Genomic DNA, 57,671 nt, shown 5'->3' on the forward strand with positions numbered 1-57,671 from the left:
GGCCGGGGGCAGGGCGGGGCGGCCGGTGAGCGCGGTGTAGCGCTCCAGGATCCGCTTGGGGGTGGGGCCGTGGACGACGAAGTACTCCAGCGACTGGTCCTCGACGCTGAACTGCACCTGGCCGACGGACTCGGAGCCGATCTCGTAGCTGACCTTGCCGGGGTGGTTGACGAAGACGCCGTAGCCCCGGTTGGTCAGGTGGAACGGGACGTTCTTGTACGCCTGTTCACTGCTGGTGCCGCCGTCCGCCTGCCAGATGTCCACCACCTGGCCGTTGCGGACGAACGGGGTGAAGCGCTCCCCCAGGCCGTAGACCAACTCGCCGACGCCCAGGGAGAGCTGTCCGAGCATGTGGTGGCGGCCGTCGGCGTCGGTGACGAAGCCGGTGCCGCGCTCGCCCACGGTCGTCAGCACTCGACCGCCTGCGCTGAACTCCAGCTGCCACGGCTTGGCGGTGTCCACCCGCAGGGTCAGTTCGCCGGCGCAGAGCTCCACCACGTCGCCGTCCCGGCGCACCTTCCCGCCGCCATGCTCGGCGCCGGGCAGCGCGAACTCGGGTCCGCGCCGCACCGAACCGGCGTGGTGGGTGGTGCGCACCCCGATCACGCCCTCCGCCGGGGACCAGCACTCGACGGTCAGCAGTGGGCTGTTGAGCGTGTCACCACGTCCGCGCACGTGCTTGACGGGCGCGTAAAGGGTCAGCCGGTCCTCGCCGGCCCGGACGTCGGCGACCTCGGTGGCGTAGCGCGCGGTGACGCCCGGGCGCATCAGCCAGTAGCCGTCGGTGAACTTCATCGGGCAGGTTCCTCCGTCCGCGCGCGGTGCGCGGTGATCAGGCCCCGGTACCAGTGGTAGCTGTCCTTGGGGGTTCGGGTCAGGGTGTCGTAGTCGACGCGGACCAGGCCGAAGCGCTGCTCGTAGCCCCGGGCCCACTCGAAGTTGTCCAGCAGGGACCAGACGTAGTAGCCGCGCACGTCGACCCCGGCCGCGATGGCGTCGGCGACGGCGGCGAGGTGGCCGGCCAGGTAGTCGATCCGTTCCGCGTCGTGGACCCGGCCGTCGGGGGTGAGGCTGTCGGCCTCGGCGGAGCCGTTCTCGGTGATCCAGACCGGCGGGAGCCGCGGGTAGCGGGAGTCGAGGTCGCGGAGCAGCTCGGTGAACGCGGACGGGACGACGGGCCAGCCCATGGTGGTGAGCCGGGTGCCGTACGGGTTGGGCTCGGCGACGCCGATGTCCATGGCGGTGCGCAGTTCGGGGTCGGCCTCGCGGTGCGGGGCGGCCTCGACGGTGATCGGCCGGTAGAAGTTGATGCCGACGAAGTCCAGTGGCGCGCCGATCAGTTGCAGGTCTCCCGGCCGACGCCAGGGGCCGTCGGCCCGGCCCTCCCAGGTCTCGGCCTCGTGCTCGGGGTAGCGGCCGGCGAACAGTGGCTCGGTCCAGACCTCGTTGTGCAGCACCTCGGCCCGGCGCAGGGCGGCGAGGTCCTCGGGCCGGTCGGAGGCGGCGTGCAGGCGGTCGAGGTTGAGCGTGATGCCGACCTCGCGGGCACCGGCGGCGCGCAGCTCCCGGACGGCCAGGCCGTGGCCGACCAGCAGGTGGTGGGCGGCCGCCAGTGCCCCGCGGCCCTCCCGGACGCCGGGGGCGTGCCGACCCTCGGCGTAGCCGACGAAGGCGGAGCAGAACGGCTCGTTGAGGGTGATCCAGCGCTCGACCCGGTCCCCGTAGCGGTCGGCGGCGACGTTCGCGTACTCGGCGAAGGCCTCGGCCGTCTGCCGCACCCGCCAGCCGCCCCGGTCCTCCAGGACCTGCGGCAGGTCCCAGTGGTACAGGGTGGCGGCGGGCGCGATGCCGGCGGCCAGCAGTTCGTCGATCAGCCGGTCGTAGAAGTCCAGGCCCTTCGGGTTGACCGGGCCGGTGCCCTGCGGCAGCAGGCGCGGCCAGGAGATCGAGAAGCGGTAGCCGTCGACGCCGAGCTCGCGGAGCAGGGCGACGTCCTCGGAGTAGCGGTGGTAGTGGTCGCAGGCGGTGTCGCCGGTGGCGCCACCGAGGGTGCGGCCCGGGGTGTGGCTGTAGGTGTCCCAGATGGACGGGCCTCGGCCGTCCTCGTCGTGGGCGCCCTCGATCTGGTAGGCGGCGGTGGCGGCGCCGAAGCGGAAGCCGGGGGGCAGTTCCGGGAATGTTAACGTGCTCATGCGCCCACCTCGCTGCGCTCGGCAGGGGCGTTCGCCCACGCGCACCTCTTGATGATTCGCTCACTTCGTTCGCTCATGTGACGGTTTACCTCGCGGGTCTCGGGGATCGGGCGCTGGGCGCGACCGGTAGGAGGCCGAACGCGGCACGGCGGTCACGCCTCCGGCGTCAGCCCGCGCTCGTGCAGCCAGGCCAGCTGGGCGGGCGGGTTGGAGCCGCAGCCGCCGCCGTGGTCGGCGAACGGCCACACCGTCATGGTGCGGTCCTCGCCCGCGTAGTGGTTGAAGGCGGCGTAGACCGTCCGGGGCGGGCAGATCGGGTCCATCAGGCCGACGCTGAACAGGGCGGGTGCGGTGGCCCGTTGGGCGAAGTGGACGCCGTCGAAGTAGTCGAGGGTGTCGAAGGTCGGCCGCGCGCGCAGCGGGCTGTGCCAGCGCAGGTACTTGACGATCTCCTGGTACGGCCCGTCGCCGGCGGTCTGCGCGCCCTCGCGGTAGTGGCACAGGAACGGGACGTCCGGCATCACCACGGCCACGCGGTCCCCGGCGAGGCCGGCGACGGCGAGGGCCAGGCCGCCGCCCTGGCTGCCGCCGGCCAGCACGATCCGGTCGCCGTCGACGCCCGGCAGGTGGGCGACGGCGTCCACGGCACGGACGCAGTCGGCGATCAGCCTCCGGTAGTAGTAGTTCTCGGGGGAGTCGATGCCCCGGGTCATGAAGCCCTCGACCCACTGGGTGCCGTCGCCCATCCCCCGGTCCGGGGTGTCACGGCCCTGGCCGCGGCTGTCGACGACGAGTTGGGCGTAGCCGGCCGCGGACCAGAACAGGTGCTCGGTGGGCAGCCCGCGGCCGCCGCAGTAGCCGATGTAGGTGACGACGACCGGCAGCGGTCCCTCCACGCCGCGCGGGCGCAGCAGCCAGGCGGCCACCGGCTCGCCGTTCCAGCCGGGGAAGCGTATGTCGTCGACCTCGACGGTGCGCAGGGCGAACTGGGAGGTGACGCGTTCGGCCTTGACCGCCCCGCCGTGCGAGCGGGCTTCGGCGAGGGTCCGCTGCCAGAACTCGTCGAAGTCCTGCGGGGCAGTCAACTCAGGCTGATAGCTGGCTAGTTCGTCGACACCGAAGTCGGTGAGCGGCATGGGGGCTTCCTCCGGGTGGAGCGAGGACGAGGTGGCGTGATGGGGCGTGAGCCGCGACATGGGGACCGCCTCCGGGCGGCGGGGTGGCACGGGCGGGACGGGGGCGGCAGCAGGGCGCCTCGCGTCCTCGGGCGCCGAGCGGGAACAGGAAGGGGGGCGGCCCGCCCCCCCCATGAACGGGCCGCCGGTCTGTGGGGCGAGGGGCCTCAGCCGGCCGCGCCGAAGCGGAAGGCTGAGAGCCGGAAGTCGCCGTGCAGGGTCAGGCTCAGGTCGTGCACGCCGTGGAGCGGGGCGGCGAGCTCGGCGGTGGTGCTCGTCCAGGCGTAGCGGTCGCCGGTGACGGGCACGTCGATCTCGGCCAGCACCCGGCCGCCTGCCCGGACTTCGAGCCGCGCCCCGCCCGTGCCGACGCCCTCGCGGGCGGTCTCGACCTCGATCGCGGAGGTGCCGGAGAGGTCGACCTCGCGGAAGAGCAGCGTCGCGGGGTGGGCGGGATCGGTGGGTGTGACGGCGTCGCCGTCGGAGCGGGTGGCGTCGACGATGGTGGCGTCCTCGTAGTCGTCGAAGTCGACGGCCTGGAGCGGGCGTTCGACGCCCGCCCGGGGTCCGGCGGCCGTCCCGATCACGGTGATCGGCACGGTGAGCACCGGGTGGTCGGCGCAACGGGCGACGATCACCTCGTAGCCGCCGGGGTCGACGGTGAACGCTCCGGTGGCGACGTCCCAGTGGGCGAGCTGTTCGGCCGACAGCCGGAACGTCAGCTCTCGGCTCTCCCCCGGCTCCAGCCGGACCTTGCGGAAGTCGGCCAGGCGCAGCCGGGGCGCCTCGTAGCGGGCCTCCAGGGCGCGGACGTAGGCCTGGACCACCTCGCTGCCGGGCCTCGGTCCGATGTTCTCCAGGGTCACGGTCACCTCGACCGAGCCGTCCTGGCCGATCGACGGCTGCGACAGGCGCAGGTCGCGGTAGGCGAAGTCGGTGTAGGACAGCCCGTGGCCGAAGGAGTAGAGGGGGGCGGAGCGGTGGTACTGGTAGGTCCAGCCGACCTTGATGATGTCGTAGTCGAGCGGGGCGGGCAGCGGGTCGTCGCCCCGGTACCAGGTCTGCGGCAGGCGGCCGGCGGGCTCGGCGGCGCCGAGCAGCACGGCGGCCAGCGCGTGTCCTGTTTCCTGCCCGCCGTGGGAGGTCCACACCACGGCGGGCAGGTGCTCGTCGGCCCAGTCGAGAGCGTAGGGGTAGCTGCTCATCACGATCAGGGCGGTGTTCGGGCGGACGGCCGCGACGGCGCGCAGCAGTTCCTCCTGCCCCTCGGGCAGGTCGATGTCCGCGCGGTCCTCGGTCTCGCGGCCGTTGACCATCGGGTGGTTGCCGAGGACGACGATCGCGACGTCCGCCGTCTCGGCCGCCGCCCGCGCCTCGGCGATGCCGTCGCGCACCAGCTCGCGCTGCCAGTGCTCGGCGCCCTCCGCGGTCTCGGCGGTGACGCTCACCCGTCCGTCGGTCGGGTCGACGGCCGCGTAGCGCCCGGTGAACACGGAGCGCAGCAGCACGGTGTCGGGACCGGCCGGTTCGAGCCGGTAGGTCTCCTTGACGAACCAGCTCTTGATCAGTTCCTGGTCGGCGGCCAGGCCGTCGTCGTCCTGGAGGCTCAGGTAGTGGCCGGTGTCGGCGGCGCGCAGGGTGGAGGCGCCGCCGCCCCAGTCGGTCACGTCGAACGCGGACTTGCCGAGCAGCTCGCCGGTGGTGCGCGAGCGCAGGGTGATCCGGTCGGAGCCCGCCACCGGGACGACCTCGCCGCCGTGGGCGTCGAGGGCCGTGGCCAGTCCGGTGGCGATGCTCACCTGGTACGGCATGGTGCCGCTGTACCAGTCCTCGAAGAGGGTGTCGGCGAGCGGGCCGATGACGGCGATCCGGGGTGTGCGGGCCGGGTCGAGCGGCAGCAGAGCGTCGTTCTTGAGCAGCACCGTGGACTCGGTCGCGGCCTGCCGGGCCAGCGCGCGGTGCTCGGGGCAGTCGATCACCTCCGGACCGGTACCGGCGTACGGGTCCAGCTCGGGGTCGAACTCGCCGAGGCGGAAGCGCAGTTCCAGCTGCCGCCGGACGGCGCGGTCCACGTCGGCCTCGTCGATCAGGCCGCGTTCCAGCGCCTCGCGCAGCCGGCCGACCGGGGTCGCACTGTCCTCGCCGTGGTCGGTGAAGCTGTCGATACCGGCCTTGAGCGCGGCCGCGTGGGACTCGGCGTGGTCGTCGAAGTAGTGCTCCGGGTCGACCAGGTTGGAGGGGGCCTCGGCGTCGCTGACCACGAACAGCTCGTGGCCGGTCGGCTTCGCCCAGCGGCGCAGCTCCGCCTCGATCAGCGGACTGACGTGGCAGGGGCGGCCGTTGACCAGGTTGTAGGCGGCCATCGCACCGGTCGCGGCGCCGGCGGCGACGACGGGGCGGAAGGCGGCGAGGTCGTATTCCTGGAGGACGCGCGGGCGCAGTCCGGAGGAGGTGGTGCAGCGGTCGTCCTCGTTGTTGTAGGCGAGGAAGTGCTTGATCACCGGCGCGGTCCGCAGGTAGTCCGGGTGGTCGCCGGAGAGTCCCCGGCAGAACGCTTCGCCGACCCGCGCGGTGTGCACCGGGTCCTCGGAGTAGGCCTCCTCGTTGCGCCCCCAGCGCGGGTCGCGCAGCAGGTTGAGCACGGGCGCCCAGGCCTGAAGGGAGTTGGCCCCGCGCTCGGGGGTGCTGATCGCCGGCGGGCGGTGGTAGTGGAAGGCCCGCAGCTCGGTCGAGACCGCCTCGGCGACACTGCGCACCAGGTCCTCGTCCCAGCTGGCGCCGAGGCCGACGGCCTGCGGGAAGACCGTCGCCACGCCGAGCCAGGAGACGCCGTGCAGGCCCTCGCTGCCGGTGCGGAAGGGGGCGACACCGAGGCGCGGCACGGCCGGCGCGTACTGGTGCAGCATCGCGACCCGCTCGTCGAGCGTGAGCCGGTGGAGCAGGTCGTCGACACGCTTGCGCAGCGGAAGCGTGGGGTTGCGGAAATCGGGCAGGCCGGCTGCGGACACGGGCACGGAACTCACGTGGAATACCCCTCGGGCGGGCTGGGCTCGGTGGTCGTTCATCGAAGCGCTTCGACGCTGGCACGCTCCGACAGGACTGTCAACTCCCCAGGACACAAACGATTTTGCATTTGTTCAGCCTCTTGCTCAACCGGTAACGCGTCGTTAGTCTCGCCGAAACATCCAAGCGCTTCGACGCTTCGACGCTTCGACGCATCGACGGAGAGGGGCCACGCCACCATGAGATCCGGGTTGAACCGCAGAAGCTTCCTGACCACAGCTGCCACGGTCGCGGGGGCCGCCGCGATGGCACCCCTGCTGTCCGCCTGCGGCGGTGGAGCGGACAAGAAGGCCAGCACCAACACCAAGGAAGGCCTCAAGGCCGCCCTGCCGGCCTACGTGCCGAACGCCGGCACGGTCAAGCCGGACATAGCCTCCATCCAGGGCGGCCCCGACGCCGCCACCGACCCCGCCTACCTCTCCTACCCCGCCTCCCCGCCCGCCAGCACCTCCGGCGTTCCCGGCAAGGGCGGCAGCTATACGGCCGTCACGCCGCTGTGGGGCACCAACCCCCCGGTCGGCAACTCCTTCTACGAGGCGATGAACAAGGCCCTCGGCTGCGAGCTGACCGTCAAGCCGGCGGACGGCAACAACTACAACACCATCGTCCCGACGATGACTGCCGCCAAGAAGCTGCCGGACTGGATCTGCCTGCCGACCTGGTGGAACCCCAACTTCAACACCGGCGAGCTGGCCGGCACCCAGCTCGCGGACCTCACCCCGTACCTGTCCGGCGACAAGATCAAGAAGTACCCGAACCTCGCCGCGCTCCCCACCGGCGCCTGGCAGGTCGGGGCCTGGGGCGACAAGATCTACGGGATCCCTAACTTCTCCACCAACTTCGCCATCTCGGGGATGATCTACCACCGCCGGGACGTCCTCGAAGCCCGCGGCATCACCCCCGACCAGGTGAAGTCCGCCGACGACCTGATGAACCTCGGCAAGGAGCTGACCGACGCCAAGCGCGGCGTGTGGGCCTTCGACGACATCTGGACCTACATGTACACGGCCTTCGGCGCTCCCTGGAAGTGGAAGGTCGACAACGGCAAACTGGTCCACCTCTTCGAGACCCAGGAGTTCCTGGAGGCCCTCGACTGGCACAACCGGCTGGCGACCGCCGGCTACATGCACCCCGACGCGATGGCGGGCGACACCAAGGGCACCGAGCGCTTCTACAGCGGGAAAGTGCTCATCGAGGGCGGCGGGACGGGCGGCTGGAACCTCAGCGACCACCAGTCCGGCGTCTCCGCGGACCCGAACTACCGGCGCGGCGCCTTCAACTTCTTCGCCGCCGACGGCAAGGGCAAGCCCGTGGTCTACATGGGCAACGCCACGGGCATCGTCAGCTACCTCAACGCCAACCTCAAGCCCGCCCAGATCGAGGAACTGCTCTCCGTCGCCAACTACCTCGCCTCCCCCTACGGCACCGCCGAGTTCACCCTGATCAACTACGGCGTCGAGGGCGTCCACCACACCCGCGTCAACGGCGCACCGACCTTCACGGACGAGGGCAAGAAGGACGTCCAGCAGTCGACCTTCCCGTTCCTGGCCGCTCCCCCCTCCGTGATGAGCAACCCCGGCAGCGACATGGTCACCAAGGACTGCGCGGCCTGGCAGACCGCCAACATCAACGCCCTCACCAAGCCCATCTTCTGGGGCCTGAACTACAGCATGCCGCAGGCCATCGCCGTGGCCGAGGCCGCCCAGAGCGTCAACGACACCATCAAGGACTGCTACCGCGGCAAGAAGAAGGTCTCCGACGTGCAGGACGTCGTCGCGAGCTGGCGCAGCGGCCCCGGGGACCGGCTCAAGAAGTGGATGACCGAGAACGTCCTGAACAAGTACGGCACGGGCCAGTGAGCACCACCCAGCCGGAGCGCCCCGCCGGGCCGAAGCGACTCAACTGGCGGATCAGGCTGCGGCGCGACAAGTCCCTCCTGCTGATGACGGTTCCCGCCGTCGTCCTGCTCCTGGTGTTCAACTACGCGCCGCTGTTCGGCATCGTCACCGCCTTCCAGGAGTACGACCCGCTGGTCGGGGTCTGGCACAGCCAGTGGGTCGGCTTCGACCAGTTCCAGCAGCTGTTCGGCGACCCGGCGTTCTGGGCCTCGCTGAAGAACACGCTGTACCTCAGCTTCGTCCAGCTGATCCTCTTCTTCCCGATCCCCATCGCCCTGGCCCTGCTGCTCAACTCGGTGATCAGCGAGCGGATCCGCAACTTCTTCCAGTCCGTGGTCTACCTGCCGCACTTCTTCTCGTGGGTGCTGGCGGTCACGATCTTCCAGCAGATGCTCGGCGGCGCAGGCGTGCTCAACCAGTTCCTGCGCCAGCACGACATCGGCACCTGGGACATCATGACCAACCCGCACACCTTCGCCCTGCTGGTCACCTCCCAGGCGATCTGGAAGGAGGCGGGCTGGGGGATCATCGTCTTCCTCGCGGCGCTGAGCGCGATCAACGGCGAGCTGTACGAGGCCGCGGCCGCCGACGGCGCGGGCCGGCTGCGGCGGATGTGGCACATCACGCTGCCGGGCCTGCGCGGGGTGATCGTGCTGATGCTGGTCCTGCGGCTCGGCAACGCCCTGTCCGTCGGGTTCGAGCAGTTCCTGGTCCAGCGCGACGCCGTCGGCCACGACGCCGCGGACGTCCTGGACACCTTCTCCTTCTACTACGGCATCGCCACCGGCGGCTACAGCTACGGAGCGGCGGCCGGGCTCTTCAAGAGCGTGGTCTCGCTGCTGCTCATCTGGGGTGCCAACAAGCTGGCGCACGCCTTCGGCGAGGACGGGCTGTACCGCACATGACCAACGCACTCACCATGGGTTCGCGGGGCGAGAAGCGCTCCACCACGACAGCAGCCGCCCGGCGCCGGGCCCGCTCGGCCCGCCCGCCGTGGGACGAACCGCCGACCGCGGTCGGCCAGGCCGCCAAGGGCCTCACGCTCGGCGGGATGCTCGCCGTCATCCTGGTCCCGCTCTGGATCATCGTGCTGACCAGCTTCTCCACCCCCGGGGCCGTCAACCGGGCCGGCGGACTGGTGATCTGGCCGGACGGCCTGACCACCGAGACGTACCGCGAGATGCTCAGCGATCCGACGGTCGTCGCCGCACTGATGGTGAGCCTCGGCATCACCGTGGTGGGCACCGCGGTGTCCATGGCCGTCTCGATCCTGTGCGCCTACGGCCTCTCCCGACCCCGGACGCTCGGCCACCGCTTCGTCCTGATGCTGCTGATCATCACGATGTTCGTCGGCGGCGGCCTGATCCCGAGCTTCCTGGTGGTCACCGGGCTCGGCGGCTACGACCAGTGGTGGGCGCTGATCCTGCCGAGCGCGGTCTCCGTCTTCAACATCCTGGTGCTGCGCGCCTTCTACCAGGAGACCTCCTCCGAACTCATCGACGCGGCCCGGATGGACGGCGCCGGGGACTGGCGGATCCTGTGGTCCGTCGTCCTGCCCACCTCACGCGCCGTCACCGCCGTCACCGCGCTCTTCTACGCGGTGGGCTACTGGAACTCGTTCTTCAACGTCATGCTCTACATGCCGACGGACAGTCAGAGGTGGCCGCTGCAGTACGTGTTGCTCACCTATGTCAACCGGGGCATCGGTATCCCCGGTTCCGTCAACTCCGGCTTCGGGAGCACCCACGCGCAGACCGCACCGCTGTCCCTGCAGATGGCGGTCGTGGTCCTCACCCTGGTACCACTGGTGATCGTGTACCCGTTCGTGCAGAAGCACCTGCGTACCGGTGTCCTCACCGGAGCGATCAAGGGCTGAGCCGAACCCGGGCGCCCCAGACCGGGGGCGGCTCCACGCGTCCGGCCCCCGCGCCGCGCGGCCGGGCCGCTCCCCCCACCGGAACCGACACGAAGGAAGCAGCGCGATGGTGACACTCGCCGATGTGGCCAGGCACGCCGGCGTCTCGTCCAGCACGGTCAGCTACGCCCTCAGCGGCAAGCGTCCGATCTCCGACGAGACCAGGCTCCGCATCGAACGGGCCATCACGGACCTCGGCTACCACCCCAACGCGGGTGCCAGGGCCCTGGCCGGCAAGCGCTCGCACATCATCGCCCTGGTGGTACCGCTCCACCCCGAGGTGCACGTGCCCACCATGATGGAGATCGCCATCGCCGTCACCGTGGCGGCCCGCGAACACGGCTACGACGTCCTGCTGCTCACCAACGACGAAGGCCCCGAAGGCGTCCGCCGGGTCGCCGCCACCGGACTCGCCGACGGCGTCATCCTGATGGACGTCCGGCTGGACGACGACCGCATCCCGGTCCTGCGCGCCCAGGACATCCCCGCCGCACTCATCGGCCTGCCCGACGACCCCACCGGCCTCTCCTGCGTCGACCACGACTTCGCCACCGCCGGCGCCCTGTGCGCCGACCACCTGGCCGACCTCGGCCACCGCGACGTCGCCTTCATCGGCTACAGCAGCGGCGTCTACCAACGGCACGCCGGCTACGCCGAGCGCACCGTCAACGGCTTCCGCGCCCGCGCCGAGCGGCGGGAGCTGCGCATCCTCCACCGACCCTGCGAGGGCACGTACGAGAGCACCGCGGGCACCCTGGCCCGCATCCTCGCGGACCGCCCGGACACCACCGGCTTCGTCGTGCAGAACGAGGCCGCGATAGGCCCGCTGCTCAGCCTGCTGCGCGCCAGCGGGCGGACCGTGCCGGAGGACGCCTCCGTCATCGCCATCTGCCCCGATCCGCTGGCGGAGCAGCACTCGCCCAGGCTCACCTCCGTGACCAGCCCGAAGAAGGACCTCGGGCAGGTCGCCGTCGAGCAGGTCATGGCGAGGATCGCCGCGACCGCCGCGGGCGACGAGCCCGAGGACCAACTCCTCCTGATGCCACCGGAACTGGTGGTCCGCGAAAGCACCGCCCCGGCCCCGCACCGCAGTTGACACCACGACGACAGGACGGTTCCCCATGGACATCCGCCGGCTCACCGACCGCCTCGGCGGCCTCGCCTACGGCGGGGACTACAACCCCGAGCAATGGGACGCGGAGGTGTGGAAGCAGGACGACGAACTGATGCGCCGGGCGCGCGTCAACCTCGCCACCCTCGGCGTCTTCTCCTGGGCCCTGATGGAGCCCGAGGAGGGCCGCTACGACTTCGAGTGGCTCGACGCCCACCTCGACCGGCTGCACGCGGCCGGGGTCGCCGTCGACCTCGCCACCCCCACCGCCTCCCCGCCGCCCTGGTTCACCCTGGCCCACCCGGACGCCATGCCCGTGGGCCCCGACGGCGCCCGGCTGACCCACGGCAGCCGGGACACCTACTGCGTCGCCGCCCCCGCCTACCGCCGGGCCGCCCGCCGGATCGCCGACGCCCTCGCCGAACGCTACGGCGACCACCCGGCGCTCGCCCTGTGGCACGTGCACAACGAGTACGTCACCCTCTGCTGGTGCGACCACACCGCAGCCGCCTTCCGGGTCTGGCTGCGCGCCCGCCACGGCTCCCTCGACGCTCTCAACGAGGCCTGGGGCACGGCCTTCTGGAGCCAGCGCTACACCGCGTGGGAGCAGATCCTGCCGCCCCGCAAGAGCCAGTGGCACCGCAACCCGGGCCAGGCGCTGGACTTCAACCGCTTCTGGTCCGACGAGACCCTCGCCGCCTACCGCGAGCAGCGCGACGCCGTCCGCGCCCACAGCGACCGCCCGGTGACCACCAACCTCATGCTGCCCGGCTACCAGAACCTGGACCTGTGGGCCTTCGGCCGCGAAGTCGACCTGGTCTCCGTCAACCACTACCCCACCGCACCCGGCGTCGACGCCGCCGCCCAGGCCGCCTTCGACGCCGACCGGGCCCGCTCCTTCGCCGGCGGAGCCCCCTGGCTGCTGATGGAACAGGGCACCAACACCGTCTACGCCGGCGGCCGCGTCCTCGCCAAGGAGCCGGGGGAGATCCTGCGCCACTCGCTCGCCCACATCGCCCGCGGTTCGGAGGGCGCGCTCTTCTTCCAGTGGCGCCAGTCCCGGGCCGGCGCCGAACAGTGGCACTCGGCGATGGTCCCGCACGCCGGGCCGGACAGCCGCACCTTCCGCGAGGTCACGGCGGCCGGAGAGGCCTTCGCCCGGCTCGGCGAACTCGCCGGCTCCACCGTCCGGGCCGAGGTCGCCGTCCTGCACGACTCGGACGCCTGGTGGGCGATGAAGGTCGACGGGCTCCCCTCGTCCGAGCTCGACTACTTCGCCGCGCTGCAACGCGCTCACCGGGCGCTCTGGGACGCCGGCCGGACGGTCGACCTCGCCCACCCCGAGCACGACCTGAGCCGCTACCGGCTGGTCCTCGCCCCCGCGCTGTTCCTGCTCACCGACGCGGGCGCCGAGAATCTGCGCCGCTTCGTCGCCGACGGCGGCACCCTGCTCGTCCAGCACTTCAGCGGCATGGTCGACGAGCGCCTCCACTCCCGGCTCGGCGGCTACCCGGCCGCACCGCTGCGCGAGGCGCTGGGCATCCGGGTCGAGGAGTACCGCCCGCTGCGGCAGGACGAGCAGGTCGCGCTCTCCGACGGCTCGACGGCCACCGTCTGGAGCGAGTCCCTGCGCACCGAGGGCGCCGAGACGCTCGCCGCCTACACCCACGGCATGCTGGCCGGCAGCCCTGCGCTCACCCGCCACGCCTTCGGCTCCGGCCACGGCTGGTACCTCTCCACCCGCCTCGACGACGCCGGCTACGCCGCCCTGGTCGGCCGACTGCTCGCGGAAGCGGGCGCCGCTCCGGAGCTGCCGGGCCTGCCGTCCGGCGTCGAGGCCGTCACCCGCCACGCGCCGGACGGCCGCCGCTGGCACCTGCTGCTCAACCACCGCGACGAGGCCGTACCGCTGCCCCAGTCGGCCCACGACCTGCTCACGGACGCCGCCCTGAGCCAGGTGCCCGCCGGCGGCTGCGCCGCCCTGCGCGCGTTGTGAACGCTCACTAATTTGTGAACGCTCACTAAGTCTCCCCCGCCCCACCGAGGAAGGCCACCATGAGCGACCCGCACGAGACCATCCGCTGGGGGCACCACGCCCTGGAGCTGGAGATCGGCCTGGGCGAGCACGGCACCCCCCGCCTGACACGCATCGGCGCGCCCGGCAAAGGTGCCACCACCCCGCGCCCAGGAGCGCCGCTGCCGCTGGTGGAGGTGACGACCGCCGACCTCGGCCGCCACTGGTCGGGCCGGCACCTCGTCGACACCGCGCTCGGCTCGCGGCTGCGCCACCGCTCCCACCGCTCGACCCGGGACGGCGACTGGCACGTGCTCACCGTCGAGCTGCACGACCCGGACACCGGCCTGACCGCCGAGGCGGTCTACCGCTCGCCGGACGGCCTGCCGGTGCTGCGCAGCGAGGTGGTGCTGCGCAACGAAGGGGCGGCGACGCTGCACCTGGAATCGGTCGGCTCGCTCGTGACCGGCTGCCTCACCGGGAGCGACCCGGCGGCCCTGGAGACCGCCGACCTGCTGTGGGCGGAGAACGACTGGTTCGCCGAATGCCGGTGGCAGCGCAGGCCGTTGCGGGCATCCTCACCCGACCGCAGCGGCCGCTCCCCCTACCGCGCCGGCCGCAGCAGCCACGTCGTGGCCGGACAGGGCGTCTGGTCCAGCTGCGGCCACCTGCCGATGGGCGGCCTGACGGACCGGGAGTCCGGCCGTACCTGGCTGTGGCAGATCGAGCACAACGGCGGCGGCTGGCGCTGGGAGTGCGGGGTACGCGACGACTCCGCGTACGCGGCGCTGTACGGCCCCGAGGACGCCGACCACGGCTGGCGCCACCCGCTGGAGCCGGGCGCCGAGTTCCGCACCGTGCCCGTGGCGCTCGCGCTCGCGCCGGACGGCGGTCCGGACGGTGCATTCGCGCCACCGCCGAACCTTCGACGTCTGAACGCCGATCACCACCACCTGCCAGTCGTCTTCAACGACTACTTGACATCCTCCACCGACCGAAGCCGAAGGATTCCTACCCTCGCGGGTCGGGCTTTCTGCTTCACAGCCGTTTGCCGACCTGGGGCTACCAGCGAAGGGACGGTGTACCGCCCATCGGTCTTACATCAGCTCCACAGACCTGACTTCCCGCCAGCCCGGCGGTAGGCCAACCCAGAACTTGGTCATCGCCCCGGATCGGCGTAACCACCTTATCACGGCGAGTAAGCGGTCCGAGAGGCGGCGGCGAACCACCAAATCCCAATCTGTTCCGCAGGGAGTCTCATTCTTCTCCCGGCTGAGCCGAGCGTTTTAGGAGGCATCAGTTGTACTGCCTGACCAGCAGGTCCACCACCGCCGCGATATTGCCCCCGATCGACGCCACCACCCGGTCCGGGCAGTTCAGCGCCCACCTCGGTGAGGCCCCGACTGCCGGGCTGCTGGTCCACAACCGGGCCCAACTCGACTGGCTGGACGGCATCCTGGACCGGCATCCGGACCTGGTGATCGAGAACTGCGCCTCCGGCGGCATGCGGATGGACCACGCCCTGCTCTCCCGGCTCCAGCTGCAGTCCACCAGCGACCAGCAGGACCTACTGCTCTACCCGCCCATCGCGGCGGCGGCCCCCACCGCCGTCACACCCGAGCAGGGCGCCGTCTGGGCGTACCCGCAGTCCGGGGACACCCCCGACGAGGTCGCCCTGACCGTGGCCAACGCTCTCCTCGGCCGCATCCACCTCTCCGGCCGGATCACCGAACTCGGGCCGCACGAACGAAGCTTGGTTCACGAGGCGGTGGCCGTGTACAAGTCCATCCGCGCCGACCTGCCGCGGGCGCTGCCCGGCTGGCCGCTCGGACTCCCCTCGTGGGAGGAGCCGTGGACCGCCCTGGCACTGCACACCCCGACCACCACCTACGTCACCGCCTGGCGCCGCCACGGAGCGGATGCCGCCAGGGAGCTCGACCTGCCACACCTGCTCGGTGCCGATGTCCACACCGAGGTGCTCTACGGGCCACCACCACCTGGCATCCGGACACCGCCGAACTCACCCTGACCCTGCCGGCGGCACCGTCCGCCGTCCTGCTGCGCCTCACCATGAGGTCTGCCGAAGGGAGTTGACGATGCGACGGGTGACCGCCCGCTCCCCACCGCGCCGGTCCGCATCCGAACGGAACACGCTTCGCGTCCGGGCCCGACCCTACGCAGCCGCGCCGGGCCCGCCGTCCAGATCGCGGGAGTTCGATTCCCCACATCCGAACACCACGCACCCCCACCACCCTGGAGGGACGCATGAACTGGCCAGTCCGAGCCTGTCGTGAACGCATCATCGCTGCTGCGGCGGCCCTGTCGCTCGCGATCACCGGCGCGATCGCCGTCGCCGCACCGCCCGCCCAAGCCGCGAGCTCCGTGTCGGTGTCGGTCGACGCCGCCCTGCAGCTCGCCACCATCCCCGACACCGGCGTCGGCATCAACACCGCCGTCTTCGACGCCACCATGAACGACTCCGCCACCCCCGGCCTGCTCAGCACCGCCGGCATCGGCGCCGTCCGCTACCCCGGCGGCAGCCACTCCGACGTCTACCACTGGCAGACCGGCACCGCCTCCGGCGGTGCGTACGTCGCCCCGAACACCGGCTTCGACGCCTTCATGGGCACCGTGCGCGCCGCCGGAGCGCAGCCGATCATCACCGCCAACTACGGCTCCGGCACCCCCCAGGAGGCCGCCGACTGGGTCCGGTACGCCAACGTCACCAAGGGCTACGGCATCAAGTACTGGGAGGTCGGCAACGAGGTCTACGGCAACGGGGAGTACAGCAACGGCAACGGCTGGGAGTACGACACCCACAGCAGCAAGAGCGCCACGACCTACGCGACCAACCTGGTCCAGTACGTCGACGCGATGAAGGCGGTCGATCCGAACATCAAGATCGGCGCCGTGCTGACCACCCCCGGTGGCTGGCCGGACGGCGCCGTCGGCCCGGGCGACACCATGGACTGGAACCACACGGTCCTGTCGATCGCCGGCTCGAAGGTCGACTTTGTGATCGTTCACACCTACCCCGCCGGCACCAGCCCGGCCGACCTGCTCACCAAGCCGCAGGCCCTGATCCCGAACATCGCCGGCACCCTGCGCTCGCTGATCGACCAGTACGCCGGGTCCAACGCCCCCAATGTCGGCATCGCGGTGACCGAGGCGAACACCACCACCTACCGGGACACCTCCCCGAACGGGCTGTTCGCGCCGGACACGTACCTCACCTGGATGGAGAACGGCGCGTTCAACATCGACTGGTGGGCCCTCCACAACGGCGTCGACTGCACCAACCTGAGCACCGTCGAGGGGGCCACCGAGTACAACGACTACGGCATGGTCTCCAGCGGCGCCGGCTGCGAGCCGCCCCTCAACACCCCCTTCCCCGCCTACTACGGCACCCAGATGATCAGCAGGCTGGGAGGGCCCGGTGACGCCCTGGTCAAGGCCGCCAGCTCGTCCTCGCTGCTCTCCGCGCACGCCGTCCGCCGCACCAACGGGGACGTGGACGTCATGCTGATCAACAAGGACCCGAACAACGCGGCCACGGTGAACCTCTCCTACACCGGGTTCACCCCCTCCGCCGACACCCCGACCGTCCACTCCTACCTCAAGAACGGCAACTCGATCAGCGCGGCCCAGTCCGGCAGCCCGACCACCCAGACCGTACCGGCCTACGGCATCACGGTCGTGCAGATGCACCCGACCAGCGCGAGCTGCCGGGTCGTCTACAACAAGAACGAGTGGCCGGGCGGCGTGATCGGCACCGTCACCGTCGTCAACAACGGCCTCGGCCAGGTCAACGGCTGGGACCTCGGCTTCAACTTCGCCGGCGACACCAGCATCACCAGCAGCTGGAACGCCTCGGTGTCGCAGAGCGGTCCGAGCGTCAACGCCGGGAACGCCTCGTTCAACGCGGCCGTCCCGCAGGGCGGAAGCGTCCAGTGGGGCTTCAAGGCCACCTGGTCCAGCAGTGACGCCGATCCGTCCGCCTTCTGGTTCAACGGCGCGACCTGCGCGATCGGCTGACCCCGGAACCGGTGGTGCCCCGGGCTCCCCAGGGTCCGGGGCACCACCGCCAACGCGAACCGCCTCCTCACGAATCAGGAACCGACCACGTGTCAGACCAGATCCAGCCCGACGGCACCGTGTCCAACCCGGTGATTCCCGGCTTCCACCCCGACCCCAGCGTCTGCCGCGTGGGCGACGACTACTACCTGGTGTGCTCCAGCTTCGAGTACTTCCCCGGCATCCCCGTCTTCCACAGCCGCGACCTGGTGAACTGGACCCAGATCGGCAACGCCCTGGACCGGCCGAGCCAGCTGCGGCTACCGCGCGAGATGCCCTCCTCCGCCGGGATCTACGCGCCGACCCTGCGCCACCACGACGGCCGCTTCTGGCTGATCGTCACCAACGTCGGCGGCGGCGGCAACATGCTCTTCACCGCCACCGACCCGGCCGGCCCCTGGTCCGACCCGGTCCCGCTGCCCGAGGTCCCCGGCATCGACCCGGACCTCGCGTGGGACGAGGACGGCACCTGCTGGTGCACCGTCGCCGGGGTCTCCCAGGTGCGCATCGACCCGGCGACCGGCGAGACCTTCGGCGAGCCGCAGCGGCTGTGGTCCGGCACCCCCGGCACCCAGGCCCCCGAGGCGCCGCACCTCTACCGGATCGGCGACTACTGGTACCTGCTCATCGCCGAGGGCGGCACCGAGCGCGGCCACGGCGTGGCCGTCGCCCGCGGCCGCACGCCCGCCGGCCCGTTCGAGCCGTGCCCGGCCAACCCGATCCTGAGCCACCGCAGCACCCCCCGCCCGATCCAGAACACCGGCCACGCCGACCTCGTCCAGGCCCCCGACGGCTCCTGGTGGATGGTGCTGCTGGCCGTCCGGCCGCGCGGCGGCACCCCCGGCTGGCACGTGCTCGGCCGGGAGACCTTCCTCGCACCCGTCGAGTGGGTGGACGGCTGGCCGGTCGTCGGCGAGCTCACCACCGAACTGCCCACCCCGGCCTGGCCGCTGCACCCCGCTGCCGCCGTACCGGCCCGGGACGACTTCGACCAGGCCGAACTGCACCCCCAATGGATCTCGGTGCGCGAGCGCCCGGAGCAGCTCTGCACCACGAAGGAACGATCCGGCTGGCTGACCCTGCGCGCCGCCGGTGCCTCCCTGGACGAGAACGACGCGGTGTTCGTCGGCCGCCGCCAGCAGCACCTCGCCTGCCGGGCCCGCGCCCTGATCGACCCCGCCGACGGCCGCGGCGGCCTGGCCGTCCGGCTGGACGAGGAGCACCACTACGAGATCGAGGCGGCCGCCGGTCAGGTCACCGTGTTCGCCCGCATCGGCTCCGTGCGCACCGAGGTCGCCTCCGCGCCGGTGCCCGCCGGGGCGGTGGTGCTCGGCGTCGACATCGACCCGGCGCCCCCGCGCGAGGCGCGATCCGGTCCGGACAGCCTCTCCTTCGGCGTCGAGGACGGGGACGGCACCTTCACCGCGCTCGCCACCCTCGACGGCCGCTACCTGTCCACCGAGGTGGCCGGCGGCTTCACCGGCCGGGTCATCGGCATGTACGCCGCGGTCGGCACCGTCCACTTCGACCGGTTCGACTACGAGCCGCACGCGTCGTCGTGACCAGCCGTCAGCACCACCGCACCACCTCCACCACTCACGAGAGAGATCACTCCATGAACGTCTCCCAGCGCAGTGCCCGGCCGCACGGCCGCCGACTCAGCCGGTCGGCCGCCCTCCTGGTGGCTCTGCTCACCACGACCAGCGTGGCCGGCGGCACCGCCTTCGCCGACCAGGACCACCAGGGCGACCAGTCGGCATCGCTCTTCCGGCCGGCCCCGCGGGACCCGATGGCCGCCGTGGCCGCCATGCAGCCCAGCTGGAACCTGGGCAACACCCTGGACGCCATCCCGGACGAGACGTCCTGGGGCAACCCGCTCACCACCAAGGCGCTCTTCGACTTCCTGCGGTCCCAGGGCTTCCGCAGCGTCCGGATCCCGGTCACCTGGTACCCGCACCAGGCCACCACCGCCCCCTACACCATCGATGCGACCTACATGGCCCGGGTGAAGCAGGTGGTCGACCTCGCGTTGTCCGACGGCCTCTACGTCGAGATGAACGTCCACCACGACTCGTGGCAGTGGATCGCCAACATCTCCACCGATCACGACAGCGTCATGGCCCGCTTCAACTCGACCTGGCAGCAGATCGCCGCCGAGTTCAAGGACGAGCCGCGCAAGCTGCTCATGGAGAGCGTCAACGAGCCGCAGTTCAACAACGCGGCCGACGCCCAGAAGACCCAGTACATGAACGAGCTCAACACCGCGTTCTTCAACAACGTGCGCAAGTCCGGCGGCGGCAACAAGGACCGCCTGCTCGTCCTGCCCACCCAAGGCTGCACCCCGTCCCAGCCCCTGATGGACGACCTGAACGCGGAGATCGCCTCCCTGCACGACCGCAACCTGGTGGCCACCGTGCACTACTACGGCTACTACCCGTTCAGCGTGAACATCGCGGGCGGCACCACCTTCGACGCCCAGAACCAGAGGTTCCTGTCCGACACCTTCGCCCTGATGAAGAGCGAGTTCGTCAGCAAGGGCATACCGGTCTACCTGGGCGAGTACGGACTGCTCAGCGAGCCCAACTCCGGCACCGTCGAACACGGCGAGATGCTGAAGTACTACGAGGACGTGAACTACCAGGCCCGGCTCAACGGCGTCACCAGCGCTCTCTGGGACGACGCCAACTACCTGAACCGCAACACCCTGCAGTGGCGCGAGCCCGACCTGATGGCCCTGATCAAGACGTCCTGGACCACCCGCTCCGGCACGGCCTCCACCGACAATCTCTTCGTGCCGAAGTCCGGTCCGATCCCGGCGCAGACCATCACGCTCAACCGCAACGGGCAGTGGTTCACGGGCCTCCGGCAGGGCGACATGCCGCTGATCCCGTCCCTCGACTACACCCTGGACGGCGACCAGCTGACGCTCACCTTCGACGCACTCACCCGACTGGCCGGCGACCGCGCCTACGGCGTGAACTCGACCCTCCAGGTCCAGTACTCGCAGGGCGAGCCCTGGCAGCTCCACGTGATCTCCTTCGACAAGCCGGTGGTGTCCGGCGCGACCGGGACCACCACCGGGCTCAACATCCCCACCCAGTTCAACGGTGACCAGTTGGCGACCATGGAGGCCAAGTACGCCGACGGCAGCAACGCCGGCTCGGCGAGCTGGACCGCGTTCCAGGCGTTCAACTCGGCCTTCGCGCCGGACTACGCGGGCAACGCCCTGGTCCTCAAGCCGGACTTCCTCAACGCGCTCAAGGACGGCACGCCGGCGACGCTCACCTTCCACTTCTGGAGCGGCGCCACCGTCAGCTACCAGGTGACCAAGTCCGGCACCACGGTGACGGGCACCGCCTCCTGACCGAGTCCTCCCCGCCCCGGCTGCCTCCCCCGGCAGCCGGGGCCCCTCACGTCCCGAGGTGCACCCGTGTTCCCGCTGCCCCCGCGCGTCCTGTTCGGCGCCGCCTACTACCACGAGTACCAGCCGTACGAGCGGCTCGAGGAAGACCTCGACCCGATGGCCGAGGCGAGGTTCACCGTCATCCGGGTCGGCGAGTCCGTCTGGTCGACCTGGGAGCCTGACAACGGCCGGTTCGAACTCGACTGGCTGGCCCCCGTCCTCGACGGCGCCCACGAGCGCGGCATCGCGGTCGTCCTCGGCACCCCCACCTACGCCGTGCCGCCGTGGCTGGCCCGGCAGTACCCGGAGATCGTCGGCGACCGGGCGACGGGTCAGCGCACGGGCTGGGGCGGCCGCCAGGAGGCCGACTTCTCCCACCCGGCCTTCCGCTACCACGCCGAACGCGTCACCCGGGCGATCCTCGACCGCCACGCCGCGCACCCGGCCGTCATCGGCTTCCAGGTCGACTGCGCACCGTACCCGGCAGTCCGCTGGCGCTTCCGGCGGGCGCGACCGCGACCCGCTGGGTGGAGGGCCTCACCGCCACCGACGCCACCGTGCTGGCCGGGTACGACCACCCGCACTTCAGCCGCTGGTCCGCCGTCACCACCCGTGTCCACGGTGCGGGCCGGGTGACCTGCGTCGGCACGGTGCCCGGCCGCGACCTGGCCCGGGCGCTGGCCGCCTGGCTGGCCCCCGCCCCCGCCAGTGGCTGGCACGACCTGCCCGCGTCCGTCACCGCGACCACCGGGACGGCCCCGGACGGACGCCGCGTCCACGTGGTGCACAACTGGAGCTGGCAGCCCGCCCGGGCCCAGGCCCCGGTGCACCTGACCAACGTGCTGGGCGGCGCCTCGGTGCCCGCCGGCGGGTCGGTCTCCCTCGGCGCCTGGGACGTGCGGGTCTTCGTCGCGGGCTGAAACAGGAAGGGGCGGTGGGCTCGGCGGGGCCCACCGCCCCCGTCCGCCACCCGGCGGCTGCTCCTTTACTCGGCCGAGAAGCAGTACACCGTCATCGAGCGGAACTCCTCCCCGGGGCGCAGGACGGTGGAGGGGTACTCGGGGCGGTTCGGCGAGTCCGGGAAGTGCTGGGTCTCCAGCGCGATGCCCGCATACGCCTCGTACGGGCGGCCGGAGCGGCCGATCAGCGTGCCGTCGAAGTGGTTGCCGGTGTAGACCTGCAGCCCCGGTTCCGTCGTCAGGCACTCGACCCGCCGGCCGCTGGCCGGGTGGCTGAGGACGGCGGCCCGCCGGAACCCGTTCCCGTCCAGCACCCAGTTGTGGTCGAAGCCCGCACCGGCCCGGCGGATCTGCGGGTCCCCGTCGACGACGCGGTCCCCGATCCGCCGGGCCTCGCGCAGGTCGAAGGGCGTGCCCAGGACGCGCGCGACCGGTCCGATCGGGATCAGCTCGGCATCCACCGGGAGGTAGCCGGGGGCCTCGACCCGCAGCAGGTGGTAGAGCACCGTGCCACTGCCCTCACCGGCCAGGTTGAAGTACGTGTGGTTGGTCGGACTGACCACCGTCGGGGCGTCCGTGGTCGCCCGGTAGCCGATCCACAGCTCGCCGGCGGGATCGAGCAGGTACGTCACCTCGACGGTGAGCGCTCCCGGGAACCCCTGGTCGCCGTCGGGGCTGTGCAGTCGCAGGCGCACTCCGGCCCGCCGGCCCTCCCGGACCGGCACGCCGTCCCAGAGCCGGGTGGCGAAGCCGTCCGTTCCGCCGTGCAGGGTGTGGCCGCCCGGCTGGGTGGTGAGCCGGTGCGTCGTGCCGTCCAGCGGCAGGACGCCGTCGGCGATCCGGTTGGCGTAGCGGCCGACCGTCGCACCGAAGTACGCGGCCTCCCCGAGCAGGTCCTCGACGCGGTCGCAGCCGAGGACGACGTTCGCCCGCTGCCCGTCCCGGTCCGGCGCGTGCAGGGCCTGGAGGCGGGCGCCCAGGCTGAGCACCTCCGCGGTCACGCCCTGCGGCGAGCCGATGGTCCAGCGGATGACGGGCCGTCCGTCCGGCAGTGTCGCGGCGACCTCCTGGGAGACCGTCAGTTCACCCGGGGACACGAGTGCGTCTTTCGGCACGGGGTTGCTCCGTTCCTTGCGGGCCCTACCGGGAAACGGGCGACGCCCGCCGGACGGGCGGGCGTCGTCGGTCGTGGCCACGGGGCTCAGAATCCCTGGGCCAGGCGGTGGTAGGCCTGGTTCCAGCGCAGTTCCTTGGTGAACCGGCGGATGTTCGTGTCGTCGTCGATCACCAGCAGTTCCACGCCGAGCATCTCGGCGAGGTCGTCCAGCTCCTCGGTGCCGACCGCGCCGGAGAGCACGGTGTGGTGCGGCGCGCCGGCCGTCAGCCAGGCTTCGGTGGAGGTGTGGAGGTCCGGGCGCGGCTTCCAGACCGCGCGGGCGACGGGCAGGTGGGGCAGCGGCTCCGGCGGCACGACCACGTCCACCTCGTTGGCGACCAGCCGGAAACGGTCGCCCAGGTCCGCGAGGCCGACCACCACGGCCGGGCCGGGCTCGGCGTCGAAGACCAGGCGGACCGGGTCCTCCCGCCCGCTGATGGCGAGCGGGTGGATCTCGCAGGAGGGGGTGTCGGCCGCGATGCTCGGGCAGACCTCCAGCATGTGTGCGCCGAGGATCAGCTCGCGGCCGAACTCCAGGTGGTAGGTGTAGTCCTCCATGAAGGAGGTGCCGCCGGCCAGTCCGGTGGAGGTCACTTTGAGGGTGCGCAACAGGGTGGCGGTCTTCCAGTCGCCTTCGCCGCCGAAGCCGTAGCCGTCGGCCATCAGTCGCTGCACCGCGAGGCCGGGCAGTTGGCGCAGTCCGCCGAGGTCCTCGAAGTTGGTGGTGAAGGCCTTGAAGCCGCCCTGCTCCAGGAAGCCGCGCAGGCCGAGCTCGATGCGGGCCGCGTAGCGCAGCGACTCGTGGCGCTCGCCGCCGGTCCGCAGCTCGGGCGCGAGGCGGTAGCTGTCCTGGTACTCCTTGGCCAGCGCGGTGACGTCGCTCTCGTCCGTCGCGTCCACGGCGGCGACGAGGTCGTTGACTCCGTAGGTGTTGACGGAGACGCCGAAGCGGAGCTGGGCCTCGACCTTGTCCCCTTCGGTGACGGCGACGTCGCGCATGTTGTCGCCGAAGCGGGCGAGCTTGAGGCTGCGGAGTTCGGCGCGGCCGGCGGCGGCGCGGGCCCAGGTGGCGACCCTGGCAGCCACCGCCGGGTCGGTGACGTGTCCGGCGACGGTCTTGCGCGCGACCCCGAGGCGGGACTGGATGTAGCCGAACTCGCGGTCGCCGTGGGCGGCCTGGTTCAGGTTCATGAAGTCCATGTCGATGGAGTGCCAGGGCAGTTCGACATTGGCCTGGGTGTGCAGGTGGAGCAGTGGCTTCTGCAGGGCGTCGAGTCCCGCGATCCACATCTTCGCCGGGGAGAAGGTGTGCATCCAGGCGATCAGGCCGATGCAGTCGTCCGCGGAGTTGGCCTCGAGGCAGACCCGGCGGATGGCGCTCGCGTCGGTGAGGACGGGCTTCCAGACCACCTCGACGGGCAGCGCCGAGTCGCGGTTCAGGGCTTCGGCGATCCGCTGGGACTGCTCCGCGACCTGGCGCAGCGTGTCCTCGCCGTAGAGCCCTTGGCTGCCGGTCAGGAACCAGACCTGGCGTCCGTCCAGTGGCTTCTTCACGGGGTGGCTCCTTACCGGGCCTGGGGCTGGCCGTAGACGTTCTGGTAGCGGTGGTTGAGGCTGTCGATGTCCGCCTGGGCGATCGGCAGGGGCTCGCCGAGCTGGCGGGAGAGGTGGACGGTGCGGGCCACGTCCTCGCACATCACGGCGGCCTTGACCGCTGCCTTGGCGTCCTTGCCGATGGTGAAGACGCCGTGGTTCTGCATCAGGACGGCGGGTGAGCGGTGGCCCTTGAGGGTGTCCACGATGCCGCGGCCGATCGAGTCGTCGCCGATCAGGGCGAACGGGCCGACCGGGATCTCGGCGCCGAACTCGTCGGCCATCGCGGTGAGGACGCAGGGGACGGCCTCGCCGCGGGCCGCCCAGGCGCAGGCGTAGGTGGAGTGGGTGTGGACCACCCCACCGACCTCGGGCAGGTGGCGGTAGACGTAGGCGTGCGCGGCGGTGTCGGAGGAGGGCGCGTGGTCGCCCTCGACGACGTTGCCGTCCAGGTCGCAGACGATCATGTTCTGGGGCGTCAGCTCGTCGTAGGAGACGCCGCTGGGCTTGATCACGAGCAGGTCCTCGCCGGGGACACGGGCGGAGACATTGCCGGCGGTCCAAACCACCAGGTTGTAGCGGACCAGCTCCCGGTGGAGGTCGCTGACCTGACGGCGGATGAGGTCGATGGTCGCGTTCACAGGGCCTCGCTCGGTGTGGTGAGGGCGGCGTTGCGGATGTCGCGCAGGCGGTGCAGCAGCTTGTCGGCGCCGAGGCCGAAGTGGTCGTGCAGGGCTCGGTATCCGGCGAAGAGGCGGTCGTACGTGTCGGCGGCGGCCGAGTCGGGCTGGTAGGCGCCCTGCTGCACCCGGCCCATGGCGGCGGCCGCGGTCCGTACGTCCGAGTAGGCTCCGGCGGCGACGGCGGCGTGGATCGCCGAGCCGAGCGCCGGGCCCTGCTCCGAGTCGGCGACCGAGACCGGGCGGCGCAACACGTCGGCGTAGATCTGCATCAGCAGGGCGTTCTTTTTGAGGCCGCCGGTGACGATGAACTCGGTGACGGGGACGCCGCCCTGCTCCAGGGCCTCGACGATGACGCGGGTGCCGAAGGCGGTGGCCTCCAGCAGGGCGCGGTAGATCTCCTCGGGGCGGGTGGCCAGGGTGAGTCCGACGATCACGCCGGAGAGGTGGTGGTCGACCAGGGTGGAGCGGTTGCCGTTCATCCAGTCGAGCGCCACCAGGCCGTGCGCGCCGACGGGCCCGGCGGCGGCCTTGCGGGTGAGCAGTTGGTGCAGGTCCTCGCCGTTCGCCTCGGCCTCGGCCAGGTAGTCGGCGGGCACGCCCTGGCGCAGCCACCAGGCGAAGATGTCGCCGACGGCGCTCTGGCCGGCCTCGTAGCCGTAGGAGCCGGTGACGATGCCGTCCTCGACCACGCCGCAGATGCCGGGGACGTCGGCGAGGGTGGCGCCGTTGACCACGTGGCAGGTGGACGTGCCCATGATGGCGAGGAGTTGGCCGTTGTCGACGGCCCGGGCGGCGGGTGCGGCCACGTGGGCGTCGACGTTGCCGGCGGCGACCGCGATCCCGGCGGGCAGGCCGGTCCACTCCGCGGCCTGGGCGGTGAGCGCGCCGACCCGGGTGCCCAGCGGGGAGAGCGGGTGCTCCAGGCGGGTGCGGGCGAAGTCGGCGAAGTCCGGGTGGAGCGTGGCCAGGTAGTCCCCGCTCGGGTAGCCGCCGTCCTGGTGGATGCCCTTGTAGCCGGCCGTGCAGGTGTTGCGGCTCTCGGCGCCGGTGAGCTGCCAGACGATCCAGTCGGCGGCCTCGATCCAGCGCTCGCAGGCGCCGTAGACGGCCGGGTCCTCCTCCAGCACCTGCAGCGCCTTGGCGTACTGCCACTCGGCCGAGATCCGGCCGCCGTACCGGGAGATCCACTTCTCGCCGCGGGCGTGGGCCAGCTCGTTGATCCGGTCCGCCTGGGGCTGCGCGGCGTGGTGCTTCCAGAGCTTGGGCCAGGCGTGCGGGTGGGAGGCCCAGTCGGGCGTCTCGGCCAGCGGGGTGCCGTCGGCGAGCACCGGCAGGACGGTGCAGGCGGTGAAGTCGGTGGCGATGCCGATGACCTGGGCGGGGTCGACGCCGGCTTCAGCGAGCGCGGCCGGGACGGCGGTGTGCAGCACCTCGCGCCAGTCCGCCGGGTGCTGCAGCGCCCAGTCGGGCGGGAGCAGTCGGCCGGTGCCGGGCAGCTCTCGCTCGATGACGGCATGCGGGTAGTCGTGGACGGCGGTGCCCACCTCTTCGCCGTCCCGCACCCTGACCACCACCGCGCGGCCGGACAGGGTGCCGAAGTCGACGCCGACGACGTACCGGTCGTACCGGTCGGCGTCGTGGGCGGCAGGGGTCACGGTCACGTCCTCATCCTTCGTACGGGAGGCCTGCGTTGTGGTCTGTCGCCGGTGCGATCCTCGACCGGGGCAGGGCGGACAGCACCGGCGACAGGGTTCGTTCCGCTGCCTCTCCCTCTGGAGGACGGAACGCATAACCGTCGGCCGGACACACGGAAGCGGGATGCGGTGGCCCGACCGGCGGAGTGGGAAGGAGCGCCTTTGTTAACGCTCACGGAGATTGTTAGCGCTAACAAACAGCATGTCAAGGGAGGTTCACGGGCCGAATCCGGGGAACCGGCTGAGTACTCGGGGGTTACTGCCGACCGGCCACCGGCTCAACGCCGGATGGCCGGTCCCACGCTGCGCCGCAGCACCATCTCCGGGGAGATCTGCACCTGGGCCGGGGAGGGCGCGGCACCCTCCAGCTCCCCGACGAGCAGTTCCAGGGCCCGCCTGCCGAGCTCACCGAAGTCCTGCCGCACCGTCGTCAGCGGCGGGGTGAAGTAGGCGGCCTCCGGAATGTCGTCGAAGCCGATCACGCTGATCTCCTCCGGCACCGACCGACCGGCCTCGTGCAGGGCGCGCAGCAGGCCGAGGGCCATGTGGTCGTTGGCACAGAAGACGGCGGTGACGTCGCGCAGTCGGGCGATCCGCAGCCCCGCCTGGTAGCCCGAGCGGGCGCTCCAGTCGCCGCGCTCCACCTCCGGCACGGGGGCTCCGGCCGCCCGCAGCGTGAGGCGCCACCCCTCCTCCCGGTCCTGGCTCTCCAGCCAGTTGGCCGGCCCCGCCAGGTGGTGCACGGTGCGGTGGCCCAGATCGAGCAGGTACCCGGTGGCCTCTCCGGCGCCGTACCGATTGCCCACCGACACCATGGGCACCCGCGTCTGGTTGCCCGAGCCGACCGCGACGAGCGGCACGGAACTGGAGAGCCGGGCCAGCGCGCTGACGGCGGAGGTCTGCGGCGCGATCACCAGGACGCCCTCCACCCCCTGGTCGCGCAGCCGGTCGACGGCCTCCTGGACCGAACGGCCGTCCAGGGAGCGCAGACTGGTCACGCTCACGAAGTACCCGGCGCTGCGCGCGGCCCGCTCGATGCCGTCCAGCATCGAGGCGGGGCCGTAGAGGGTCGAATCGAAGCTGACCACCCCGAGGGTCTGCGACCTGCGAGTGACCAGGGTGCGGGCGGCGGAGTTCGGCCGGTAGTCCAGTTCCCGTATGGCGGCCAGCACCCGGTCCCGGGTGTCGGGCCGGACGTGCGGGGCGCCGTTGAGCACCCGGGACACCGTCTGATGGGAAACGCCCGCCAGTTTCGCCACGTCCGCCATCACGGGCTGGCGCTGTTCCGTCCCGGCGCTATCGGTTCCCACTCGCAGTCCCCTCCTCGGCTGTGGACCACAGTACGCGACCAGGTCCAGGCCAATCCGTCACCCTCGGTTCAACAGGCGGTTTCACTTCATACCAGCCCTACAGGCCGCTGACATGTGCCAATATCGCCAAGTTAACGCTCACGCCTCTTCCGTGGGGGTGATTGCCCGGATCGCCGTCCCACTACCGGCACAGGTGGCCGCGCTCGGTGAGCGGCCCGACACACAGCGCGTTCAGGCCAGGAGGACCGGGTTGGTGAGCGCTGCCATGCCGCCTTCGGCATCGCGGACCTCTGCGCGAACGAAGACCGATTCCACCGCCTCCGCCGCACCGACCCACCACTCGACGGTGTCCGCGCCGGTGTCGGGCAGCGCGGCATCACGCACCCGGCCCCTCCCGGTGTGGAGACTGACCGTGCCGGCCGGCACGCCCCGTACGTCAACCCGTGCGACGACGCCCGGCGCGCCGCCGACCGTCAGCGCTTCACCGATCCCGGCCGTCCGACCAGCGCCGGTGAGCGTGAACAACAGCTCGACGGCGTTCGTCGCGGCGAGCCGGCTGCGGCCGGCGCGGAGCCCGGCGAGGATCGCCTCGGCGCGCAGTCCGTCGGCCAGCACCACGGCGTGCGGGATGCCGATCTGGCCCGCGAGGTGGGTGTCGCTGTTGCCGATCGCAGGCCGCCACCGCCCCCGCCGGACGTCCGGCGCCAGGCTACGGCCCCACTGCGCCAGCGCCGCCTCGTTGTCCGCCTGCCACGGCAGCGCGGAACGCCAGGGCCCGTTCCACACCTCGCCCGGGTCGAACCCCCGGTACGGGTACCGGAAGGAGCCCGAGTCGTACGGCGCGAACGGGTGCGCCGCCACGCACAGGCCGCCGCCTCGGCGGACCTCCGCCAGATGCCGGTCGATCACGCCGTCGCCGGCACCGTAGCGCCAGTCGACCAGTTGTCCGGGCCGGAGCCCCAGGACGAGCCAGTGCCCGTCCCGGGTGGTCGCCTCCTGGCCCGGGACCACCAGCGGATCGCCGTCCGCGCGCCGTCCCCAGCCGCCGTGCGTGTCCGCGGAGTTGTGCTCGGTGACGGCGAGGAAGTCGAGCCATGCCGCGCGGGCACCGGCCACCAGCTGTTCCGGGGTCAGCTCCCCGCCGCTCGAGACCGCCGGATGCACGTGGCAGTCGCCCCGGTACCAGCCTCTCCCCCGGTCGGTCACCGGCGTCGACGGGAGCGGCCGCTCCGGCGGGCGCCCTCCTGCTTCGTCGTTCATGGCCATCCCGGCAGCCTAGGGGCGGGTCCGACGGTGCCCGCCCGGCGCACGCACGGGCTGCGCGCCCCGGGTCGATGGCGGCCGGGCCCCGGCTCCGCGGGGACGCGGGGCCGGCGCCGGGGCCCGGCCGGGGTGCGCACTACCCGAGGGTCCACTTCTGGTTGTCGCCGCCCCAGCAGCTCCACAGCTGGACGGGTGTGGCGTCGGCGGTGACCGCCCCGGCCACGTCCAGGCAGCGGCCGGACGGGACGCCGGTGACGCTGCCGTCGGAGTTGAACTGCCACTTCTGGTTGGCACCGCCGTTGCAGGGCCAGGTCACCACCTTGGTGCCGTCGGCCGTGCCGCCGCCGTACGCGTCCAGGCACAGCGTGCTGCCGGAGATGTTCACCGTGAGCTGTCCGTCCGCGGTGCGGGTCCAGGTCTGGTTCGCCGCTGCGGAGCAGCTGTAGATCTGCGCCTGCACCCCGGGCGTGGTGGAGGCGTTGGGGACGTCCAGGCACTTGCCCGAACCGGCGCCGCGCAGCGCCCCCGTGGTGGTCGCCGGGGAGTTGGCGTATCCGGCGGCGACGATATTGGCCTGGACGGCGTTCTCGGTGGCCTCCGACGGGTAGCCGGAGGTCATCACGCCCTCGTAGAAGGTGCCGCGGGCGCCGTTGCTGTTGTCGCCGCCGATGCCGAGGATGATCGCGCCCTCCTTGTGCATCGGGTTGTAGCCGGACACGTTCGGGCGCGGCCCGGAGTAGAACGTCGACAGCCTGCCGGACTGGGCGTCGCCGGCGCGGATCGCCCACTGGTTCGGCGCGCCCTTGACCATGGCTGTCAGGTAGCGGTGGTTCACCGTCGGGTCGTTGGCGTTGTAGCCCGCGTTGACCCCGGAGAACAGGCCGTTCTCCAGGTCGGCCATCACCCAGGGGCCGGGCCCGGTGCCGTAGCCCCAGACCTTGATGTTGCCGAAGTAGATCGCCTCCATGTGGCCGTTGCCGGTGTCGGTGCTGCTCGTCTCGGCGTTGCCGTAGTCGAAGCAGCAGCCGCCGTTGTCGTGGGTGCCGTCGAGGATCGCGTACATGCCCTCGGGCTGGTCACCGGTCGCGACGCCCGAGGTGTGGTTGTTGCGGTAGCCGGTGCCCGGCGCGACGTACACGCCGTAGGCCCGGTGGCCGTTCAGCGTGGTGGGCGCCAGGGTCGCGTCCGCGAGGTTGTCCGGGCCGGTCGCGGCGCCGCCCCCGGGTGCCTGGGTGAGGTGGTTGCCCCGCCCGCTCTGGTCGTAGATCACGGTGATCACGCAGGTCGTGCCGGCGCAGAAGGCGTCCTGTGCGGCGGCATCGGCGTAGCCGCCGGTGCTCAGCACGCCGACGTTCCGCAGCGCCTGGTCCGACGCGCGTCGGACCTGGTAGAGCGGCCCGCCGTACCCGCCGTAGAGCGCGCGGGTGGTGCTGTGCGCGGCCACGCAGGGTGTGCCGCCGGCGGCGTAGAGGTCACATGGCCCTTGGGTTGCGGCCTGGGCCACGCCGCTCGTCGCGGTGGCGCCGACCAGGACGGCCAGTGCCGCCCCGGCCCGGGCGAGGCAGCGCAGCGCGCCGCGTCCACGGGTCGTCCTGTTGTTGTCACTCATGGTGTCTCCCTGCTCATCGTTTGAGCGCGGCCAAGGGAAAGTGAGCGCTAACAATCCACCCCGCGGCGACAGACGTCGACCTGGGGCGGGAGGTGGAGGTTCCTGGATCGGCGACAGTGCCCGCACCGACCGTGTCCCGTCAAGACTTTTGACACATCACACCGAGGAAAGCGTCGATCGGCCCCCGACGGCTTTCGGCCCGCCATCCCTCCATCGCTGCAAGGAGGTTGACGCTAGACGATGTGAGCGCTCACACTCCAACACCGGCGCAACTGAGCACGAGTGCCGGTTCGCCGCGCCTTTCACCTGCTCCCCCACCCACCGGCAGCGATCGAGAGGAACCACCACATGCGCGCACCCTTCCGCCGGCGCTCCGGAGCCGCACGCGTCGCGTCCGCCGCGATCGTCCTCATGGCATTGGCCGTCGGCTGCAGCAAGCAGGGCGCCGGCGACTCCGGCACCCCCACCGGCGACTCCTCGGCCGCCGCGCCCGCGATCCAGGGCGACATCACCTTCAACGACGACAACCTGACCCGCCTCGACGCCGCGCTCAAGACCGCGCTCCAGGGCAAGGACCTCTCCCAGCTGGACCTGGCCATGGTGGTCAACGTCTCCGTGGACTACTGGAAGGCCGGGAAGGCCGGCTTCACCAAGGGCCTCGCCGACCTCGGGGTCAAGGGCGCCTTCCAGGCCCCGACGAACGGCCGACTGGACCAGCAGTTGTCCATCCTCCAGACCCTGCGCGGTCAGGACATCTCCGCCTTCTCGCTCTCCGCGATCGACCCGACGGCCGTCAAGTCGCCGATCCAGTCCGCCGGTTCGGCCGGCATACCGGTCCTGGCGATCGACTCGCCGCTGCCCGCCGAGGACGGCGCCGCGCTCTACCTCGGCACGCCCAACTACCAGGCCGGCAAGCGGGCGGGCGAGGCGATGAAGGCCGCACTGGGCGGCCGGGGCAAGGTCGTGGTGCTGGTCGGCTCGCTGACCGCCTCCAACGCCGTCGAGCGCGTCCAGGGCTTCGAGGACGCACTGAAGGGCACCGACATCAAGCTGTCCAACAAGCTCGCCGACAACATGGACGCGGCCAAGGCCCTGACCAACGCGCAGACCGCCATCCAGACCGACCCGGGTGTGACCGGCCTGTACGGCGTCTACTCCTACGACGGCCCGTCGGCCGCGCAGGCGGTGCAGGCCGCGGGCAAGACCGGAAAGGTCAAGGTGGTCTCGGACGACAGCGATGCCCAGACCCTCACGTTCATCCAGCAGGGCGTCATCCAGGCGACCGTCGTCCAGTCGCCCTACCAGCAGGGCTACACCGGCGCCTACCTGCTGGCCGCGCTCAAGGTGCTCGGCAAGGACGCCACGATGGCCATCGTGAAGCCGTTCCTGGAGTCCGACGGCAGCACCCTGAGCTCCGGCGTGGGCGTGGTGACCCCGGACAACCTCGCCGACTTCCGGGCCAAGCAGACCCAGCTCGGCATCACCGGATGACCGGGGCAGTCGCCCCCGCCGCCGGACGGCCGGCTGCGGCCCTGCGCGGGGTGCGAAAGACCTACGGGCCGGTCACCGTGCTGGACATCCCGGAGCTCGATCTGATCGGAGGTCAGATCACCTGTGTGGTCGGGGAGAACGGCGCCGGCAAGTCGACCCTGATGGGCGTGCTGTCCGGCACCGTCTCCCCCACCGCCGGGGAGGTCCTGATCGCGGACCGCCCCCTCCAGCCGGGGCGGCCCGACCACGCGAAGGCGCTCGGCGTCAGCCTGGTCGCGCAGGAGTTCCCGCTGGTGGGCCGGCTGAGCGTGGCCGAGAACCTGCTGCTCGGCCGGCTCACCCGGGCCACCGGCGGCGCGGGGAGGCTGCGCCGGGCCCTGTTCGACCGCGCCGGCACCCGGCGCGAGGCCCGCGAACTGCTGGCGGACATCGGCGTCGAGGGCGTCGACGTCGACCGACCGGTGGAGCAACTCCCGGTCCCGCTGCGGCAGATGATCGAGATCGCCAAGGCCTGGGGCAACCGGCCGCTGGTCCTGATCCTGGACGAGCCGACCTCCTCGCTCGGGCCGGTCGAGGCCGGTAAGGTCCTCGCCCTCGCCCGACGGCACGCCGCGGACGGCGGCGCGGTGCTGTTCATCGGCCACCGGCTGGACGAGGTGCGGGACATCGCCGACCGGGTGGTGGTGCTGCGCGGCGGCCGCCTGGTCGCGGACCTCGGCCCGGCCGAGGCCACCGAGGCGCGGATGATCCGCGAGATGGTCGGCGGCGAACTCACCCGCGATGTCGCCGTACGCCCCGTCCCGGCGACGGCCCGCACCGTCCTGACCGCCCGGGGGCTGACTGCGGACGGCCTCGGCCCGGTCGACCTGGACCTGCGGGCCGGTGAGATCGTCGGCGTGGCCGGCCTGATGGGCTCGGGCCGCAGCCGGCTGCTGCACACCCTGATGGGCGCGCAGCCCCGCACCGGCGGCGAGGTCGAGCTGGGCGGGCGCCGCTTCCGCCCGCGCCACCCCGCGGACGCCGTCGCCGCGGGCATCGGCCTGGTGCCGGAGGACCGCAAGGAGCAGTCCCTGCTGCTGTCGCACCCGGTGCGGTGGAACGCGACCCTGGCCACCCTGCGGCGCGACTCCCGGTACGGGGTGCTCACGCCCCGGGGCGACCGTGCACGCTCACAACGGATCGTCGACGCCCTGGGCGTACGGCTGCACAGCCAGGAGCAGCCGATCGGCGACCTGTCCGGCGGCAACCAGCAGAAGGTGGTGTTCGGGCGCTGGCTGCACACCGCCCCCGCCGTGCTGCTGCTCGACGAGCCCACCCGCGGCGTCGACGTGGGTGCCAAGGCCGAGATCTACCGGCTCATCGACCGGGCCGCGGCGGACGGGCTCGCCGTTCTGGCCGCCTCGTCCGAACTGGAGGAACTGCTGTGGGTCTGCCACCGGATCCTCGTGATGGCCCACGGACGGATCGTCGCCGACCTGCCGCGCGAGCACTTCGGCAAGGAACGGATCATGACAGCAGCCACCAGCCGGCCAAAGCCGGCGGCGAGCACGGAGGGACCCGCATGACCACCGAGACCGCTCCCGCCCACGAGTCCACGGCGGCACCGGCGCGGAGCCGGTTGCGCATGCTGGTCGACACCCCGGAGGTGGGCGTCGTCCTCGCCTGCGTCGCCGTGTTCGCGGCGCTCGCGCTGGCTCGGGACACCTTCGCGAGCGCGGTCAACCTCCAGGGCATGGGCGCCGACCTGGCCCAGTACGGGCTGATCGCGATCGGCGAGTCGCTGGTCATCCTGACCGGCGGCATCGACCTGTCGGTGGGCGCCCTGTTGGGCACCAGCGTGATCCTGATGTCCTGGTTCAACGTCCGGGCCGGCCTGCCCGCGGGTCTGGCCGTCCTGGCCACGCTGGCCTTCGCCGGACTGGTCGGCCTGGTCCACGGACTGGCCGTCACCCGGCTGCGGATGCCGCCGTTCGTCGTCACCCTGGTCACCTACACCGTGGCGCAGGGCGTGACCCTGGCGATCACCTCCGGCACCTCGATCGTCGGCATCTCCCCGTTCTTCGGCGACGTCGGCCAGAGTTATCTGGCCCAAGTCCCGGTGCCGCTCGTGCTGTTCGCGGTGGTCGCCGTCGCCGCGTGGTTCTTCCTGGAGCGGACCTACGCCGGACGGCAGGTCTACGCGGTCGGCGGCAATCCCGAGGCGGCCAGGCTGGCCGGCATTCGCGGCGACCGGCGGGTGGTGTCGATGTACGTGACCTCCTCGCTGGTGTCGGCCTTCGCCGGAATGCTCGTGCTGGGCCGGATGGGAGTCGGCTCCGCCAGCGGCGTCGGCGTCGGCTGGGAGCTCTCGGCGATCGCGGCTGCGGTCATCGGCGGGGTCAGCCTGACCGGAGGGCAGGGGCGCGTCCTGGGGATCGTCGCCGGTGCCGTCCTGCTAGAGCTGATCAACAACGGGCTGACCACCCTCCAGGTCAACTCCGACTACACCAACATCGTGCTCGGTTGCGTCCTGGGGCTGGCCATCACGGCCGACCGCCTGCGCGCCAGGCACGTGGCGAGGCGGTCCTGAGCCCGCCCCTCGGCACCGGCACGTCCCTCCGTCCAGGCCGTCAACCCGATCCTCCGGGCCTGCGACCCGACCCTGGCCACCGGCTGGTCCCCGGACCGACAGGTGCCCGTCTCCCGACCGCCGGCGGGAGACGGACGACACGACACCCACGGCGGGGAGCACGCCCTGGCACAGGGCCAGTACCCCGGCTCCACCGCCCGCACCAGAACCTCTCGTTCACCGATCATTCGCTGAATTGTCACCCTGCGAACTCCGACAGGGCCTCCCCTTCCGGTGCGGCACACCCGGCCGGACCGGCCGACGGGACATCGCGATCCAACGGTGATCCCGGGGGCCTTGACGCCACTCTTGTTAGCGTTAACACTTCATGTCACACCAGGCCAGAGCTGCCGCCACCCCGACGTTCCACAGCGCGAGGGACCGCTCCGGCCGGCCCCGCTCGACCGCTCCCAGTCGCCCAGCCAGGGGCGCGCTGTCCCGGTCGCGGAACATCATCACTGGAGGAACTGTGCGGAAGCTTTCAGCGGGCCTCGTCGCGGTGGGCCTGACGCTCTCGTTGGCGGCCTGCGGGCAGAGCGCCAACGGAGTCGGCGACGGGGCCGCCAAGGGCGACGCCAAGGGCGGACTCATCGGCATCGCGATGCCGACCAAGTCGTCGGCACGCTGGATCGACGACGGCAACAACATGGTCAAGGACTTCCAGGCCAAGGGCTACAAGACCGACCTGCAGTACGGCGACAACGTGGTGGAGAACCAGGTCTCCCAGGTGGAGAACATGATCACCAAGGGCGCCAAGCTGCTGGTGATCGCCGCCATCGACGGCTCCTCCCTCACCAACGTGCTGCAGAAGGCCGCCGATGCGCACATTCCGGTCATCTCCTACGACCGGCTGATCCGGGGTACCCAGAACGTCGACTACTACGCGACCTTCGACAACTACAAGGTCGGCGTCCTCCAGGGCGGATACATCGCCGACAAGCTCGGCCTCAAGGACGGCAAGGGACCGTTCAACATCGAGCTGTTCGCCGGCTCGCCGGACGACAACAACGCGACCTTCTTCTTCAACGGCGCGATGAGCGTCCTGAAGCCGTACATCGACCAGAAGAAGCTGGTCGTGCAGAGCGGCCAGACCGACTTCAACCAGGTCGCCACACTGCGCTGGGACGGCGGTCTCGCCCAGTCCCGGATGGACAACCTGCTGAGCAAGGCCTACACCACCGCCCACGTCGACGCCGTGCTCTCCCCGTACGACGGCATCTCGATCGGCATCCTCTCCTCGCTCAAGGGCGTCGGCTACGGCACCGCCAAGTCCCTGCCCATCGTCACGGGCCAGGACGCCGAGCTGGCCTCGGTGAAGTCGATCATCGCGGGCGAGCAGACCCAGACCGTCTACAAGGACACCCGGCAACTCGCCAAGGTCGCCGTCCAGATGGGCGACGCGCTGCTGACCGGTGGGAAGCCGGAGGTCAACGACACCACCCAGTACAACAACGGCGCGAAGGTCGTTCCGGCCGAGCTGCTCCAGCCGGTCAGCGTCGACAAGGACAACTACCAGAAGGTCCTGGTCGACAGCGGCCAGTACACCGCGGACCAGCTCAAGTAGCCCGTGGGGCCCGCTCGACGGGCCTCACGCCGAACCGGCGGTGCGGCGGGCGCCCGGGCTCCCCCCGGGCGCCCGATGGATCCCCACCGCACCGCCCCGAACGATACGGACGCACAACCATGGCTGGACCCGTTCTCGAGATGCGGTCGATCAGCAAGTCGTTCCCCGGTGTCAAGGCGCTCTCCGAGGTCAACCTGACCGTGGCCGCCGGCGAGGTGCACGCCGTCTGCGGGGAGAACGGCGCCGGCAAGTCCACCCTGATGAAGGTGCTCAGCGGGGTCTACCCGCACGGCAGTTACGAGGGCGAGATCCTCTTCGAGGGCGATCCCTGCCGGTTCAAGGACATCCGGGCCAGTGAGCAGCGTGGCATCGTCATCATCCACCAGGAACTCGCGCTGGTGCCGTACCTGTCCATCGCCGAGAACGTCTTCCTCGGCAACGAGCACGCCTCCCGGGGCATCATCAGCTGGCACCGGACGCTCACCCACGCCGCCGAGCTGCTCCGGCAGGTCGGCCTGGAGGAGAGCCCGCACACCCGGATCGCCGACCTCGGCGTGGGCAAGCAGCAACTGGTCGAGATCGCCAAGGCGCTGGCCAAGAAGGTCAAATTGCTCATCCTGGACGAGCCGACCGCCGCGCTGAACGACGAGGACAGCCGCAAGCTCCTCGACCTGATCCTGGAACTCAAGGCGCAGGGCATCTCCTGCATCATCATCTCGCACAAGCTGAACGAGATCGCCCGGGTCGCCGACGCCGTCACCATCCTGCGCGACGGGCAGACCATCGAGACCATCGCGATCGGTCCGGAGGGCATCTCCGAGGACCGGATCATCCGCGGCATGGTCGGTCGGGACCTGGAGCACCGCTACCCCGACCGCACCCCCGACATCGGCGAGGTCGCCTTCGAGATCGAGGACTGGACCGTCCGTCACCCGATCGACCAGCAGCGCACCGTGGTGGACGGCGCCTCCCTGAACGTGCGGCGCGGCGAGATCGTCGGCGTCGCCGGCCTGATGGGCGCCGGCCGCACGGAACTCGCGATGAGCGTCTTCGGGCGCTCGTACGGGCGCTGGAGCGGCGGACGGGTGCTGCTGCACGGCCGGGAGGTCCGCACCCGGACGGTGCCGGAGGCCATCGGGCACGGCATCGCGTACGTCACCGAGGACCGCAAGCACTTCGGCCTCAACCTGATCGACGACATCAGCCGGAACATCTCGCTGAGCGCGCTCGGCAAGGTCGCCCGGTACGGCCGGGTCGACCGGCACCAGGAGAGCAAGGTCGCCGAATCGTTCCGGCAGACCATGAACATCAAGGCCCCGACGGTGTTCACCCGGACCGGCACGCTCAGCGGCGGCAACCAGCAGAAGGTCGTCCTCAGCAAGTGGATCTTCGCCGAGCCGGAGGTGCTGATCCTCGACGAGCCCACCCGGGGCATCGACATCGGCGCCAAGGCGGAGATCTACACCGTCATCGCCGAGCTGGCCGCCCAGGGCAAGGCCGTGCTCGTCATCTCGTCCGAACTCCCCGAACTCCTGGGCCTGTGCGACCGGATCTACACCATGGCCGAAGGCCGGATCACCGGCGAGGTCGCCCGCGCCGACGCCACCCAGGAATCCCTCATGCGGCTCATGACCATGAGCGCCGCATCCAGCAACGAGCAGGTGTGAGGCATGGCCCAGACCGAGATCATCCCGGACTCCGCCCAGAACGGGCCTGAGCCCGGCCCGAGTCCGTCCGTCGGCTCCGTACTGGCCCGCGCGCTGCGCGGCAACGTGCGCCAGTACGGCATGCTGGTCGCCCTCGCGCTGATCGTGCTGCTGTTCCAGATCTGGACGGACGGCATCCTGCTCCAGCCGCTCAACATCACCAACCTGATCCAGCAGAACGGCTACATCCTCATCCTGGCGATCGGGATGATGATCGTCATCATCGCCGGGCACATCGACCTCTCGGTCGGCTCGCTGGCCGCCTTCGTCGGGGCCGCCGCCGCGGTGATGATGGTCGAGCACCACCTGCCGTGGCCCGTGGCGATGCTGGTCGCGCTGGTGATCGGCGCCCTCGCCGGCGCCTGGCAGGGCTTCTGGATCGCCTACCTCGGGATCCCGTCCTTCATCGTCACCCTGGCGGGCATGCTGCTGTTCCGCGGCGGCACCCAGATCCTGCTGCAGGGCCAGTCGGTGGCGCCGTTCCCCAAGGGCTTCCAGAGCATCAGCAGCGGCTTCCTCCCCGAGGTCGGCCCGCACACCAACTACCACAACCTCACCCTGCTGCTAGGCCTCGCGGTGCTGGCCGTCGCGGTCCTCCAGGAGCTGCGCGGCCGGCGGCAGACCGCCTCCTACGGGCTGGAGGTGCTCCCGCTCGGACTGTTCCTGGCCAAGCTCGCCGTGATCACGGCGGCCGTGCTCGTGTTCACCCTGCTGCTGGCCAGCTACCACGGCGTGCCGATCGTCCTGCTGATCCTCGGCGCCCTGCTGGTCGGCTTCGGCTACCTGATGCGCAACTCGATCATCGGCCGGCACACCTACGCCATCGGCGGCAACGAGGCGGCGGCCAAGCTGTCCGGGGTGAAGAGCAAGCGGGTCGTCTTCCTCGCCTTCACCAACATGGGCGTCCTCGCGGCGCTGGCCGGGCTGGTCTTCGCGGCGCGGCTCAACGCCGGCACCCCGCAGGCCGGCATCAACTTCGAACTCGAGGCGATCGCCGCCGCCTTCATCGGCGGCGCCTCCGCCAGCGGCGGCGTCGGCACCGTCATGGGCGCGATCATCGGTGGCCTGGTGCTCGGCGTGCTGAACAACGGCATGTCGCTGGTCGGTGTCGGCACCGACTACCAGCAGGTGATCAAGGGCCTGGTGCTGCTCGCGGCGGTGGGCTTCGACGTCTACAACAAGCGCCGGGCCGGTTCCTGACGCCGGAACCACCCCGGATTCCCTCGCCCTCGGCCGTCCTCCATCGGACGGCCGAGGGCGACACGCGTTTCCGGCCCTGTCGTACTCACTGGGCCGGAAACACCAAGGCGAGCACGACGAGGGCGGGCACGATCTGCACGAAGAGGATCTTGCGGGACGACGTCAAGGCGCCGAACAGGCCGGCGACGGCGACGCAGGAGACGATCTTTTCGGCCGGGCGGCAACCTCCTCCGCGACGGCGGCAACTGACGGGTGACCGCGAGGACGGAAGCCGCTCGCGGGTCGTCCGATCCCACCGCCGTCCGCCGCCGCGCTCCGCTGATCCGGGCGGGTGCGTGGCGGCGGGCCGAAGCAAGGAGTAGCCCCCATGAACGAGACGGATCCCACGGCGGACGGCCGCGGCCGGCGCGTGCGCCCGGCCGCCGGTGGTGTGCGGCGTCCCCGTGGGCGTCACCGTCGGCGCTGGACCACGCTGGGCCTGGCCCTGGGCGTGCCCGGTGTGCTCGGCCCCTACCTGCTGTTCGTGCAGGCCGACTCGAAGGCCGCGTCGGTGGATCCCGACGCCTACTACACGCTGGTGTCCGTCCGCAGCGACAAGGCGCTGGACGTTCCCGGTGCGGACACGTCCGACGGCGCCTGGGCCCGGCAGATGAACCCCGCGGCCGGTGCCGTGAGCCAGCAGTGGCGGCTGCGGCTGGCGGGGGACGGCTACTACGAGCTGGAGAATCACGGCAGCCACAAGGTCCTCGGAGTGCGCGGTGATTCCTCGCAGTCCGCCGCCGCCGTCGAGCAGCAGACCGACCACGCCGCCCCCGCCCAGCAGTGGCGGATGCAGGACGTCGGCGACGGCGCGGTGAAGTTCGTCTCCCGCGCCAGCGGCATGGTGCTGGACGTGTGGGGCGGCGGCGGCGACGAGGGCGTGCCGCTCATCCAGTACGCCGACCGGGGCAGCGCCAACCAGCATTGGCGGCTGGTCAAGGTGTCCGGCACGGGCGGCTACACCTGGCACAACGCCCAGATCGTCGGGGGCGGGTTCGTCACCGGACTGGTCTTCAACCCCGCCCGCAAGGACCTGCTGTACGCCCGGACGGACATCGGCGGTGCCTACCGCTGGGACGCGACCGCCGGGCGGTGGACCTCGCTGACCGACTGGATCGGCGGCGGCGACTGGAACCTGCTCGGGATCGAGAGCCTGGCGACCGACCCGGTCGATCCGAACCGCCTCTACCTGGCCAGCGGCACCTACACCAACGACTGGGCCGGCAACGGCGCGATCCTGCGCTCCACCGACCAGGGCCGGACGTTCCAGCGCACCGACCTGCCGTTCAAGCTCGGCGGCAACGAGGACGGGCGGTCCATGGGCGAGCGGCTGGTGGTGGACCCCTCCGACAACCGCACGCTCTACCTGGGCACCCGCAAGAACGGGCTGTGGCGCAGCACGGACTACGGCGCGACCTGGAGCCAGGTCGGCGCCTTCCCCGTCAAGGACGGGGCCGGCAGCGGGGTCGGCCTGTCCTTCGTGACCTTCGGTCCGTCCGGCAGCAGGACGATCTACGTCGGGGTGGCCGACAAGTCGACCTCGCTGTACCGCTCCACCGACGGCGGCGCCACCTGGCAGGCCGTGCCGGGTCAGCCGACGGGGCAGCTGCCGCAGCACGGTGTGCTGTCCGGTGACGGCTCGTTCTACCTGACGTACACCAACGCGCCCGGCCCGAACGGGGCGACGGCCGGCTCGGTGTGGAAGTACACGCCGTCCACCGGGGCCTGGAAGAACGTCTCCCCGTCCAGCGGCAGTTACGGCTTCGCCGGCCTGGCGGTGGACCCGCAGCACCCGGCCACGGTGATGGTCACCACGCTGGACCGCTGGTGGCCCTCGGACGAGCTGTACCGCTCGACCGACGGCGGCGCCTCCTGGAAGGCGCTGGGTGCGAGCTCACAGCGGGACGACTCCGCGGCGCCGTACGTGGGCACCGGCATCGGGCACTGGATGGGCGCGCTGGCCATCGACCCCTTCGACTCCGGGCATGTGCTGTACGGCACCGGCTCGGGCATGTGGGGCAGCACCGACGTGACGGCGGCGGACGGCGGGCGTCCGACGCACTGGACCATTCCGGCCAAGGGTCTGGAGGAGACCGCGACGCTCGGACTGGTCAAGCCCCCCGGCCTCCCGCTGATCAGCGCGCTCGGCGACGTCAGCGGGTTCCGGCACGAGGACCTCACCAAGGTCCCCGCCAAGGCGCTGAGCGGTCCGCTGTTCACCAACACCACCGGCATCGACTTCGCCCAGGGCAAGCCGGAGTTCATCGTGCGGGTCGGCCTCGGCGGCGCGCAGCACGGCGCCTACTCGACCGACGGCGGAGCCGGCTGGACCCCCTTCGCGGCGGCTCCGGTGGGTGACGCGGGCGGCGGTTCCGCGGCCGTCTCGGCGGACGGCGGCACCGTGGTGTGGACCCCCACGGGCCTGGCTCCGTTCCTCTCGACCAACCGCGGCGTGTCCTGGGCGGCGGTCTCCGGCCTGCCGAAGGACGCGGCCGTGGTGGCCGACCGTTCGGCAGCGAACACCTTCTACGCCCTCAGTGGCGGCACCCTGTACGTCAGCACCGACGGCGGGAAGCACTTCACCGCCCGGGCCACGGGCCTGGGCGACGGGCAGCTCAAGGCGGTCCCGGGCGTCGCCGGTGACCTGTGGATCGCCGGCGCGGGCAACGGTCTGCGGCACTCCACCGACGGCGGGGCGAGCTTCCGCAGACTCGACGGCGTCGAGCAGGCGGGCGCCGTCGGCTTCGGCAAGGCGGCGCCCGGTGCCGGCTACCAGGCCGTCTACCTGAGCGGGAAGGTGAAGGGCGCCACAGGCCTGTTCCGTTCCACCGACGGCGGCTCGACCTGGGTCCGGATCAACGACGACCAACACCAGTTCGGCGGGAGCGTCATCAACGTCATCTCCGGCGACCCCGATGTCTACGGCCGGGTGTACCTGGGCGGCTACGGCCGCGGCGTGGTGTACGGCGACCCGTCCTGACCGGCACGGCCCGGGGGCGGGCGGCGGATGCGCCTCGCCCGCCCCCGGCCGGCCGAAAGAACCTGCGCCCGCGCGGCAACCTTCCGTCGCGCGGCGGCAACTGATGGACGACCCGGCCTGCCGTCCGCAGGCCGCCGCTCCGGAAGGACAAGCCGTTGCCAGATCTCGACCGACGCACGCACCGCCGACGCCCGGCGACCCGCCGCGTGCTCGCCGCCGCCGGAGTCCTCGCCGTCATGGGCGCCGCCGTCCCCCTGATCGCCCAGGCCGCCCTGCCCGCGAAAGCCCACACGCTGACGGTGGCCGCTGACGGCAGCGGCCGGTACCGAACCGTGCAGGCAGCGGTGGACGGCGCGCGACCCGGCGACCGGATCCGGATCGCCAAGGGCACGTACCACGAGGTGGTACGGGTGCCGGTCGGCAAGGACGGACTGACCATCGTGGGCGGCACCGGCAACCCCGCCGACGTCGTCATCACCTATGGCAACTCCGCCGCCTCCGCCAAGTCCGGCGGCGGCCAACTCGGCACCGAGGGCAGCGCCACGGCCACCTTCGCCGCCACCGGACTGACCGTGGAGAACCTGACCGTCGAGAACACCTTCGACCGGGCCGCCGCGCAGCCGGGCACCGCGACCCAGGCCGTCGCGGTGGCGGCCGAGGGCGACCGCCAGGTCTTCCGCAACGACCGCATCATCGGCCACCAGGACACCCTGCTCGCCTGGTCCCCGAACGCCACCGCGCAGACCCGCCAGTACTTCACCGACGACTACGTCGAGGGTGCCGTCGACATGATCTTCGGCAACGCCACCGCCGTCCTCGACCGTGCCACCATCCAGGCCGACGACGACGGCGCCCCCGCCGGCGGCCTCAACGGCTTCCTCACCGCCGCCAACACGGAAGCCGCGCACAAGTACGGCCTCCTGATCACCGACAGCGCCGTCCGCTCCACCGCGAAGGACGGCACCTACTACCTCGGCCGGCCCTGGCACCCCACCGCCTCCGCCGTCGCCCAGGTGGTCGTCCGCAACACGGTGCTCCCGGCCGCGGTCAAGAGCGCCACCCCGTGGACCGACATGAGCGGCATCTCCTGGCACTCGGCCCGCCTCACCTCGTACGGCAACACCGGACCGGGCGCTGCCACGACCGCCGACAGCCCGCAGTTGTCGGCGGCCCAGGCCGGCGAGTACACCGCCACCACGTACCTCGCGGGCACCGACGGCTGGAACCCGGTCGACCGGGCGACCTCGACCAGCACCGGCTCGACCGTGCCCGCCGGAACAGCGACCGGCGACACCCGTCACGTCACCGAGCCCGCACCGCCCAACACCGTCTGCGCCACCGTCCCCGCCGCCCGGACCATGCCCTCCCGCAGTACCGACCAGGGCAGCGAAACCACCCCACCGGACACGGTCCGCATCCAGCACGCCCTCGACACCTGCACCCAGACCGGACACAACACCGTCGCCATCCGCCTGCAGGCCACCGACGCCGGCCACAACGCCTTCCTCACCGGACCGCTGACCATCCATCAGGGCGAGGTCCTGCTCCTGGACAGCAACGTGACCCTGTACGGCTCACGCAACCCCGTCGACTACCAGATCACCGGCAAGCCGACCTGCGGCACCCTCGCCTCCTCCAGCGGCGGCTGCAAGCCGCTGATCAGCGTTGCCGGAGCCAACGCCGGCATCGAGGCCGTCCGCGCCGCCGACGGCGGCCAGGGCCGCATCGACGGCCGCGGCGACCAGACCGTCCTCGGCACCACCACCAGCTGGTGGCAACTCGCCACCGACGCGCAGCAGGCCGGCTCCAACCAGAACAACCCCCGGCTGATCCAGGCCGACAACTCCGACGACTTCACCCTCTACCACGTCGACCTGCTCAACTCCCCCAACTTCCACGTCGTCTACAACGGCGGCAACGGCTTCACCGCCTGGGGCGTGCGGATCAAGACCCCCGCCACCGCCCGCAACACCGACGGCATCGACCCGGCCGGCGCCACCAACGTCACCATCACCGACTCCTCCGTCATGGACGGCGACGACGGCATCGCCATCAAGGCCGGCAACAAGCCCAGCAGCAACATCACCGTGACGAACAACCACTTCTACGGCACCCACGGCATCTCCGTCGGCAGTGAGACCAGCAGCGGCGTGACCAACGTCCTCTTCCGCGACAACACCCTCACCGGCACCGACGCCCTCGGCAACGCCAGCGGCTCCAGCACGGGCATCCGGATCAAGAGCTCCCCCGCCAACGGTGGCAGGGTCACCGGCGTCACCTACCTGAACACCTGCCTCGACGCCGTCCGCGCCCCGCTCGTCTTCGACACCCACTACTCCGCCGGCAGCGGTTCCAACACCCCCTGGTTCACCGGCATCACCGTCGACGGCGTCACCGCAACCCACTCCCCCAGCGGTGCGAGGTCCACCCTGGTCGGACTGGACAAGGCCCACCCGCTCGAACTGGCCCTGGCACACCTCAACCTCGACGTCACCACGGCGACCGCCGCCAACGCCCGCATCACCGCCACCGACACCGACCTCCACCCCTCCGGCCCCGACGTCACCGTGACCACCACCGACGGCCCGGGCACGGCCCCCACCTGCACCTTCCCCGCCTTTCCCGCCCTCTGACGTCAACGCCGTCCGGGCCCCGACCGCTCACCCCGGCCTCCTCGGAAGGCCGGGGCAGCCCGCTTGAGGACGACACCTACCCCGCCGACGCCGGGACCACCGCAGGCGCCCTCGCGGTCCGGGGCGGCTTTGCCCCGACGGGATGAGGGCCGCGCCGATCTCCGGCTCGACAAAAAATTCCTCCCCCGATCGCGGCAACCTTTGCGTGCGTGGCGACAACTGACGGGTAACCGGGGCCTGGACCAAGGCCCACTGTGCGAGAAGGACAAGCCGTTGCCAGATCAGAAACGCTCTCATCGCCGCCGCAAGGCAACCCGCCGTGTGCTCGCCACCGCCGTGGTTCTCGCCGCCGCGGGTGCTGCCGTACCGCTGGTCGCCCAGGCCGCACACACGCCGAAGGCCCGCACGCTGGCCGGTGCGGCGGCCCGCAGCGGCCGCTACTTCGGCACGGCGGTGGCCTCGGGCAGGCTCGGCGACTCGACGTACTCCACCATTCTCGACCGGGAATTCAACATGATCACCCCGGAGAACGAGATGAAGTGGGACACCACCGAACCCTCCCGCGGATCGTTCAACTTCGCCCCCGCCGACTCGATCGTCAGCCACGCCTCCGCGCACGGCCAGCGCATGCGCGGCCACACGCTGGTCTGGCACTCCCAACTGCCCGGCTGGGTCCGCTCCATCACCGACGCCAACACCCTTCGCAGTGTGATGGACAATCACATCACCACCGAGATGACCCACTACAAGGGCAAGATCTACGCCTGGGACGTGGTCAATGAGGCGTTCGACGACGGCGGCAGCGGCCAGCACCGCAGCTCCGTGTTCCAGGACGTGCTGGGCAACGGTTTCATCGAGGAGGCCTTCCGCACCGCCCGGAACGCCGACCCCTCGGTCAAGCTCTGCTACAACGACTACAGCATCGAGAACTGGTCCGACGCCAAGACCCAGGGCGTCTACAGCATGGTCAAGGACTTCAAGTCCCGCGGCGTACCCATCGACTGCGTCGGTTTCCAGAGCCACTTCGGCGCCGGCGGCCCGCCGGCCAGCTTCCAGACCACCCTGTCCAACTTCGCCGCGCTCGGCGTGGACGTCCAGATCACCGAGCTCGACATCGCCCAGGCGTCCGCCACCGCGTACGCCAACACCGTCCGGGACTGCCTCAACGTCGCTCGCTGCACCGGCATCACGGGGTGGGGCATCCGCGACAGCGACTCCTGGCGCACCGGTGAGAACCCGCTGCTGTTCGACGGCAGCGGCAACAAGAAGCCCGCCTACAGCGCGGTGCTCACCGCCCTGGGCGGCAGCAGCCGCACGCCGGGCGGGGGCATCACCTCCGGCACGTGCGCTCTGCCGTCGACGTACCGCTGGTCGTCGACGGGTGCGCTGGCGCAGCCCGCGAACGGGTGGGCGTCGGTGAAGGACTTCACCGACGTGGTGTACAAGGGCAAGCACCTGGTCTACGCGTCGAACGTGTCGGGGTCGTCGTACGGCTCGATGATGTTCAGTCCCTTCACGAACTGGTCGGACATGGCCTCGGCCGGCCAGACCGGGATGAGCCAGGCCGCGGTGGCGCCCACCCTGTTCTACTTCGCGCCCAAGAACATCTGGGTACTGGCGTACCAGTGGGGTCCGTGGCCCTTCGTCTACCGCACGTCGAGCGACCCCACCGACCCCAACGGCTGGTCCGCGCCGCAGCCGCTGTTCACCGGCAGCATCCCCAACTCCGGCACCGGCCCGATCGACCAGACCCTCATCGCCGACGACCAGAACATGTACCTGTTCTTCGCCGGCGACAACGGCAGCATCTACCGGGCGAGCATGCCGATCGGGAACTTCCCCGGCAACTTCGGCTCCTCCTACACCACCGTCATGACCGACTCCCCGACCAAACTCTTCGAGGCACCGCAGGTCTACAAGGTCAAGGACCAGAACCAGTACCTCATGATCGTCGAAGCCCAGGGCGCCAGCGGGCGCTACTTCCGCTCCTTCACGGCCACCAGCCTCAACGGTACGTGGACCCCGCAAGCCGCCAGCGAAAGCAACCCCTTCGCCGGCAAGGCCAACAGCGGCACCACCTGGACCAACGACATCAGCCACGGCGACCTGGTCCGCAACAACCCCGACCAGACCATGACCATCGACCCCTGCAACCTCCAGTTCCTCTACCAGGGCAAGTCCCCCACCGCCAACGGCCCCTACGACCAACTGCCCTGGCGGCCCGGCCTCCTCACCCTCCAGCACTGACCCACCCCCCAACCCACCACAGGGAACCCCAGCCGCCGAACCGGCCGGGGTTCCCCTCCTCCGCAGACCTGCACAGGCCGACCGCCTCGCCCGGCCCGGGCGGCGGATACGTGTCGCCCGTCCGCGGGCCGGCCGAAAGAACCTGCGCCGGAGCGGCAACCTTTCCGTCTCCGGCGCCCACTGGGCAGTGCAACGTCGAGTCGATCTACCGAATGGACGGGAATGAGGGCAACGAAGCACGCCGCCCCGCAGTCGAACCGCAGGCGCGGGCTGGTCATGGGCATACCGCTGGCGCTGGTGGCGGTCGGTCTACTGGTATGCCTGGCCTTCGCGCTCCTCCCGGGGAGCAGTGGCGAGGCCGGTGCCACGGAGCCGGCTGCCGCCTCCGTCGCGGCCACCGAGCCGAGCACGCCGCCCGGTACCGGCGTCCCGGCCGATCCCACGCCCTCGGCGGCACCGCCGTCGGTCACCAGCCCCCCGCCCTCGGCCACCGGCACCCCGTCGCCATCGGCCACTCTCACGGCGCGACCGTCGGCCGCCCCGGTCACCACGGCCACCCCGTCGCCGTCGGCCACCACCGGCGGTGCCCGCACCGCACCGGCCACGGCGTCCCAGGCCGGGCGGATCAAGCCCGGGACGAGCTACCAGGGCGTCGCAACCTCCTACGACGCCGCCGACGGCAACGGCGCCTGCTCGTTCGGCCCGTCCGGCGACCTCATGATCGCGGCAATGAACCACACCGACTACGAGTCGTCCAAGGCATGCGGAGCGTTCGTACTCGTCCGCGCGGCCAACGGGGCGAGCATCACGGTGCGGATCGTCAACGAGTGCCCGCTGCCCTGCGCACCCGGGCAGCTCGACCTCAGCCACGAGGCCTTCGCCAAACTCGCCGACCTGTCGGTGGGCCGCCTACCGATCACCTGGTCGCTGCTGAGCCCCGTCGCGCCGGACGCCATGTCGATCCGGTACAAGACCGGGTCCACCCAGTGGTGGTGCGGGATCCAGGTGATCGGCCATCGGAACCCGGTAGCGGCGTTGGAGGTCCTCACCGGCGGCGGCTGGCGGCAGTTGTCCCGCACCGACTACAACTACTTCCTCTCCCCCGACGGGAGCGGGTGCGGCGGACCGATCAGGGTCACCGACATCTACGGCGAGCAACTCACCGTCGACGGCGTCGCGTTGCAGCCGGACGTCGCCCAGCCGACCCGAGTCCAGTTCGCCCGGCATTGACCGCGCCGCTCGCCCGTCAGCCGGCGGTGGTCCCCCGCCGGGGCGACCACCGCCCCACCCCGGAGACGGGCACTGCTAGGCTCATGCCGGTTGTTAACGCTCACATTGCAGGGAGAGGGCGACCGGGGGAAATGCTCCTCGATGACGCGTCCGCGGAGTTCCACGACTTCTTCGAACGCCACTACGCCGAACTCGCCCGTCTCGCCCACCTCCTGACCGGCGAGACGGACGCGGCCGACGACCTCGCCGCGGACGCCCTGATCGCCCTGTGGCAACGCTGGGACCGGCTCCGCGCGGCCGACCACCCGCTCGCCTACGCGCGCGGGGTGGTCGCCAACATGGCCCGGGCCCGGATCCGCAGCGCGGTCCGGGAGCGGCGCCGGATCCTGCTGTTCTGGTCCCGCGCCCCGGAGAGAACGGACGGCCCGGACGTGGCTGCCGTGCTGGACGTCCGTACGGCGCTCGCCCGGCTACCGTTCCGCAAGCGGGCGTGCGTGGTGCTGCGCCACGCGTTCGACCTGTCGGAGAAGGACACCGCCGTGGCACTGGGCATATCGGTCGGTACGGTGAAGAGCCAGACCTCGAAGGGGATGGCCGAGCTGGAACGCGCACTCGGCGCACGAGCGGTCGGCGAACTGGCGACAGGAAGGAGGAATCGGTGAACGAGGACATCGCCTGGCGACTGCGCGAGGCCGCCGAGGCCCACCAGCCCGACCGCGCACGGATCCTGGCCCTCGTCGAACGCGGCGCGGCCGGACCTCCCGTCCGCCACCGCACACCGTCGTTCGCGAGGTCGTGGCCCAAGGCCGCCCTCGCCGGCCTCGCCACCGCCGGCATCCTGGCGACCGGCGGCCTCGCCGTCGCCGGTATCATCCGGACCCCGCCGCCGTCGGACACCGCCACCACCGCTCCGAGCGCCCCCTCCCCGACTGCCACTCCGACGCCGACGCGGTCGGCTCCCCCAACCGCCACCGCTCCGGCACCGACCCCAGCCACCACCACCCCGGCCAGTCCGCACCCGAGCCCGTCCTCCGGCAGCCGGGCCCAGAACGGGCCGCTGTGGTCGGAGGGATCGATCGACTCGCACAGCAACGTCTACTGGGCACAGAGCAACCTCGCCCTCAAGACCACCCAGCCACTCACCTCGCTCACGGTGGAACTGCGCATCGCCCAGACCGGCGACGTACGGGACACCGGCAACTGGCGGACCCTGCCGGCCGACGACTTCACCGTCACCGTCCAGGAGTCCGGCGGTGTGCTGGTCTACCGCTGGATGCTCAAGCCGGGCCGTACCGTGCCCGCCGGGCAGCACGAGTTCGCCGGCCAGTACAACCACGCGGCCGGCGTTCGCAGTTCCGCGAACGACAGCTACCGCGTCGACGCCCAGTCGGCGGGCGGCACCGCGTCCGTCTGGGGAGGCTTCGCCCCGACGAGGTGAGGGCCGACCCTCCGAGAAGTCGGCCGGCCCTCGCGGCACCCACCGGTTCGCGTACCGGGCCCGCGATCCTTCCGGGCCGGAGCCGGGCCGGAGCCGGAACCGCGGCCGGAGGCCGTGCGCGTTCCTCCCCCACGGACGCGGCCAGGGCGCCCGCTCGAACGAGCGGGCGCCCTGAACCGGCTCGGACTCCGGCTCGGATTCCGGCTCGGATTCCGGCTCGGATTCCGGCTTGGAGGCCTTCGGGTCAGGCGCCGACCGGCTCCCTCTGGGCGAGGTTCGAGGCCGCCTGGGCGGCGGGCTTCCGCAGTCCCTTGAGCAGGACCACCACCGCCGTGGTGACCACCGTGCCCGCCGCGACCGCGGTCAGGTACAGGAACGGACTGCCGATCAGCGGGAGCACCCAGATCCCACCGTGAGGGGCACGCAGGGTGGAGCCGAAGGCCATCACCAGGCCGCCGGCGGTCATGCTGCCGACGATGTTCGCCGGGATGACCCGCAGCGGGTCGGCCGCCGCGAACGGGATCGCGCCTTCGGTGATGAACGACGCGCCGAGCACCCAGGCGGCCTTGCCGTTCTCCCGCTCCTCGGAGGTGAACAGCCCACGCCGGACGACGGTCGCCAGGGCCATGCCCAGCGGCGGGGTCATACCGGCGGCCATCACGGCGGCCATCACCTTGAGACTGCCGGCGTCCGGGGTGGTACCCGCGGCGGTGAGCGCACCGGCCGCGAAGGTGTACGCGACCTTGTTGAGCGGACCGCCCATGTCGAAGGCCATCATCGCGCCGAGCAGCAGGCCGAGCAGGACCGCGTTGGAACCGGAGAGGCCGTTCAGCCAGTCGGTCAGGCCGTTCATCGCCGAGGCGATCGGCGAGCCGACCACCACGAACATCAGGAAGCCGACCGCCGCCACCGACAGCAGCGGGATCACCACGACCGGCATGATGCCCCTGATCGCGCGCGGCACGTTCCAGCGGATCATCCACAGCACCAGGAAGCCCGCGGCCAGGCCCGACACGATGCCGCCGAGGAAGCCCGCGCCGACCGCCACCGAGACGGCACCGCCCGCGATTCCGGCGGCCAGTGCCGCCCGGTCCGCGATCGCCCAGGCGATGTACCCGGAGAGGATCGGGACGAGGAAGCCGAAGGAGGTCTTGCCGGTCTGGAACAGCATCGCCGCCCAGCTGTGCGAGGAGGTCCAGTCGAAGTGGCCCAGCACGGACGGGGCGGAGGCGATCTGGTAGCCGCCGATCGCGAAGGCGAGGGCGATCAGCAGGCCGCCGGCCGCGACGAACGGGATCATGTAACTGACGCCCGTCATCAGGTACTTGCGCAGCCGCTGGGCCCAGTGCTCGCCCGCCGACGCGCTCGCTGCGGCGACCGGGGCGACGGCACGCGCCCCGCTGCCGGTCTCGGCGACCAGCCCGGCGGCCTGCGCGATCAGGTCGTCGGCGCGGTTGACGGCGGCCTTCACGCCCACGTCCACGGTCGGCTTGCCGGCGAAGCGGGCGCGGTCCCGGACCTCGACGTCATGGGCGAAGATCACCGCGTCGGCCGCCGCGATCACCTCGGGGGCCAGCACCGTCGTCCCGGCCGACCCCTGGGTCTCGACCTGGATCCGCGCACCCGCCCGGGCGGCGGCCAGTTCCAGGGCCTTGGCCGCCATGTAGGTGTGGGCGATGCCGGTCGGGCAGGAGGTCACCGCGACCAGTCGCAGCCCGCTGTCGACGCCGGGGTCAGGAACGGCGCCCGTCTCCGGAACGGCGGCCGGCGCCGCAGCAGCGGCCGTCGCGGGAACGACGGCCGGTGCCTCCTCGCCGTTGATCAGGGCCGCGACCGCGCCCGGGCTCCCGGCATCGCGCAGGGCACCGGTGAAGGCGGGGTCCATCAGCCGGCGGGCCAGCGCGGCGAGGATCTGCAGGTGGGTGTCGTCCGCACCGGCCGGTGCCGCGATCATGAAGATCAGGTCGGCGGGCCGACCGTCCGGGGCGTCGAAGTCCACGCCCCTGGTGCTGCGGCCGAAGGCCAGGCTCGGCCGCGTGACGTGGGGTGATCTGCAGTGCGGGATGCCGATCCCGTCCCCCATCCCGGTCGGGGCCTGGGCCTCGCGGGCGGCCACGTCGGCGAGGAAGCCGTCGAGGTCGGTCACCCGGCCCTCGGCGACCAGCCGCTGGGCGAGCGAGCGGAGGGCTTCGCTCTTGTCCGCGGGGGCGAGGTGGAGATCAACGAGTGCGGGTGTGATCAGTCCGCTGGTGTCGCTCATCGTGTCGATCCTTCGACTGGTGCCTGACAGTGTTCCCTTGCCCCCGGGAATGGTCGCCGTTCCGTCCCACACGGTCGGGCGGGGTGCCTCCGGCAGGAGGCGGTTCTCAGCCGCGAAGCGGTCGTTCGAGCGGGATGTCCGCCGTCACGACCACCGCGGCCGGGTCCAGATCGGCCGGGGTCGGCATGACGCTCCCCGGCAGCTGTACGGCGGCGGCGCCGTGCGCCAGGGCCGCCGCCAGTGCCCCGGGGCCGGTGCCACCGGCTCCGAGGAAGCCCGCGAGCGAGGCGTCGCCCGCTCCCACGTCGCTGCGGACGGCGGCGACCGGTGCGCTGCCGTACCAGCCGCCCTCCTCGGCGATCAGCAGCATCCCGTCCGCCCCGAGGCTGGCGAGGACCTGCCGGGCGCCGCGCTTGCGCAGTTCCCCGGCCGCGTCCACGGCGTCGCCGACGGTGGCGACCGGGCGGCCCGCGGCCTCGGCGAGTTCCTCCCGGTTGGGCTTGACCACGTCGGGGCGGGCCGAGAGCGCGGCGAGCAGCGCGGGGCCGGAGGTGTCCAGGGCGATCCGGGCGCCACCCGAGTGCACCTGCGCGACCAACTCGGCGTACCACTCGGGCTCCAGGCCGCGCGGCAGGCTGCCGCAGCAGGCCAGCCAGTCGACGCCGTTCCCGGTGTCCTGCCCGATCTTCTGGGTGTCGCGGACGAGGGCCAGCAGCGCGTCCGACTCGGCGGCGCTGAGCTCGGGGCCCACCGCGTTGATCTTCGTGAGGCTGCCGCCGTCCTCGGCGATCGAGACGTTGATCCGGGTGTCGCCCGAGATGGCGACCGCTGCCACGTCGATGCCCTGTCGGCGCAGCAGATCGGAGAGCAGCCCGCCGGAGAGGCCGCCCAGTGGCAGGACGGCCGTGGTGCGGTGGCCGGCGGCGGTGAGCGCGCGGGAGACGTTGACGCCCTTGCCGCCGGGGTCGAGCCGGTCGTGCGCGGCTCGGTTGACCTCGCCCGGTGTGAGCGTTCCCAGCTCGTAGGTGCGATCGAGGCTGGGGTTGGGGGTGATGGTGACGATCATGCGCGGATGACTTCCGGTCCGTGGTTCTCGATCTCGGCGGCCTGCTCGTCGGTCAGTCCAGTGTCCGTGACCAGGACGTCGACCTGATCCAGCGAGCCGAACCGGGCGAAGTGGCGGGCGCCGTACTTGGAGGAGTCGGCCACCAGGACGACTCGGCGTGCCCCGGCGAGCATGGCCCTCTTGACGGCGGCCTCAGCGAGGTCCGGCGTCGACAGGCCCCCCTCCGGGGAGAAGCCGTTGGTGGCGACCACCGCGACGTCCGCGTGGATGTCGGCCAGGTCGCGCAGCGCCCAGGCGTCGACGGCCGCCTGGGTGCGGTGGCGCAGCCGCCCGCCGACGAGGTGGAGGGCGAGCGCGGGGTGGTCGGCCAGCCGGGCGGCGACCGGGAGGGCGTTGGTGACGACGGTGAGGGCGCAGTCCACGGGCAGCAGTCCGGCCAGCCGGGAGACGGTCGTCCCGGCGTCGAGGATCACGCTGCCCTCGCTGGGCAGCAGGGCCAGGGCCGCCCTGGCGATGCGTTCCTTCTCGGCCGCGGCCGTGGAGTCCCGTTCGGCCAGGCCTGGTTCCAGGTGCAGTGCTCCGACGGGCAGCGCGCCGCCGTGCACCCGGTGCAGCAGGCCGGCCCGGTCCAAGGCGCTCAGGTCACGCCGGATGGTCTCCTGCGTGACGCCGAAGTCCTCGGCCAGCGTCTGCACGTCCACCCTGCCCTGCTCCTGGGCGAGGTGGAGGATCTGTTGCTGCCGCTCGGGTGCGTACATGTGGGATTGGGTCCGTTTCATGTCCGTTTACGCCTGGTGAAGCCCGACCATACGCGCTCCGGACAGAAAAGCAAGAGGTCGTTCCGCCTCTCGTCCACTCCATGAAATGCGCCCGAATGTGTTGACATCTCTGCGCAACCGGGCGTAGAACCAACCGAAACAACGCGCTAACGGGCGTGAAACCACAGGCTGCCTGGTCGCCGCGACTGCCCCCGTACGGCGAGGACCAGGCATCAACACGGTGGCCCGCGCTTCACCCTCCGCGTGGGCCACCGTGCTCCACTCCCCCGCCGACCCGGTTCCCACCCGGGTCGGCGATCCTCTCCTTCCTCTCCCCAAGGACCCAAGGACTCCCATGCACTCGATCCAGGTCACCGTCGGCTCCAGCAGCGGTCTGCACGCCCGCCCGGCGTCACTGTTCGTCCAGGCTTCCGCCCGACAGCCGGTCAAGGTCACCGTCGGCCGCCCGGGCCAGGCGCCGGTCGACGCCCGCAGCCTGCTGTCCGTCCTCGCCCTGGCCGCCGGCCGCGGCGAGATCCTGGAGCTCACCGCCTCCGGTGACGGGGCCGAGGACGCACTCAAGGCGCTCGCCGAGCTGCTCGCCTCCGACCTCGACGCAGCGGCATGACCGACCTGATGCGCGGAATCGGTGTCGGCACCGGCAGTGCGGCAGGCCCGGTCGCCCGAATGGCTCCCCCGGTCCCGCTGCCCGCACCGAGGGCGGTCACCGACCCGGCGGCCGAGGCGGCCGCGGTCCGCGCCGCCCTCGGTGCGGTCGTCACCGACCTCGACGAGCGCGCCGCCCGTACAAGCGGCACCGGTTCCGAGGTGCTCGCGGCCCAGGCCATGATGGCCGCCGACCCGGTCCTCGCCGACCGGGCCGCCGGGCTCGCCGAGCAGAGCACCGACGGCGCCCACGCGCTGGCCGCCGCCTTCGACGGCTTCCGTGACTCGCTGGTGGCCGCCGGCGGGTACTTCGCCGAACGCGCCGCCGACCTGGACGACCTGCGCGACCGCGCGGTGGCCCACCTGCTGGGCCTGCCCGTGCCGGGCCTGCCCGACCCCGGGCACCCGTACGTCCTGGTCGCCGCCGACCTGGCGCCCGCCGACACCGCGCTGCTCGACCCCGAGCGGGTACTGGCCCTCGTCACCGTCCGCGGCGGTCCGACCAGCCACACGGCCATCCTCGCCAAGGCGCTCGGCGTGCCCGCCGTCGTCGGCTGCACCGGCGCCATGGAGCTGGAGGACGGCCGACAGGTCCTGGTGCGCGGCGCGGACGGCGTGATCGAACCCGACCCGAGTCCGGAAGCCATCGAGCGGGCCGCTGCGCGCGAGCGCCGACGCCTCGAGCTGCTGGCCGGGTTCCAGGGGCCGGGCCGGACGGCGGACGGCCGTCCGGTCGCGCTGCTGGTCAACCTCGGTGCGCCGCACGAGCTGGCCGGCGCGGCCGCCGCCGACGCCGAGGGGGTGGGCCTGTTCCGCACCGAGTTCCTCTTCCTGGACCGCGCCGAGGCCCCGGACCGCGCCGAACAGGCCGCCGCCTACCGGCAGGTCTTCGCGGCCTTCGCCGGCCGCCGGGTGGTCGTCCGCACACTCGACGCGGGCGCGGACAAGCCGCTGCCCTTCGCCACCGCCGCCGACGAGGAGAACCCGGCCCTCGGCGTCCGCGGTCTGCGGACAGCCGCCCGCGATCCGCAGCTCCTGGAGACCCAGCTCGCCGCGATCGCCGAGGCCGCCGAGGACAGCACCGCGCAGGTCTGGGTCATGGCCCCGATGGTGTCGATCCCGCGCGAGGCAGCCGAGTTCGCTGCCCGGGTACGCGCGCACGGCCTGCCGATGGCCGGCGCGATGATCGAAGTCCCGGCAGCCGCCCTGCGGACCGACCAACTGGCCGCGTCCTGCGACTTCTTCAGTGTCGGCACCAACGACCTGGCCCAGTACGCCTTCGCGGCCGACCGGACGCTCGGCTCCCTCGCCGAACTGCTCGACCCCTGGCAGCCGGCCCTGCTCTCGCTGGTCGCCGCCACCGCCCGGTCCGCGGCCGAGCACGGCCGTCCGATCGGCGTGTGCGGTGAGGCCGCCGCCGACCCGGCACTCGCCCTGGTGCTGGTCGGCCTCGGGATCACCAGCCTGTCGGCCGCACCCGCCGCACTCCCCGAGGTGCGGGCGGCGTTGGCCTCTCACACCCTCGCGCAGTGCCGCGAACTCGCCGAGCTGGCCCTGCTCGCCAACGACGCCGCGGATGCCCGCGGCAAGGTCCGGTCGTACGTCGCCGGACGCTGATCCACTCCTTTGCAGCATCGGCCCCGATCTGCCCGGCGCGCGAAGGGCTCGGACCTCGCCGTCGACCGCATCCGCCGTCCCCGCGACTTCGGCGCGTCGATCGGCCGCTCAGGCGCAGGCAGTACGCGGCTCACGCCGACGGCGGGGCACTCCTCGTTGCTCAGCGACGGCGAACCGAGCCAGCGCCGGGCCGGGACTGCCGAGCCTGCGGTCGGTGGGAGCCTTATCTCCGGCTCGGCCCCCGGCAGGTCGGGCCTCCTGCCGTGGCCTGGTCGCGGGTGCGCAGCAGTGGGGCGACCCAGCTGCGGTAGGGCCTCCACCGGTCGGCGATCCCGGCGAGTCGGGTGACGTCGGTGGCGGCCGAGGCGTCGAGCCCGTAGGCGTTGACGGTGGCCCGATGGAGGCGTGGGGCGTGGTGGGGGAAGAGGTCGGGGTGTCCTGCTCCGCGGATGAGCACGAGTTCGGCGGAGAAGGGGCCGATGCCGGGAAAGGCGCGCAGTTCGGCGAGGGCCTGGCCCGCGGGCAGGGCGCGCAGGCGGGCCGCGTCGAGGTGTCCCGGCGAGGGCAGCTTCGGCCACCGCGTGCAGTCGCCGCAGTCCGTCGGTCACCGCCCGGCCCGGGGCGCCGGGGTGCCCGGCGAGTTCGGCGCGGACCGTGCCCGGGGTGCCGTCTGCCCTAGCCTCCTGTCGGACCGCGGCCGCGCTGACGGAGGTGCCGTCGTCGGCGGTGAAGGCGAGGCCGAGGATCCCGTCGGTGGCGCGGGGGTGGCTCGCGGGGGTGAAGCCCTCCAGGAACCGGATGGCGGCGGCGGGCGAGAAGGGCCCGGTGGGGGGCGGGGGAGACGGCGGCCACGGGTCAGCCCCCGTGTGCGGTGAGGGTGTAGCCCTCGGGGCCCTCGAAGGAGAACATCGGCCCGAACGGGCTGTCCGCCATGGGGGTCAGGATCCTGACTCCGGCGGCGGCGAGCTGGTCACGGAGCTGGTGGGCGTCCGGGGTCCGGAACCAGAGCACCACGCCCAGGCCGGGCCGGGCGGAGTCGGTGAGGTCCACGCCCGG

Annotated in this window: 40 protein-coding genes and 2 pseudogenes (1 of these 42 running past the window's edge); 25 read left to right on the forward strand and 17 right to left on the reverse strand. The window is 71.8% G+C overall.

Annotation, left to right across the window (positions count from 1 at the left end; genetic code table 11):
• The 4 genes and pseudogenes from ACFVWU_RS23845 to ACFVWU_RS23860 form a co-directional block, all read right to left on the reverse strand.
• A pseudogene (locus ACFVWU_RS23845) lies at nt 1-795 on the reverse strand (alpha-xylosidase); the annotation flags it as partial.
• Nucleotides 792-2,192, reverse strand: a complete 1,401-nt coding sequence (locus ACFVWU_RS23850) for a GH1 family beta-glucosidase (protein ID WP_387624398.1) — start codon at nt 2,190-2,192, stop codon at nt 792-794. The pseudogene ACFVWU_RS23845 and the gene ACFVWU_RS23850, both read right to left, overlap by 4 nt.
• Nucleotides 2,193-2,344: 152 nt before the next feature.
• A complete protein-coding gene (locus ACFVWU_RS23855; RefSeq protein ID WP_387624401.1) occupies nt 2,345-3,328 on the reverse strand; it encodes an acetylxylan esterase in 984 nt (327 codons plus the stop codon).
• Nucleotides 3,329-3,534: 206 nt separating this feature from the next.
• Nucleotides 3,535-6,432, reverse strand: a complete 2,898-nt coding sequence (locus ACFVWU_RS23860) for a glycoside hydrolase family 3 C-terminal domain-containing protein (protein WP_387624404.1) — start codon at nt 6,430-6,432, stop codon at nt 3,535-3,537.
• Nucleotides 6,433-6,621: 189 nt separating this feature from the next.
• Here ACFVWU_RS23860 and ACFVWU_RS23865 point away from each other — a divergent pair, with 189 nt between their 5' ends.
• From ACFVWU_RS23865 to ACFVWU_RS23915, 11 genes and pseudogenes are all read left to right on the forward strand, one after another.
• A complete protein-coding gene (locus tag ACFVWU_RS23865; RefSeq protein ID WP_387624407.1) occupies nt 6,622-8,289 on the forward strand; it encodes a Tat pathway signal sequence domain protein in 1,668 nt (555 codons plus the stop codon).
• A complete protein-coding gene (locus ACFVWU_RS23870; RefSeq protein WP_387624409.1) occupies nt 8,286-9,233 on the forward strand; it encodes an ABC transporter permease in 948 nt (315 codons plus the stop codon). Before ACFVWU_RS23865 ends, ACFVWU_RS23870 begins: the two co-directional genes overlap by 4 nt.
• The gene (locus ACFVWU_RS23875) at nt 9,230-10,204 is read left to right on the forward strand and encodes a carbohydrate ABC transporter permease (protein WP_387624412.1); all 975 of its coding nucleotides are present in this window, start codon (nt 9,230-9,232) and stop codon (nt 10,202-10,204) included. Before ACFVWU_RS23870 ends, ACFVWU_RS23875 begins: the two co-directional genes overlap by 4 nt.
• 106 nt (nt 10,205-10,310) lie before the next feature.
• Nucleotides 10,311-11,339 (forward strand): LacI family DNA-binding transcriptional regulator, encoded by a 1,029-nt coding sequence (locus ACFVWU_RS23880; protein ID WP_387624415.1) that lies wholly within the window; start codon nt 10,311-10,313, stop codon nt 11,337-11,339.
• Nucleotides 11,340-11,364: 25 nt separating this feature from the next.
• A complete protein-coding gene (locus ACFVWU_RS23885) occupies nt 11,365-13,350 on the forward strand; it encodes a beta-galactosidase (protein WP_387624417.1) in 1,986 nt (661 codons plus the stop codon).
• Nucleotides 13,351-13,409: 59 nt separating this feature from the next.
• Nucleotides 13,410-14,510, forward strand: coding sequence for a hypothetical protein (locus ACFVWU_RS23890; RefSeq protein ID WP_387624420.1), 1,101 nt, complete (start codon nt 13,410-13,412; stop codon nt 14,508-14,510).
• Between the two features lie 158 nt (nt 14,511-14,668).
• Nucleotides 14,669-15,397 carry a hypothetical protein gene (locus ACFVWU_RS23895; protein ID WP_387624422.1) on the forward strand — a complete coding sequence of 243 codons (729 nt, stop codon included), beginning with the start codon at nt 14,669-14,671 and terminating at the stop codon, nt 15,395-15,397.
• Between the two features lie 236 nt (nt 15,398-15,633).
• Nucleotides 15,634-17,403, forward strand: a complete 1,770-nt coding sequence (locus tag ACFVWU_RS23900) for a cellulose binding domain-containing protein (RefSeq protein ID WP_387624424.1) — start codon at nt 15,634-15,636, stop codon at nt 17,401-17,403.
• Nucleotides 17,404-17,492: 89 nt separating this feature from the next.
• Complete coding sequence (locus ACFVWU_RS23905; RefSeq protein ID WP_387624427.1) at nt 17,493-19,004, forward strand: glycoside hydrolase family 43 protein; 1,512 nt, start codon at nt 17,493-17,495, stop codon at nt 19,002-19,004.
• Nucleotides 19,005-19,057: 53 nt separating this feature from the next.
• Nucleotides 19,058-20,806, forward strand: coding sequence for a cellulase family glycosylhydrolase (locus tag ACFVWU_RS23910; RefSeq protein ID WP_387624430.1), 1,749 nt, complete (start codon nt 19,058-19,060; stop codon nt 20,804-20,806).
• A gap of 66 nt (nt 20,807-20,872) precedes the next feature.
• Nucleotides 20,873-21,765 (forward strand): annotated as a pseudogene (locus ACFVWU_RS23915) (beta-galactosidase).
• A gap of 65 nt (nt 21,766-21,830) precedes the next feature.
• Here ACFVWU_RS23915 and ACFVWU_RS23920 read toward each other — a convergent pair.
• The 7 genes from ACFVWU_RS23920 to ACFVWU_RS23950 form a co-directional block, all read right to left on the reverse strand.
• Nucleotides 21,831-22,919, reverse strand: coding sequence for an aldose epimerase family protein (locus ACFVWU_RS23920; RefSeq protein WP_387624433.1), 1,089 nt, complete (start codon nt 22,917-22,919; stop codon nt 21,831-21,833).
• 86 nt (nt 22,920-23,005) lie between these two features.
• A complete protein-coding gene (gene araA / locus ACFVWU_RS23925) occupies nt 23,006-24,514 on the reverse strand; it encodes an L-arabinose isomerase (RefSeq protein WP_387624435.1) in 1,509 nt (502 codons plus the stop codon).
• Nucleotides 24,515-24,525: 11 nt separating this feature from the next.
• Nucleotides 24,526-25,194, reverse strand: coding sequence for an L-ribulose-5-phosphate 4-epimerase (locus ACFVWU_RS23930; protein WP_387624438.1), 669 nt, complete (start codon nt 25,192-25,194; stop codon nt 24,526-24,528).
• Nucleotides 25,191-26,897 carry a ribulokinase gene (locus ACFVWU_RS23935; protein ID WP_387624440.1) on the reverse strand — a complete coding sequence of 569 codons (1,707 nt, stop codon included), beginning with the start codon at nt 26,895-26,897 and terminating at the stop codon, nt 25,191-25,193. Before ACFVWU_RS23935 ends, ACFVWU_RS23930 begins: the two co-directional genes overlap by 4 nt.
• Before the next feature lie 311 nt (nt 26,898-27,208).
• Nucleotides 27,209-28,240, reverse strand: a complete 1,032-nt coding sequence (locus ACFVWU_RS23940; protein ID WP_387624443.1) for a LacI family DNA-binding transcriptional regulator — start codon at nt 28,238-28,240, stop codon at nt 27,209-27,211.
• Between the two features lie 231 nt (nt 28,241-28,471).
• The gene (locus ACFVWU_RS23945; protein ID WP_387624445.1) at nt 28,472-29,506 is read right to left on the reverse strand and encodes a CehA/McbA family metallohydrolase; all 1,035 of its coding nucleotides are present in this window, start codon (nt 29,504-29,506) and stop codon (nt 28,472-28,474) included.
• Nucleotides 29,507-29,639: 133 nt separating this feature from the next.
• A complete protein-coding gene (locus ACFVWU_RS23950; protein WP_387624448.1) occupies nt 29,640-31,112 on the reverse strand; it encodes an arabinofuranosidase catalytic domain-containing protein in 1,473 nt (490 codons plus the stop codon).
• Nucleotides 31,113-31,460: 348 nt separating this feature from the next.
• Here ACFVWU_RS23950 and ACFVWU_RS23955 point away from each other — a divergent pair, with 348 nt between their 5' ends.
• The 6 genes from ACFVWU_RS23955 (at nt 31,461) to mmsB (ending at nt 39,681) form a co-directional block, all read left to right on the forward strand.
• Entirely contained in the window at nt 31,461-32,603 is a 1,143-nt protein-coding gene (locus ACFVWU_RS23955; protein WP_387624450.1) for a substrate-binding domain-containing protein, read from the forward strand.
• Complete coding sequence (locus ACFVWU_RS23960; RefSeq protein ID WP_387624452.1) at nt 32,600-34,168, forward strand: sugar ABC transporter ATP-binding protein; 1,569 nt, start codon at nt 32,600-32,602, stop codon at nt 34,166-34,168. The genes ACFVWU_RS23955 and ACFVWU_RS23960 overlap by 4 nt, the downstream gene beginning before the upstream one ends.
• Nucleotides 34,165-35,172: an ABC transporter permease gene (locus tag ACFVWU_RS23965; protein ID WP_387624454.1), complete on the forward strand. Its 1,008-nt coding sequence runs from the start codon at nt 34,165-34,167 to the stop codon at nt 35,170-35,172. Before ACFVWU_RS23960 ends, ACFVWU_RS23965 begins: the two co-directional genes overlap by 4 nt.
• Nucleotides 35,173-35,680: 508 nt before the next feature.
• Nucleotides 35,681-36,775, forward strand: coding sequence for a multiple monosaccharide ABC transporter substrate-binding protein (gene chvE, locus ACFVWU_RS23970; protein ID WP_387624457.1), 1,095 nt, complete (start codon nt 35,681-35,683; stop codon nt 36,773-36,775).
• Nucleotides 36,776-36,894: 119 nt separating this feature from the next.
• Complete coding sequence (gene mmsA / locus ACFVWU_RS23975; protein WP_387624460.1) at nt 36,895-38,442, forward strand: multiple monosaccharide ABC transporter ATP-binding protein; 1,548 nt, start codon at nt 36,895-36,897, stop codon at nt 38,440-38,442.
• A gap of 3 nt (nt 38,443-38,445) precedes the next feature.
• Nucleotides 38,446-39,681 (forward strand): multiple monosaccharide ABC transporter permease, encoded by a 1,236-nt coding sequence (gene mmsB, locus ACFVWU_RS23980; protein ID WP_387624464.1) that lies wholly within the window; start codon nt 38,446-38,448, stop codon nt 39,679-39,681.
• Nucleotides 39,682-39,766: 85 nt separating this feature from the next.
• Here mmsB and ACFVWU_RS23985 read toward each other — a convergent pair whose 3' ends face one another.
• Nucleotides 39,767-40,135 (reverse strand): DUF1304 family protein, encoded by a 369-nt coding sequence (locus ACFVWU_RS23985; RefSeq protein WP_387624467.1) that lies wholly within the window; start codon nt 40,133-40,135, stop codon nt 39,767-39,769.
• On the opposite strand from ACFVWU_RS23985, the gene ACFVWU_RS23990 reads away from it, so the two are divergent.
• From ACFVWU_RS23990 to ACFVWU_RS24015, 6 genes are all read left to right on the forward strand, one after another.
• Complete coding sequence (locus tag ACFVWU_RS23990; RefSeq protein ID WP_387624470.1) at nt 40,049-42,700, forward strand: RICIN domain-containing protein; 2,652 nt, start codon at nt 40,049-40,051, stop codon at nt 42,698-42,700. The two genes, ACFVWU_RS23985 and ACFVWU_RS23990, sit on opposite strands and share 87 nt — an antisense overlap.
• 155 nt (nt 42,701-42,855) lie before the next feature.
• Nucleotides 42,856-45,333: a pectinesterase family protein gene (locus ACFVWU_RS23995; protein WP_387624472.1), complete on the forward strand. Its 2,478-nt coding sequence runs from the start codon at nt 42,856-42,858 to the stop codon at nt 45,331-45,333.
• Between the two features lie 273 nt (nt 45,334-45,606).
• Nucleotides 45,607-47,580, forward strand: coding sequence for a non-reducing end alpha-L-arabinofuranosidase family hydrolase (locus tag ACFVWU_RS24000; protein ID WP_387624475.1), 1,974 nt, complete (start codon nt 45,607-45,609; stop codon nt 47,578-47,580).
• 222 nt (nt 47,581-47,802) lie between these two features.
• Complete coding sequence (locus ACFVWU_RS24005; protein ID WP_387624478.1) at nt 47,803-48,810, forward strand: expansin EXLX1 family cellulose-binding protein; 1,008 nt, start codon at nt 47,803-47,805, stop codon at nt 48,808-48,810.
• A 131-nt stretch (nt 48,811-48,941) separates the two neighbouring features.
• Nucleotides 48,942-49,472: a SigE family RNA polymerase sigma factor gene (locus tag ACFVWU_RS24010; protein ID WP_148647100.1), complete on the forward strand. Its 531-nt coding sequence runs from the start codon at nt 48,942-48,944 to the stop codon at nt 49,470-49,472.
• Nucleotides 49,469-50,248: a hypothetical protein gene (locus ACFVWU_RS24015; RefSeq protein ID WP_387624480.1), complete on the forward strand. Its 780-nt coding sequence runs from the start codon at nt 49,469-49,471 to the stop codon at nt 50,246-50,248. The genes ACFVWU_RS24010 and ACFVWU_RS24015 overlap by 4 nt, the downstream gene beginning before the upstream one ends.
• Nucleotides 50,249-50,492: 244 nt before the next feature.
• Here ACFVWU_RS24015 and ACFVWU_RS24020 read toward each other — a convergent pair whose 3' ends face one another.
• From ACFVWU_RS24020 to ACFVWU_RS24030, 3 genes are all read right to left on the reverse strand, one after another.
• Nucleotides 50,493-52,508 carry a fructose-specific PTS transporter subunit EIIC gene (locus ACFVWU_RS24020; RefSeq protein ID WP_387624482.1) on the reverse strand — a complete coding sequence of 672 codons (2,016 nt, stop codon included), beginning with the start codon at nt 52,506-52,508 and terminating at the stop codon, nt 50,493-50,495.
• Nucleotides 52,509-52,614: 106 nt separating this feature from the next.
• A complete protein-coding gene (gene pfkB / locus ACFVWU_RS24025; RefSeq protein WP_387624485.1) occupies nt 52,615-53,574 on the reverse strand; it encodes a 1-phosphofructokinase in 960 nt (319 codons plus the stop codon).
• The gene (locus tag ACFVWU_RS24030) at nt 53,571-54,332 is read right to left on the reverse strand and encodes a DeoR/GlpR family DNA-binding transcription regulator (RefSeq protein ID WP_387624488.1); all 762 of its coding nucleotides are present in this window, start codon (nt 54,330-54,332) and stop codon (nt 53,571-53,573) included. The genes pfkB and ACFVWU_RS24030 overlap by 4 nt, the downstream gene beginning before the upstream one ends.
• Before the next feature lie 355 nt (nt 54,333-54,687).
• On the opposite strand from ACFVWU_RS24030, the gene ACFVWU_RS24035 reads away from it, so the two are divergent.
• A complete protein-coding gene (locus tag ACFVWU_RS24035; RefSeq protein ID WP_387624490.1) occupies nt 54,688-54,960 on the forward strand; it encodes an HPr family phosphocarrier protein in 273 nt (90 codons plus the stop codon).
• An 8-nt stretch (nt 54,961-54,968) separates the two neighbouring features.
• Nucleotides 54,969-56,615 (forward strand): phosphoenolpyruvate--protein phosphotransferase, encoded by a 1,647-nt coding sequence (gene ptsP, locus ACFVWU_RS24040; protein ID WP_387624493.1) that lies wholly within the window; start codon nt 54,969-54,971, stop codon nt 56,613-56,615.
• A 223-nt stretch (nt 56,616-56,838) separates the two neighbouring features.
• On the opposite strand, the gene ACFVWU_RS24045 is transcribed toward ptsP, so the two are convergent.
• Nucleotides 56,839-57,072 carry a hypothetical protein gene (locus tag ACFVWU_RS24045; RefSeq protein WP_387624495.1) on the reverse strand — a complete coding sequence of 78 codons (234 nt, stop codon included), beginning with the start codon at nt 57,070-57,072 and terminating at the stop codon, nt 56,839-56,841.
• A gap of 398 nt (nt 57,073-57,470) precedes the next feature.
• Nucleotides 57,471-57,671, reverse strand: the 3' portion of a protein-coding gene (locus tag ACFVWU_RS24050) for a VOC family protein (RefSeq protein WP_387624498.1). The gene runs 171 nt beyond the window's last position; only the last 201 of its 372 coding nucleotides appear in the window; the start codon falls outside the window, past its right edge; the stop codon is at nt 57,471-57,473.

Source organism: Kitasatospora sp. NPDC058190, from assembly GCF_042883685.1.
Classification (GTDB): domain Bacteria; phylum Actinomycetota; class Actinomycetes; order Streptomycetales; family Streptomycetaceae; genus Kitasatospora.

Excerpts from the sequence above, each read along its gene's own strand:
- ACFVWU_RS23850 (WP_387624398.1), bottom strand. The coding sequence starts at position 2,192 with ATGAGCACGTTAACATTCCCGGAACTGCCCCCCGGCTTCCGCTTCGGC.
- ACFVWU_RS23855 (WP_387624401.1), bottom strand. The coding sequence starts at position 3,328 with ATGCCGCTCACCGACTTCGGTGTCGACGAACTAGCCAGCTATCAGCCT.
- ACFVWU_RS23860 (WP_387624404.1), bottom strand. The coding sequence starts at position 6,432 with ATGAACGACCACCGAGCCCAGCCCGCCCGAGGGGTATTCCACGTGAGT.
- ACFVWU_RS23875 (WP_387624412.1), top strand. The coding sequence starts at position 9,230 with ATGACCAACGCACTCACCATGGGTTCGCGGGGCGAGAAGCGCTCCACC.
- ACFVWU_RS23880 (WP_387624415.1), top strand. The coding sequence starts at position 10,311 with ATGGTGACACTCGCCGATGTGGCCAGGCACGCCGGCGTCTCGTCCAGC.
- ACFVWU_RS23885 (WP_387624417.1), top strand. The coding sequence starts at position 11,365 with ATGGACATCCGCCGGCTCACCGACCGCCTCGGCGGCCTCGCCTACGGC.
- ACFVWU_RS23890 (WP_387624420.1), top strand. The coding sequence starts at position 13,410 with ATGAGCGACCCGCACGAGACCATCCGCTGGGGGCACCACGCCCTGGAG.
- ACFVWU_RS23900 (WP_387624424.1), top strand. The coding sequence starts at position 15,634 with ATGAACTGGCCAGTCCGAGCCTGTCGTGAACGCATCATCGCTGCTGCG.
- ACFVWU_RS23910 (WP_387624430.1), top strand. The coding sequence starts at position 19,058 with ATGAACGTCTCCCAGCGCAGTGCCCGGCCGCACGGCCGCCGACTCAGC.
- ACFVWU_RS23945 (WP_387624445.1), bottom strand. The coding sequence starts at position 29,506 with ATGGCCATGAACGACGAAGCAGGAGGGCGCCCGCCGGAGCGGCCGCTC.
- ACFVWU_RS23950 (WP_387624448.1), bottom strand. The coding sequence starts at position 31,112 with ATGAGTGACAACAACAGGACGACCCGTGGACGCGGCGCGCTGCGCTGC.
- ACFVWU_RS23955 (WP_387624450.1), top strand. The coding sequence starts at position 31,461 with ATGCGCGCACCCTTCCGCCGGCGCTCCGGAGCCGCACGCGTCGCGTCC.
- ACFVWU_RS23960 (WP_387624452.1), top strand. The coding sequence starts at position 32,600 with ATGACCGGGGCAGTCGCCCCCGCCGCCGGACGGCCGGCTGCGGCCCTG.
- ACFVWU_RS23965 (WP_387624454.1), top strand. The coding sequence starts at position 34,165 with ATGACCACCGAGACCGCTCCCGCCCACGAGTCCACGGCGGCACCGGCG.
- mmsA (WP_387624460.1), top strand. The coding sequence starts at position 36,895 with ATGGCTGGACCCGTTCTCGAGATGCGGTCGATCAGCAAGTCGTTCCCC.
- mmsB (WP_387624464.1), top strand. The coding sequence starts at position 38,446 with ATGGCCCAGACCGAGATCATCCCGGACTCCGCCCAGAACGGGCCTGAG.
- ACFVWU_RS23990 (WP_387624470.1), top strand. The coding sequence starts at position 40,049 with ATGAACGAGACGGATCCCACGGCGGACGGCCGCGGCCGGCGCGTGCGC.
- ACFVWU_RS24005 (WP_387624478.1), top strand. The coding sequence starts at position 47,803 with ATGAGGGCAACGAAGCACGCCGCCCCGCAGTCGAACCGCAGGCGCGGG.
- ACFVWU_RS24010 (WP_148647100.1), top strand. The coding sequence starts at position 48,942 with ATGCTCCTCGATGACGCGTCCGCGGAGTTCCACGACTTCTTCGAACGC.
- ACFVWU_RS24020 (WP_387624482.1), bottom strand. The coding sequence starts at position 52,508 with ATGAGCGACACCAGCGGACTGATCACACCCGCACTCGTTGATCTCCAC.
- pfkB (WP_387624485.1), bottom strand. The coding sequence starts at position 53,574 with ATGATCGTCACCATCACCCCCAACCCCAGCCTCGATCGCACCTACGAG.
- ACFVWU_RS24030 (WP_387624488.1), bottom strand. The coding sequence starts at position 54,332 with ATGTACGCACCCGAGCGGCAGCAACAGATCCTCCACCTCGCCCAGGAG.
- ACFVWU_RS24035 (WP_387624490.1), top strand. The coding sequence starts at position 54,688 with ATGCACTCGATCCAGGTCACCGTCGGCTCCAGCAGCGGTCTGCACGCC.
- ptsP (WP_387624493.1), top strand. The coding sequence starts at position 54,969 with ATGCGCGGAATCGGTGTCGGCACCGGCAGTGCGGCAGGCCCGGTCGCC.